Genomic DNA, 55,933 nt, shown 5'->3' with positions numbered 1-55,933 from the left:
ACGGCCTCAACTTCTGGGCGCCGCAATTGATCCGCAGTGCCGGTACCCAGAGCCCGGTGATGATCGGCCTGCTCACCGCCATTCCCTATGTGTGCGGGGCGATCAGCATGGTGGTGATCGGGCGACTGTCGGACGCCACCGGCGAGCGCCGCAAGTTTGTCTGCGGCCTGGTGGTGCTGGGCGCCATCGGCTTCTTCTGTGCCGGGATCTTTGCCGACCACACCACCTTCCTGATCATCGCCCTGGGCCTGCTGGGCGCGGGCATTATTGCTTCGATCCCGGCCTTCTGGACGCTGCCGCCCAAACTGTTGGCCGGCGCCGGTGCGGGGGCGGCCGGTGGCATTGCGGTGATCAACACCCTCGGGCAGTTCGGCGGTATCGTCAGCCCGGTGATGGTGGGGCGCATCAAGGACCTTACCGGCAGCACCACGCCGGCGCTGTATGTGATCGGCCTGTGTGCGCTGTTGGCGGCGGCGCTGCTGCTGTGGGGCTTGCCACAAAAACTGCGCACGCTCGACAAGGGCTGATCAGCCTGCCGTGGCCAGGGCGCGAGCCGGTGTGGCGCTGAACTGAATCAGTGCTACCCCGCCAATCAACAACAACGCCCCCAACACGCGGGGCGTTGTCAGTTGGCGCTCCACCAGGCCAAACAAGCCAAAGTGATCGAGCAGCAGCGAAGCGAGAATCTGCCCGGCCATGGCCAGCGCAATAAACCCCGACGCGCCGAGCTTGGGCAGCAACATCAACGCCAGCGAAATAAAGCACACCCCAAACGCGCCACCGGCCCACATCCACAGCGGCGCCTGGGTGATAAAGGCCAGGCTCGGCAAGGGCAGGCGCAGCGCGATGATGATCGGCAGCAACACAATAATGCTCACCAGCAGTGACGCCAGTGTGGCCCACAACGGGTGCCCCAGCCCGCGCCCGAGGCTGGCGTTGATCGCACTCTGAAACGGCACCACCGCACCGGCGATCACCGCCAGTGCCAACAAACCTGCCCAATGCAACGTCGTCATCTCAGTACTCCCAGAGGTTTTGCTGGACTCTAGGCTATTCGTCGCGCAAATTTAAATTCCAAGTTCTTATGCCGAGCATGCAGCTGATGAATGATCTGCGCCGCATCGACCTCAACCTGTTGGTGATCCTCGACGCCTTGCTCAGCGAGCAACACGTCACCCGCGCCGCCGAGCGTTTGCACCTGAGCCAGCCGGCGGTCAGCCATGCGCTGGCGCGTTTGCGTGATCTGCTCAGTGACCCATTGCTGGTGCGCCAGGGCGGCGCTTTGGTGCCCACCGCCCGCGCGCTGGAATTGGCTGCGCCGCTGGCTGAAGCCCTGGCCCAGGTGCAGGCGCTGCTGGCGCCCAACCGGTTTGAACCAGCATCGGCCAAACGCCGGTTTCGTGTGGCGATGTCGGATTACAGCGCGGCGATTTTCCTGCCGGGGCTGGTCCGCACCTTGCGCCGTGAAGCGCCCGGCATCGACTTGCAAATCGTCCAGGCCAGCCGCGAAGGCATGGTCGACGGCGTGCTCAATGGCGACCTCGACCTGGCTGCCGGGGTGTTCCCCGACATGCCCGCCGAACTGCGCACCACACCGTTATTCAACGAGCATTACACCTGCCTGATTGACCGCGACAGCCTTCCGCCAAACGGTGTGCTGGACCTGCCGACTTACCTGTCACGTGCGCATGTGTTGCTGGAAATGCGCGGCAGCGGCACCCCGGAGATCGAACGGGCGTTGACGGCGATTCGTGAGCGCCGGCATGTGGCGATCAGCCTGCCGCACTGGGGCGTGGCGCCGCAGTTGATCCAGGGCACAGACCTGATTTTGACGGTGTCATCCCGAGGCTTGCTCAGCATCGATCAGCAACACCTGCTGACTGTGCTGCCGCCGTTTCATATTCCTTCGTTTGCGTTTGAGCTGGCGTGGCATGCACGGCGGGGCGGGGATTCGGGGTTGCAGTGGTTGATTGGGCAGGTGCAGGGTGTATTGTCCGAAAGTCATTGATAACAGGAAATAATAAAAATGCTCTCAGGCCTTAACCACCTGACCCTTGCCGTCACCGACCTGAACCGCAGCATCAGCTTCTACCATCAATTGTTGCAACTTCGGCTCGACGCGAGCTGGTACGGCGGCGCCTATCTGTCGCTGCCCGGTTTATGGCTGTGCTTGTCCCTCGACCTATTGCGCTCGCCAGAACCTGCGGCTGAATACACGCATTACGCGTTTACCGCCGATACCGGTGGTTTCGCGGCGCTGGTGGCGCGCCTGCGTGCTGCGCAGGTGCAGGAATGGCGCGACAACCGCAGTGAAGGCGCGTCGTTCTACTTTCTCGACCCCGATGGCCACAAGCTCGAAGCCCACGTCGGCGATCTGGCCTCGCGTTTGCAGGCCTGTCGCGCCAAGCCTTATGCCGGAATGACGTTTTACCCGTAGCGGCGGAACGTGCAGAATCCATCCACTTCATCACCGTCTATCGAGTCGCGCCCATGACCCTATCCCTGCTGTTCGCCGTGCTTGCTTCGGGTTTTATCTACGGCATTACGCCAGGTCCAGGCGTGCTCGCCGTATTCGGTATCGGCGCTGCCCGTGGCCGTCGTGCCGGGGCAGGTTTTTTGTGCGGGCATTTGCTGGGTGACGTGGTGTGGTGCAGCACGGCGTTGATTGCCATCGTGGGCGCGCGGGAAGTGGGCAGCACAGCCTTTGATGCGCTGGGCGTGCTCAGCGGCTTGTACCTGTTCTGGCTCGGCTGGCGTGCGATCCGTACCCAGCGGCGTAGCGGCGATGCACCTCAGGGCGCGGCGCGGCATCCGTTCTGGCACGGTATTGTGTTCGGTCTCACCAACCCCAAGGCTTACCCGGTGGCCGTGGCGACCTTCACCGCGTTGTTGTCCAGCCGTGCCGAATTGCTGACATGGGCGATGCTGCCGTCGTTGATCTTCCTGAGCTTTATCGGTGGCCTGTTGGCCTATGCCATTCTGATCGGCGTGGTCGGCGCTCAACGTGTGCGTACGGTGTATCAGCGCCATGAAATCCTCATCACCAAACTCTGTGGCGTGATGTTTATCGGCTTCGCCATCAATGCCCTGGCGCACGCGTTGCCGGGCCTGTTTGGCAGCAAACCGGCCTGATACAGCGACGACCGTTCGTCGCACTGGCAAGTTTTTTCTAAACCTTTGCCGCCCTGAAAATTCGAATTCAGGGCGGGGCGTCTGTGCCCGCACCTATTTTTGACCTGGAGGAACCCATCATGAGCCGCATGGCTATCCGGTTACGCACCGCCAGTTTCGCGATGCTGCTGGGCCTCGGCGCCAGCAATGCTTTCGCCCAGTCGCCTGCTGAATTCATCGAGCAGGCTTCGGCCAAAGGGATGGCCGATATCGAAACCAGTCGCATGGCCCACGCCAGAACCTCGTCCCAGGAAATCAAGGACTACACCATCGAGGTGATCAACGAGCGCACCAAGGCCAACCAACACCTGGCGGCCATCGCCAAGAAGCTCGACTTGCCGGTAGCGCCGCGCGAAAAGATCGTTGATAAAGCCGAAACCCTGATGCCGGAACTCAAGGACGGCGACTCGTTTGACGCCGCTTACACCGCGCAACAGGTCAAGGAAAACGAAGACGCCATTGCCCTGTTCAAACAGGAAGGCGCGGCGTCGGACGTACCCGAAATCAAAGCGCTGGTGGATGAGACGCTGCCCAAGCTGGAGGAGCGCCTGCAAAAGGCCCGCGCCTTGGCGTCGACCTATGGCAAAGGTCATCAAGGCGACGGTTGAGTCCATCACTTGAGATAGAAAACGGCGGTTGGATTTTCTCCAACCGCCGTTTTTTATGCCTGGTTCAGATCGGTCTTGTTGGTCACCGCATCGTCAACCACTTCGCCGCAACTGCTGTTAAGGCTGACACTGCCTGCCGCGCCGATGCTGCGGTATTCCCGGCGCAGTTTTTCCAGCTCTTTACGGTCCAGACCATCAAGGCTGAGCACGGCGTTTTGCGCATCCTTGGAGACGCGCAGCAACTCGTCGATCTTGATATGCAGGATGTCGTTGTCGCGGTTTTGCGTGTTCTGGATCAGGAACACCATCAGGAACGTGATGATGGTGGTTGAGGTGTTGATGATCAGTTGCCAGGTGTCATTGTAGTGAAAATACGGCCCGCTGAGGCTCCACAGGCAGATCAGCGCGACAGCCGCGTAGAACGTGCGGGCACTGCCTGCCCAGCGGGACAGAGATTGGGAGACTGCAGAGAATTTCATGACCGTTGTTCCTTGACCGTTGGGTGATGAAACTATGGACTGCAAGCGTGCTTTGAAATTTCTTTTTACATTTGGGAATTGAACAAAGTTGTGCTCTTTCCTTCGGCTATTTTAGGAATAGGCCTACTCCGGCGTATGAATGGCGCGAGCAAGACTGGTTTTTTTATCCGGATGTTCTTCCATGCACGTTAACGCCGCCTGCGACTTGCCCACGCTCTACGCTAAAACCGAAGAGCATTTTTTTGCTGCTGTGTGCTCAACGCATCGCCGATACGGCGGCGGCATCAACGCTTATTTCACGGATGAGTATTTCAGCCCGTTCAATTTATTGTTTATCCGGGTCGGCAGCTCTTTGCCGGATAACGCTTTGGCCGCGCCGCTGGAGCTTGTCCGGCGTACCACGCAGGCAATACGCGTGGTGATCCATGAAAAAAAGGTCGAAGAGCTGGGTGAGGTGTTTTTGGCACACGGCTTTAAGCCGGTCGAAAAGACCACCGCGATGGTGGGTGACCTGGCGGGCCTGGCGCCATGGGTGGGCGATAGCGGTGTGCAGGTCCAACTGACGCGGAACATGAACGATTGGGCTGAGCCCTTTGGCAGTGCGTTCATGAGACTGCCCGAGGAGGTTGCGCGTTATCAGGCCCGCCATCAGCGGGCCCTGGACGCGGGTCAGGCGCTATACCACTTCACCTTGTCCGATGAGCGGCAGGTAAGGTCTTCGCTGGTGTTGTCACTGTGTGATGGCGAGGCCCGGCTCAGCGACATCGGCACAACCCTGGGGTTTCGTGGCAGGGGGTACGCCTCCCGATTGATCCACGCCGCTTTGCTTCACGCGTCGAGCCTCGGGGCCCTGCGATGTTTTCTAGAGGCCTCGCAGGGTGCCTTCGCGTTGTATCGGCAATTAGGTTTCGAGCCTTTGTACGAGTGCCGGGCCTTTACCCGTGACGCCATTGCAGACGCGTAATCAGAGGGCCAGCTTTGCCTGGCCGCGGTCTTCAAGCGCCAGTAAATACTGCTTGGCCTCAAGGCCTCCGGCAAACCCGGTCAGCCCGCCCGAGGCGCCTATTACCCTGTGGCAGGGCGCAATGATCGAGATGGGGTTGCGGCCATTGGCTGCGCCTACCGCGCGCACGGCCTTGGGGTTGCCGATCTGCTGGGCAATCTGGCTGTAGCTGCGGGTTTCGCCGAAGGGGATGGTCAGCAGGGCCTGCCAGACTTGTTTTTGGAAATCGGTGCCGTCGAAATCCAGCTCCAGATCGAACTGCTGGCGAGTGCCAGTGAAGTATTCCTCTAGCTGGCGCTCGGCTTCCAGTAACACCGGGCTGTCGTCGGTTTGCTGCAACTCGCCCAGGCGCACGCGATTGGCGCGTTCTGTTTCCCACAGGATGGCGTTGAGTTTGCCGTCGCGTGCCACCAGGGTGAGCTGGCCGACGGGGGAGGGCATGAGCTTGTAGTGGTAAGGCATGAGCGGATTCCTTGGAAATGTAGGGTGCCACTTTCCACCTTGTGGGCGGTTGGGAAACCCAGTTTCTTGCGGTCAAATCCTGCAGGGACTAAATGCTCCAGTGAATCCAGCTACCGGAACCATAGGCCCAAGCGACGAAAACGATGAACCAGATGATCGAGGGCGTCGACAGTGCCACCCATGAACCGAGGTTAAGTAGCGCAAGGGCGGTTGCGCACAGTGTGATGCCTCGACTGGCGTTCTGCCTTGAATACCATACGCCATAGATGGATCCCGCCAGAGCCGCTGTCGACGCCATGCGCCCGAGGCCGAAAGGGATTGGCGTCAGCGGTAACAGCAGTGGAATGATCAATACCAGCCCCACCACCTTTCTAACTACTTGGTTCTCAGTTTTTTGTACAGGCACGCGCATTGGCTCTGCTCATGGGTAAGACAGGTGCGCATTTTAACCAAGGTCGTCTTCGTCGCTTTAGGACTTTGCTTAAGTCAATGTTCCTGCTGCAGAACCTTTAGTGCTGCCGATGCCAGAAAGCCGGAACGGCTTTTTTCTTCAGGATGATGCAACACGTATTCATCAATTCGATTGAGCAGGTAACCCGGCAGGGTGATATTGAGCTTCTGCGCTTTGCCCAGGTATTTAGTGACATCAATATCAACCACGGCCCAAATGCAGCCGGCATATTCCGGGTTGGCCGCGTGCAGGGTGACTTTTTGTGCAGGGGGAATCGGCGCGCCATCCTCTGCAAGGATTTCGAAGTGCCCTTCGATCGCTTCGCGGGCCATGGCCATGGCGTCGTCCAGGTCGTCGCCGGCGGAGTAGCAGCCAGGAATATCCGGCACTTCCACGCCCCAGGCGTTTTCCTGGTCACCGGTTGAAATTGCGATGGGGTAAAGCATGTCTATTGCCCTCCAGGGACGCTCAGCTCAGCAGCGCCTGTTTCAAAATGCTCTTGGCGGTCTTGTCCAACAGGTCTTTCTTGGGATGAGGAATCGTCACCAACCCCGGTTTGGTCGGGTGTTTGAAGTGGTGGTGACTGCCTCGGGTACGCACCAGGTACCAGCCATCCGCAACAATGTGACCTATCAAATATCGGCTATCCACCGCACCTCCTTGTGGTGTGTTGGTGGCGACTATAACCACTGAAAATAAACTATCAACACTCTACCTACCGACGGCTGACGACCGGCGTTTCGGTAAGTGCTGAATGAAGTGTATGAGCCTTTGAAAACGGCGTCGTAGAGAGGTATTGCGGGGATTTTCGAGGTGTTACTCGGTGTGTAAAGCCTGGGCGAGCACCGCGAGAAATGCGTCAGCCAACAGGCTTTTGCCGGCTGCAGGTGTCAGCACTAACAGTTGCGCACAGGCATCCACCTCGACCATGGGTTTATAGGTGACGCCCTTGTTCATCAAGCTGCGGGTACATTCGGGCACCAACGCCACGCCCTGTCCGGCGGCCACCAACGCAATGATCGAGGTGATCTGCCGCCCGGTCGGCCCGGCACGCAGGGGCACGCCGTAGTGTCGGTACAACTGCTCGATCGACTGGTTCAACCCCGACCCGTAATCGGGCGGAAACAGAATCAGCGGGTAAGCACTGAGCTGCGCCAGGCTCACCTGCGTTTGGCGGGCTAACGGGCTATCACTGGAAACCGCCGCCCACAAACGCTCCTCACCCAGCGACAACGCTTGCACGGCCTGGCTTTGCGGCAACAGGCGGCTTAGCCCGACATCCAGGCGCCCATCCGCCACTTGCGCGCCCAAGCTGCCGGAAGCGCACTCCACCAAGGTCAGTTGCACATCGGGGAAACCCTGGGCGAAAGCCTGGATCGCCTGGCTGAACAGGTCCGACAGCGCGATCGAACTGACGTAACCCAAGGTCAGTTGCCCGGCGGTCCCGGCGGCCAATTTACCGGCGATGACCTGTGCCAGTTCCACCTGTTCCAACACGCCGCGCGCATAGGGCAGGAACGAACGGCCCTGGGCGGTGAGGGAAACCGTGCGGCTGGTGCGATCAAACAACTTGAAGCCCAACTCCGTTTCCAGCGCCGAGATCTGCCGGGTCAGCGGAGGCTGGGCCAGGTGCAGGCGAAGGGCTGCGCGGCCGAAGTGCAGTTCTTCGGCGACCGTCAGAAAGTAACGCAGCTTGCGTAGGTCGAGCATCCTGATCCTTGGGTATTGATCGGTTCGAATTCGGTATTGGTTTAAGACCCGCTGGCCATTCTATAAAGACCTCACAAAATAAAACGAGAGGTTTCATGAAACCGCGCCTGCATTGTGCCCGTCTTGCCCTGTTCCTGTGTGGCTGCGCGGCGTTTCTGAACCTGTATGCCACCCAGAGCATCCTGACCACCTTCGCCGCGCAGTTTCATATCAGCGCCAAGGCGGCGGGCTGGAGTATTACGGTCACCACCCTGGCAGTAGCGATTACCGCGCCGTTTGTCGGCCGGCTGACCGGGCGTTTCGAGCAGCGTACGGTCATCGCCGTGGCCGCGCTGTTACTGGCTGTGCCCGCGCTGATGACCGCCTACGCCGGCAGCTTTGCCGAAGTGCTGGTGTGGCGTTTTGCGCAAGGTATGTTGATCCCGGTGGTGTTTGCCACCAGCGTGGCTTACATCGGCGACCGCTGGCGCGGCGCCACGGTGACCGAAGTCACCAGCCTCTATGTGGCGGGCACCGTACTGGGCGGGTTCGCCGGGCGCTTCGTCATCGGCGTGATGACCGAATATGTCGGCTGGCGCGAGGCCTTCGAATTGTTGGCGGTATTGAGCGTGATGGTCGGTGGGTTCATTCAGTTTTTGCTGCCCGATAACCCGCCGCGAGTCGCACCGGTCAAGGCTGCTTCGTCAGGCGTTTTTCGCAAGCCGTTGGTGGCTGCCTACGCCGTCGGGTTTTGTGTGTTGTTCTCCCAGGTTGCGGCCTTTACCTACGCGGGCCTGTACCTTGGCCTACCGCCTTTTAACCTCGGGCCTGCGGCCCTGGGCACGCTGTACATGGTGTTTCTGCTGGCCTTGATCGTGATCCCGATCGCCGGCCGCCTCAGCCAAGCCCGGCCTCACGCCGAGCTGCTGGCCGTCGCTGGCGTGCTGGGCATCAGCGGCTCGGCACTGACCCTGGCGCCGTCGCTGTGGTGCATCGTGGCGGGGCTGGCGCTCAGTTCGACCGGGGTCTTTCTCGCCCAGGCCGCCGCCAACGCGTTCATCAGCGCCACTGCGCAGGGTAACAAGGCGAGTGCCGTGGGCGTTTACCTCACGTGTTATTACCTGGGTGGCAGTTGTGGTGCCATCGTCCCCGCCTTGATGTGGGAGCGCTGGGGCTGGGCGGGGTGTGTAGCGCTGATTATCGGTTTTCAACTGCTGACGTTGCTGATCGCCCTGACGGGCTGGAAGCCTCTTAAACCTGAGTTGATCCAAGCCTCATGAACGACGCTATCGCTGTGCCTGCCCGCGAAACCTCGACCCGCCGCCGCTCGCTGATCGCCGGCTGCGGCGCCCATGCCGTACACGATGGCCTTACGGATGTGATCTACGTGCTGCTGCCGATCTGGCAGGCGCAGTTCGCGCTCTCCTACGCCCAGATCGGATTATTGCGCGGTGCCTATTCCGGGATGATGGCCGTGTTCCAGCTGATGGCCAGCCGCGCGGCGCGGCGCTGGGGCCGTCTGCCGATGTTGGTAGGCGGCACTGCGCTGGCGGGCGTTGCGTACTTATTGGTGGGGCAAGCCACTGGGCTGAGCCTGTTGCTATTGGCGCTGCTGTTAGGCGGTTTGGGCGCCAGCACCCAACACCCATTAGCCTCTTCGATGATTACTGATGCTTACGAGAACGGCGGCGGGGTCAAGCAAGCGCTGTCCCACTACAATTTTTCCGGCGATATCGGCAAAACCCTGATCCCGGGGTTGGTCGGGCTGTTGCTCACCGTCATCAGTTGGCGCGCCAGTGCCACACTGTTGGGGTTGCTCGGCCTGGCTGCGGCGGGGTTGTTGTGGTGGCTGGTGCCTGCGCAAATAGCCGAATCCGTGTCTACAAAAACGGCCAAGCCGACTGGCGGAACGGGCTCTGTCACCGGCCTGCGCGCGTTGATTCTTACCGGTACCCTCGACAGCGCCGTGCGCATGGGCTTTCTCACTTTTCTGCCGTTTCTGCTGCAAGCCAAAGGCGCGGGAACTGCCGGCATCGGCCTGGCGTTGACGCTGCTGTTTATCGGTGGCGCGTTCGGCAAATTGCTCTGCGGCTACCTCGGTGCCCGCATCGGCATGATGAAAACCGTATGGCTGACGGAAACCAGCACGGCGCTGCTGATCATTGCTGCTGTATACCTGCCGCTAAGCGGGCTGATGGCGATGCTGCCGCTGCTGGGCCTGGTGCTCAATGGCACCTCTTCAGTGCTGTACGGCGCCGTGCCGGACCTGGCAACGGCGGGTAAACGCGAGCAAGCGTTTGCAGTGTTTTACACCGGCACAATCGGCGGCGGCGCGCTGGCACCCGTGGTATTTGGTGGGGTGGGCGACGCGCTGGGTGTACCGGAAGCGGTGATGGTACTGGCGGGCATGTTAATGGTGACGTTGCCGCTGGCGTGGTTGGTGCAGCGGGGTTGCGAGCCTCAAACAGTCGAATAATTGCTGGTATGCCCAGGCCGAGCCAACAGATCAATGCCCAGTGAGTGAAGCACCTTCAGAACCGTTTCAAAACGAGGTTTGGCGCCTGGGGCAAATGCCTTGTACAAACTCTCGCGTCCTACGCCCGCATCAGTGGCAATCTTTGTCATGCCACGGGCTTTGGCTACATAGCCTAATGCTCGAAGGAACTCCTCGTTGTCACCGTCTGCCAGCACCTGAGAAAGGTATTCGCTGATGGCCTCATCACTGTCGAGCAGCTCGGCCATATCAAATGTCGTCAGTGTTTGAGCCATGATCAAACCTCCTTTGCTAATTTTTTTGCTCGCCGTATATCGGCCTCTTGTGAAGACTTGTCGCCACCTGCCAGCAAGATGACGACCTCCCTGCCGCGCAGGGTGAAATAAACGCGATAACCCGCACCCACGTCTATCCGCATCTCTGAAACACCGCCGCCCAGCACCTTGAAATCACCCAGATTGCCCACACTGGCTCGCTCAATACGTCGAGCAATGGTGATTTTTGCGCGCAGATCGCGGATTGCCGAGCACCAGTGAGTGAAGGCTTGGGTTTGCTGGATCGAATAACGCACGGGGCCTCACAGAGTTTCACTGTATCTACTTGGATACGGGTTGGCAAGAGACACGTCTGTGTCGAAGGCTGGGGAGAGTGATGCGAGGGCGTGCCGGTTTCAAACGTTCTTCAGGGTTTTCCTATTGCCAGAATTTACGGTCTGAAGGAGAACGGTACGGCGGTCCTGAATGTTGTGTTATTGCCTACACAACACGCAGAATCGTCTGAGTTGTACGCCTTGGACGAGCGCTTTAAGGTTCGTTTGCCGCTGCCCATCAGCGGTCGGGTTTAGTAGCCCGATTTGATCAACGGCGTATGGCTGTCCTATCAGTCAGGCATCTCGATGTCTGTTCTCAATGGTGGCTGTACGCAGGGCACTTTCGGGTGCGCCGGTTTCGTTGATCCGCCGGTCTACTAACCTGCATACAGCCGCCACCCATTGTTTAGTAGCTCTGGAAGGTGGTCCTTACCGAGGATCAACAGATGTGTACTGACGCCTGTAACCCCACCGCGACCCTGTTCAGCGTCCGCCCCGAAGCCAACACCGAAGCCTTGCTCGCCAACGCTTACGAAACCATTGCCGGAGCGGGTGCCATGACCAACGAGTTCGCCGAAAGCCTGCCTTCTCAACATCGCTACCTGGCCTTGGCCATTCAGCAAATGATCGAACTGGGGCTGATGCTGGTAGAAGCGGCACAAGACCGCGTCGACCGCGCCGCGTAGGTTTTTCACGCCCTGCAACAGGCTTGCCTTCCCAGGCCGCACATACCAAGGGGAAGGGGAGCCAGATACCCTGCATCGGAACAGGTCGCTCACGCATGAAGCCAAATTTAGAACATAAAAAAACCAGCCACCAAGGGCCGGTTTTTTTGTGCATCTCCCACCAGAACCAATCTGACGCAAGACCAAAATCTGAGTGGAGCGGGTAGAGGGAATCGAAATTCCCAATAAATACTGGCTTATAATGCCTTATTTTCGCGTAGCCATACACACAGCCATACAAAGTCGAGTGGATTTTTCGGGAATCCTTAAACGACCGCACGATATGATGTAACAAAAAGTTTCTTGAATTCATTACCACCGTATTGAGATATGAGCAAATTCCGGCTAGCGGCCTTCTTTAAGCTGCCAACACCATGGCGGATTGCTATCCTGTGGAGTAGGATTTCGCTTATACAGATTCTCAAAACTAAGGGGCTAAAATGAGCTTTTCATTATTCGAAAAACCGGAGTTGGCAATTGGGTTGGCGCTTGGCTTTTTGTTTTTGGTTTTCATAACGTTTAAGTTTGTATGGAAGCGAAATGTAAATGTCAAAGCGAAAAAGGGTTCCGTAGCTATTAATGGTGAAAATAACGGCGATATAACAATAAAGAGCCGAAAAGGGAAGTAAATGCCAAGTATTTGGGATCTATTTAAACGGCGAAGTAAGACAGAATTGCCTTCTACTGTTAGCGCTGACAACTCAAGCGTCGCTATCGCCGGCGATAATAACGGAAGAGTTATATATAACGATATTGATGATATTGAAACTGCATTGACAAGGGCGCTCGTAAAGCAAGCTGCAATTATCAATAATAGCGATGTTGGAGAGTTAGAGACAGAAATAGATCGGCAAGTTAATTTGTATCGAGATAAAATGAATTCTGGCGCAGTAAATGATGCGCTGAATTTGTTCAATGAGCTGCTCCTGCACCAAGCCCAGAATTTAACGCCTTTACTTATTTTTAGGGTAAAAGCAAATATTGCCATCTGCCAACATCAACTTGGAAAGGTCGATGAGGCTGCACGGTTGCTACATGAAGCATGTACATATGCGCCTAAAGATAAAAGAGCTGTAGCATATAAGGTCCTTGCCTACATTCTTGATGAAAATGTGGATGAAGCACTCTCTTATGGGGCTGCCGAATTAGAACGGAATGATGATAATGAGCTTTTAGCTGGGTTTATACTCCAGGCTACACGTATTAAATACCAATATTCAGAGGAGTTTGTTGATCCCATACATGGCTTCTCTGAGATTGTGAAAAAAACAAAAAGTGTCAGGTTAGCTCATATTCACTTATTAGCTTCCCGCGAAATTCAAGGTTGGAGAGAACTGGCAAATTTGTTCCTCGAAGAAAATCCAACTGACTCTCAAGCAAAGAATTTAGTTGCTACAGGTATTTTGCATCATTATATTCAAGAAAGGCAAAGTCCAAACGGATTTTCATTTACCTCAAAAGACATCGAACAAATCAATCTGGCGGCTGAATATTTTAATGTTGAATGGGCCGCGTTTAAAGCGAGTGATCGAGTTGCTAACTCTGGTGACTTTCAGAACGTTCAAAACCTACTGATACTTTACAAACTGAGTCAGAATCGTGAAATGCTACGTACTGAATGCGAGTACGTACTTGAGAATATGGCAAATAATCAGGCAGTTATCGATACTGTTGTCAAATGTCTGTTAGATTTCGACGAGAACGAGTTATGCGACGAGGCACTTAAGAAAATTACTGACAGGGAAGAAGCTCGAAAGCTGAAATTCCTAAGTATGGTTGCTCGTAAGGACTGGGTTGGGCTTAATAAATTTCAAGATTATAGTTTTTCAAAGTTTGACGGCGCATTTTTGCAACATGCGAAGATAGTTGTGTATATCGCGAGGGCATTCAAAGGGCAAGCTAAAGGAAAAATGGACCTGGAGAATCTTCTTGGCAACGAAAAGTTAGATAGTCGCGCACGTCTATTGCTTTTTGAATTTGCTGCGGAAAGTCAGATTCAATCAATTGCTATTTTGGCGCATGACTATGGGCGCACGCGAATAAATAAAGATAGTGATGTTATCGAGTTTTATCACTATATGAAGTTGGTACGATTTCTCCAAGGTTGGAAAGAGATTGTTAGCCTACTTGGCTCTTACCCGAACATTCATGAAAATTATGACCTTGTACACATGCTTGCGCTTGGATATTTGAATGAGTATCCAATACGCACTGAAGCGGTTGCCTTCTACGAAAAGCTCAAAGAAAGATACAAAGGATTCGAAATTTTACTTGGTATCTTTCATTTCAAAAGAAAGGATTACGAAGCTGCGAAGGAATTTCTGCACCAGTATTTAATCGCTGGCGGGAAAGAGCTTTATGGACTTTTGGTCGTATGCGAAATTGCTAAGCTGGAACGTGATAAAGAAAGTTTGCTAAGAATTCTCACCGACAATGAATTAGAAGAGTTTATTGGCACTGCTGAGCAATTCATGCAGGCGGCTGATTATTTGGTGCAAGCTGGTATGTCAGCTAAAGGACTGACTTTGGCGTACGATACTTATGACGCTAACCAGAATAATCACAGAGTAGCTCTTGCTTATTTTCAAGTTTTTTTATTGGCTAATAAAGAAGTACTGCCAGATGAGTCGGCCACTGTAGGCCCCGGCAGCTATGTGAAACTCCTGTCCTCGGATGGTGTAGTCATAGAGAGAATGGTAGAGATTTCCGTGCACGATGATTTGGCACTAGACATTCAATCTGTAGATCCGTATGTAAGGAAGGTACTCGGTCGAAGTGTGGGATATGAGTACGAGCAATCTAAGCTGCAAGGCAAGATTATATGGAAAGTCGAGGAAGTTAAGCACCGATATCATCAAGCCTTTCATCAGGTTTGCAATACGTTTGAAAATAGGTTTCCTGAAGAAGGAGGTTTGTGGTCTATCAAGATGGAAGAGGGCAACATTCAGCCATTGCTCGACTTTGTTAAAGGTCAAGCAGAGCAGGACGAGAAATTTCTAGCTACTATAGTTGAGAGTAATATTCCGCTCGAAATCGCCGCAGGAATGTGGCGGAAAAATATTTTTCATGTGGTTGATTTAATGCGGTCTACTGTAGGCCATATCCAAACATGTTTAGGTACAGAGGAAGAGAGAATTATTGCAGCTGACTGCGTTCAGCGATTCAGAGGAAAGTCTGTAGTTTTAGACTGCTATACGGCATGGGTCGCCGTAGAACTTGGCCTTTTAGATGCGTTGAATCAGTATTTTGGCGAAGTAATTATTTCGCAAAGTACAATTCTTATTATGCAGCAGCTTATGGGGGAGTTTGATGGGCTCTCTAACTCCAGGATGAGTATTGGCTGGAGACACGGGGTCTTTACCCGGTCAGAATATAGTGAGTCAGACCTCCAGGCTCAGCGGGACCTTATTGCCCTTAGAATCAAGGATCTCCAGGATAAATGTGTAATAAAGCAGTATGCTTTCTCAAGTGATTTAGATGAATTGACGGAACAGTTGGTTAGTATAAAAGCGGAAGCGATAGAACCATATTTTTTGGCAGCTGAAACTGGAGCACTATTCGTATCGGAGGATGCTTATTCAAGAGGGTTTTCAGCGAATATTTATAAGCTCAAAGATAGTACTTGGTTACAGCCAATAATAAATATTCTTGTCCATGAGGGGGCTATATCTGGGGATCTGTATGCTCAAATGATTCTAAGTTTGTGCCATCGTCAACACAACTATGTATCGGTTAGCTCTTATGTTCTTGAAAATATCTTTAAAAAAGATGAAAGTTTAAACCTTCAAGATTTTTCAGCGCTGTGCGGTTATATAGGCGGAAAAAATGCTGAGGTTGAAAGCCATTATAATCTAATCTCCGGTTTTATCTTGCAACATTGGATTTTTGATTATAATCCGACATACAATAAGACACTAGAGCGGTTGTTGAAGAAGAGTCATGGTGACGCATTTCCGTCTGCAAAAACTATGAGGGCTACAGCTCTATTGTTTGATCGGCTGATTAAAATGCCGAGTGGAATATCTACGCTAAACAATTTGGTAGGTTTCCCAATCTTAAGGCTGAGAAAATTTGTAATAGGTTGGTGGAAAGGTCACTTCTACAAAAATGAGTAAATATTTAGAGAGAGGCATATTGACATCATTTTCGTCCTTGAGTATAAGTCTCATTCTTAAAATGGATTGAGGCTTTTATGGAAACGAGAGCGGGTATTTATAAGGTATTAGACAGTGATACCAGCAGTGCCGTATACGGTGAGATAGACCAGCATGGGGGGTACGTGAGTACATCCCACTCTACCGGTGCTTGGATTAAGGATGTCGGCACTGGCAAGGTTGAGCAATTAAATCTAATTAATACAAATATACCGCTTAAAACTGGAGCGACTATCGGCATTGGCTTTGGTGGAAATTACCCACTTGTATTTAAACGGTCACAAGAAGTCCCTTATGAGGAGACTTCTATAGTCAAGAATGTTAAAACGCCTGGTAAGTCTTTCAGGTTCGCTCTGATGATTGCATTCTTATCAGCTCTGCCGTTTATTGGATGCGCCGCAGGTGCCATTTTCGGGGTAATTCTGATACTAGTACCAGGCTGTGGGCAAAAAGGCTTCGGTGTTGCGGACGGAAACCGCTTAGTAGGCGTCTCGACTCTAGTTACCAACCTACTTATCGGGAAAGGCATGGTTGACGCGATTTATGCTTCTCGGTTTGTTGAAAGTTATGTGACATCAACGCTAGTTTTAGTAGTTGCCCAAGTTGTAATTAACTACATAATTCTGAAGAGGTCGTCCGAGAAGTCGATGAAGGTTGTAGCCGCAGCTAAAGAAAAATTAGAATCTGTGATGCAACAACAGGTCGTCTAGTGTGATTGTGGTTCACGGTTTGGTTTTTAATCTTTTAATTAATAACTGCAATTTGGTTGTTAATGTCCTCTGAGTGCGTCGCGATCAAATAATTCTGCTCTGGAGTGGGGTGGAGCGGAATTACCTAGCGTCCGAGATTCTGGGGTTTCACTTTTATTGCTCTCGATGGGGGCGGTTTCAGTTCCAGTGTCGATAGCGTAAGCGATTCAGTTTCACTGGCTTTATTCATGGCAAATACTGAAGCTAAGTGACTCTTAGCGCTTCGCAGGGCTGATTCCGCTATCATCAACTGCTTGAAACATTCTACTAGTAGTTTTTTCTCACTTCTGGTTATCACGACGGTTATCCTTAATTTGTATATAGTTAATTTTTTCTACGATAAGTTTTTTGCCTAGGTCTATAACTGCAATATTTATGCTAATGCTCAATATTGCGAGAAAGATAAAGGTAGAAATTTCTATTTTGGTTAGCGGTTCTGAATCATTAAATTCATTAGTGTCAATATTTGAATTTTTGGCTGTCATATGTATTTGTTCCTGATTTAGCGTTGTAGGTCAAAATTTTTTCTTGATTCAATTGCTTCTTTATTTGCCCTGGCAGCGTTTTTTTGATTGATCTCATTTCCTTCCATACGCTTGATCCGGAGCACCCTATCCGCTTCTGGATCCCCAGTGTCAATCGACTCCCCCCCGAACCCCAAGGCCTGTATTGGCGCTAAGGGAATCGATGCATATACAGCCGTGGAAACTATTTTACCAATGGCTGGATTTGACGATTTAAGATTTGAAGCTCCTTGCTGAATAAGCTGAGTTGAGTCTCGAAAGCATGAACTTGCTGTAGAAGTCCTATGTTCTGTGTCTTTAACTGTTCGCTCTGCTGTTGCAATAATTTTATCAATCTCTCTTCCAAAGGAGTCATTCAGCTCACCGTTTTTATTAAGATTACGATTTGGGCGATCAATACCATTGCTACTATAAGCCCTACTAGTTTGATTGATTTGAAGAACGTCGCCATGTTTTGCTCGATGGATATTTTGTAGGTCTTTATAGTTTTTGCTGTTTCTCGTGAGGCTGAGTGCTTTTCCGAAGCGCTTTTCGATAAAGCCTTGACGCTCATTGAGTGCTGCTTTATATCTTCGAGCAATTTCAGGTTTTGCGAGATAATTTTTTCGTTCTGCGCTTTTTGTTTTTGTGTCTGTAAGCTCAGATACGCCAGTGAATCGTTCATGATAAATTTCTCCTTTAAATCTTATTGCTTTCTCCGCTCCAGGGGCCTTTATAGACAAGTAGTCTTTGCCCGTACGGGTAATATCAAATCCTGCTGTTTTTACTAGTTTAATAAGCTCCTCGCGGTTGTTGATCTCGCCTTCGATAACCGCTTGTTTGAAAAAATCATTTAGTTTTTCGCGTGTCGCTTTATTGTCCGTCGGTTCCCATTCAATCTTTGTTGTGACTCGTGCACGTAGCGGATCACGTGGGTCGTCTAAGCCGTATTTCACATTAATTAAGTCAGTTAGCGCGTCCATTTGCCTGTATTTTCCGTCCCCAGGTGGCGCTGGATTCCATGCACGATCGACTTCATAATTGTGCCGGGGCAAAACATAGTGCAGTTCAAGCCGATCAAGGTGTGTATGAGCAACAATCAGAATGTGCTGATGCTCTTCGGCAATTCCAGCGAACAGCATCTCTTTCAAGCGGCTTGTAATATCGAGGATTGAAGAGTCCCAGCCAGCTGACTCAAGTTTTCTTGTATCCTCTTTGGTGAACGAAAGCACGCCGCTAGTATATTTGTGTTTATGATCAAGTGCATCGATCATCCGCTTCATAAGTTCCGGACTGCCGTCGATCACTTCTGGTAGAGGTCTCCTAAGAGCCCACACGCCTTCTTCCTTGTCATAGTACTTCTCATCGATCATGTAATTGACTGGTCCGCTCCCACCGCCCCCGCCGCTTCCTGAATGTCTGCTAAAACCGTGCATTGCCATCACAGATCTCCTAGCAATTCGTCTTTCAGCTGAGCAATTTCACGTTCGATGTCGATTAAACAGGACAGGATTTTCAGGGAGTTGCTACTTTCTTTGAACGTGTTGCAATGTTTGGCAATCATATTCAACTGACTACCGAATTTGTTGTACGCCGCCGTCATCACTAATAGCTCTTTCGTGTTCTTGGGAGCGGCTATACGCTTTATCGTGATAGTCGATGTACGGGCTGATTGCAAAAGAAGTTGTGATAATGAAATAAAGTTTTCAGCGGCCTTTTTTTTAAGCTCAGTTTTAAGTTCTTTTTTTAGTTTTACGTGAATGCGAGTTGTTTGCAGTTTTGGCTGTTTCTTAATAGGTAAGTTGTCTTGTTCGCTCATAAATCCACACTGATCTTTATTTTTATTATGGGGGGTGGGGGACCCCCACGTTTTTAGGGTTCAAGGGTAACCCTTGCAAGGATCAAGGAGGGCACGAAGTGCCCACCTTGAGTAGCCTTGTTCCTCTTAGTAATATAGTAGCACTCTTTTGATTTAAATTGTTTGGGTGGGGGTGTAAAGTTGACTTGTGTTGAGTGGATAAAAAGTTGTTCTTAATGGCTATGGAAGGGTTTTTTAAATTGTTAGTGCCTGTAATATGAATTTTTAGTCTAATAGCTACTTGTTGAGGTATTTAATTGTGGGATTGGAACTCCAGTAGTTAGTGACTTCTTAATCTGGAATTACCAAAAGCGTAGGCAATACGGCAGCGTACAAGAACAAAGATGAGGTATGCGATTGTCCTATTGTCAATGTGATTGACATAGAATTACGCTATTGATCAGGAGCCACTTATTTTATTTTTCGATATGCTAGATTTACAGGTTTAACCGTGTGATCTTCCTCGTCTGATTCGATGGAGCGAAATAAGAAATGCGTTGTGCGACTGACGATAATTTGATCATTAAAAACTTGAGTAAGACATACCATTCAGCGTCTAAAAGCGTATGTGCGTTCGATGTTGTTAACCGTCTTTACGAGCTAATTAGCCCGATTTATTGGTCCGGACTTAGTATTTTAAATTCCCTCGCTGAGGCTGGCGATCCAAGGTCTGTTGAACGGCTGAACCATGCCAAGGCACTAGAGTCTGGCTATCTACACAATGTACGTATGCACCGTGCACGCACAGGTGATTCGAACCTCAAAATTCGATTTCTTGAGACGTCGATGCACGAAAGCTTTTCGGAGGAAGCCGAGATCATTGAATTCTTGGAGGGTTTTGGTTTGGGTGTTTGCGAACTGCGCGTGAATCTTCGCGAAGTGCTTGTCCTGATCAGGAGAATATTGAGCATTTTGTTTTCCTTGGACCGGTATTTCAAGTGCATACCTCTTGAACTACATCACCTTCCTTGCTCGGCTAGTACGATCGGATCTCATGTGCGTGCGTACGCCATCGGCGTCAGACAACTTACGATGGAATTCAAGGGGCGCGAACGCCGAGTTATGGAAAAACCATCTGGTAAAGTCATTTCTCTCCAAGCTTGGAGAAGTGCGTCCTAGCGTTGATCACGTCGGCATCGCTCGCACAGCTTGAGGATCACTTGTTTAGTGAATGTCTCGGTTGCGGGTGACCGCCCGCAAGCCTGACAGGTGACTTCGCTTTCCAGCTCCAGGGTCTCTGCAAGCGCCGTGAGCGTCTTAGATGCATTACGGCCTAGCTGTATAGCCAGATATCCGTTTTTTGGCTTGGTGGACACAATCGTACCTTCCAATTTGGCGGCTTCAGAAATTTCAAGCTGAAATCTTTTCCAGCCCTCAGTGCTACTCATATCCACAACCTCCTTTCGGTCAAGGGTCCGTGGAATACCGTAGGCGGCCTTTAGGCCGTCAAGGATATGCCGCGAAAGCCCTTTACCGTACCACGCCCCTATCACCCTCTGAGAGGGGGCAGGGAGCTTTATCCCCTGCTCCCGAGTCCCGCGGAGGGCGGGAGGGGTGAGGGCAGAGCCCTCGCGGGTTTGCCGTTGCTTTACGATAATACTTACTCCTTAGATCTCGCATTTAGAATTATTACGCTTAGGTTTTTTCTTCTGTGTATTGAGGCATTGCTGTTTCTCTTCATCGGTAAATCCAAAAAGCTCGAAAGTGTCTTGATCTCTTGGGTCTTTCATATTTGTACCTTTCTCTGTTAGATATTTTTATTAGCCCAGCTGTACTCGCTTCGCTCGACCGCTGGTTACATTCGGACGCATAGCGTCCGGTGTCCCAATGTGCGGAACTTGGGGGGAGTGCAGAGGGGGGATGTAGGTCTTGTAGATATATATATAGGGAGAGTGTCCTATGTCATGTGTTCTGCGATTTTGTTATTTCATAATAAACACGCCTCCCTACTTTGCTTCCGGTTATCAATTTAAGTCTTCTTGCTTCTGCGATTATTCGTTTTGCTTGCCTATCTTCGCAACCGACCATATTTTGTATGCATACGCTTAGTTCTCCAGAACTCAATTTTTCGCCTTGGATTAAACATCTGTCCAGAATTGCTGTTAAGTCGTTTTCTGGTATCGCTTTCGGCAGTACGATATTTAATGATTCGTCCCATTCCAAAAGACGATCCTTTTGAGCGGGTATGGCCCTGGCACTTATGCTCATGTTGCAGGTGTCTGTTCCTTTTGGGGTTAAAGTGATCGCCCCATCGACCTCGCCATGTATAGAGCCCGCGCCACGCATACTCTGGGCGTCAGCATTTCCATAAACGTTATTTTTGCGACTATGATGAACAATAATATGTGCACTTTTTTCACTTAATTCTCTGATCCTTTGCAGTACCTTTTTCATTGCTCCATTATCGTTCTCTTCACATCTATGAAGGCGCGATAAAACGTCCCAAATGATTAGGTCAGGTTTCACCATATTCACGGCTGTATTGATTTTATCAACGTCATCGGCGTGAAAAATGTCCATCGCGCCAAGTCCGGTCGGTCTTACAAGATTTCTATCTTCGCAGAGATCTTTAAAGTCGTTATTTACCATCCTCAACGCTCTGCTCCAAAAAACTCGATCTTTCAATTCAAGGTCAAAATATAGTACCGTTTTGGGAGTAGGGCATTCGTAACCGATAAACCTTTCGCCTTTAGAGATCTTTAGTGCCATCGACAGGGCAAACATCGATTTACCTGATTTTGGCGGGCCTGAAACAATCCATTGATCACCTGCCTCAATAAGATCCACCAGCAGCCAATCGACCGATTTTTGGGCTTGGGCCAGGCCCGCAGCGGGCAGCCACGATTGTAAAAGTGTTTGTGTGTTCATTTCTGTTTCCATGTTTTTGTTATAGTGTTGTGAGGTAATTTTTTTGTAATGGTATTAACGGTTCATTGCTCTTAGGTTGATCCATTGATCTACCTCGTCTTCCAGCCAGCCGCTAGCTCTAGCCGATAGCTTGATCTGCGCGGGGAAATCATTTTCTTTAATTAGCGCATAGATAGCAGTGCGCCCAAGTCCTATCTTTTGTGATACTTCGGTGAGTCTGAGGATATTCATATTTTCTCCGTTTGTTGTTGTTCGAGAATATTCTAGGCAGTTCGAAAAAGTAGTTGCAACTAAAAGTTAGAAAAAAGAGCAAAAAAAAGCAGCCTTTGGCTGCTTTATTAGTGATTCTTAGCTTTTTTAATACGGTTATTAAAAATATATGGTTTTTTTAATAATGGTATTAAAAAATATTAGCGTTTTTTAATATTTCGCTTTGGCCTCTTGTACCCTACGTGCGAATGATTGTGCTTCTTCTGGACTGATCCCTTTTGCAAGGCATTCCGTGTATTCCACATACCATTCCATCATCAACGTTCGGGGTTTCAAATAAGCTGCTTTGTTGTAGACCCCTTGCAATCCCCGCTTTTTATGAGAAAGCTGCATGCTAATCCATTTGCTTTCCCATCCATGCTCCTCCAAAAGCGTAGTCGCGGTGTGACGGCTGCCGTGCCCCGTCATTAGGCGCTTATAGCCAACATTTGCGTAGCATTTATTGATCGTTCCATCGCTTATATAGCTGCCTTTAATTCCGCCCTGGATTGGAAATACAAATTTTTGTCTGCCTGTTATTTTTTTAAGATCTGTCAATAGATCAACAATTTTTGGCGATAGTGGAACGATGTGCTCTCTCTTCATTTTCATTTTTTCTTCTGGAACGTTCCAGGTGCCATTGTCTAGATCTAAATCACTCCATTCTAGGCTTCTGATCATGCCCGGACGGCTTGCCGTCCAGAAATTGAGCCAGGCGGCTGCGGTAGTTATCGGGCCGCTATTCGAAGTCCTGAGGGCCTTCACGAATCCGCCGATTCCTTGTTCTAGAAGATGAGGGTGCTGCTGTGCCTGCGGCTTGGAGGCGGCAAGTTGAAGCAAGTTGCTAGCAGGATTATTTTCGCAATAATCCTTCGCGATGGCATATCCAAAAATCATCCCAAGCCATGACCGCGCTTTTTTGGCGCTATCATGCGCTCCCCTCTTCTCGATAGCCTCCTGGATTGCGGCACAATGTGCACGGCTCACCTTTTGGATCGGAATAGCGCCGATTATCGGCAATATGTCATTATCGAGAGCAGCCCGGATTCCTTTCAGAGTAGAGACCGCACGCCCAGCATCGATCTTTTTCTGATACCACTCTTCCGCTACAACGGCGAACGTATTACCTACGGCAATACGACCTTGTGCCTTAGAGGCGAGAGGATCGATACCCTCACGTAGTGCTGCCAATATTTCGCTCACTCTCGCCCTGACGGCCTCAACACCCGTATTGGGATAGCCACCCAACCCCGTCCAAGCCCATTTACCGTTACCCTTCTTATAGCGCAGCTCCCAGCCTTTGGCGCCGCTAGCCTTCACGACGAAGTAGAGATTATCCACGCCGTATGGCTCGCGGTAGGTTTTCGCCTCTGCTTCAAGGGCGTCTAAGGCTCTCACGCTAAGCGGTCTTTTCTTGATTTCGGTGCGTTTCATAAAGGAATTTTGTATGGCTCAGTTCGAATTTCGAGCGACCATACATGCAGCCATACAAAAATGGCAAGGTAGTCTGGGAATGGTGGCGAACGCTAGCGAACCTTGAAGGGCTCAGGAGTAGGCGTTTCCGGGGAGGTAGAGTACGTCTTGGAACGCACTCGGATGTAAAGATGGAGCGGGTAGAGGGAATCGAACCCTCGTCGGAAGCTTGGGAAGCTACTGTTCTACCATTAAACTATACCCGCTCAGAGCGGCTGACTTTGTACCAGATGTTCGCCGGGATTTGAAGTTTTTCTTCGAAAAATGTGTGAGTTGGGTTCATCAAGCTTGTGTGGGAGCTGGCTTGCCTGCGATTGCATCACCTGAGTGTGACTGGCACACCGCGGCGCCTGCAGCGCGGGCAAGCCCGGCTCCCACATAAGCCGCCTTTCAGACAGCAAACGCATGCTGCGTCTGGCCCTGGTGATAACGCAACCGGCTCACCTGGCGTTCTGGTTTCAAAAAGCCCACCACCGCGTCCCGGCTGTCTCGGCAGGCCGCCTTGTGCTCCATGTCCAGAAAATGCCCGGTCGCCTGGATGGTGCTGAAGCTGCTGTTGGCCACGTGCTGGCCAAACAACTTGGCATCCTCGGCGCTGGTGTACTCATCCCATTCGCCATTCAAAAACAGCACCGGAATGTCGATCTGCCTGGCGGCTTTGAGGTAGCACAGCCGGTCGCTGTTGAGCACATGGCTGATGTGGAAGTGCATCTGCCCGTATTCATGCTCTGCCAGACCGCTCACATGCTTGTAGTTGAAGCGCTTGAACAGTGACGGCAGGTGTTTGCCGATGGTGCTGTTGACCAGGTGGCCCACGTTGTGGCGATCGAGGTTGCCGAGGTAGTCGACACCGCGTTCGAGGTAGTCGCGCATGGGCGTGTTGATCACCGGCGAGAACGAGCTGATCACGGCCTTTTCCACGCGGCGCGGCCGGTGGGCGAGGGCGACCAGGGCAGCGGCGCCACCCCAGGAGAACGACAGCACGTGTTCGGCGCTGAAGTGGTCGATGAGTTCCAGCAGGATCTGGCCTTCGACTTCCTTGGTCAGCATGTGCTCATGACGGTTATGGATTTTGGAGCGGCCAGCGTAGGGCTGGTCGTACAAAACTACATTGAATTGCGGGTACAGGCTTTTCACGGTTTGAGCGAAGGATGCCGTGGTGGCCATGGAGCCATTGACCAGGATGATGGTCTTTGCAGCAACGTCCGCGCGATAGAACTCCGTGTAAACCCGATACTGACCCTGTATATCCAACACAGCGATTTCTGGCCTCATGTCGTAAGACTCCTGGCAAGCGGGTAGGGCGCGCAGATCACTCTGCACGAGCTTTATGACAGGTAGGCATACGCCTGGAAGATGAGGCCCATGTCGGTCCGATAACGGCTGGCCGACGGGTGTTGTTATGGCGGGCTGTTTGCCTGTGAGGCCCGTCGATCAAGCGCGGGCGGGGCAAGGTGTTTCTTGGAGGTTATGGGGCGACTCGCCAGTCATGATTTGGCTGACGTTTTGATTCAAGCAGCACAGGCGCCAGCTCGCAAGGCGCCAAGCTGGTTTTTTGCCATCACCGGCCGAACGGTCGTCAGACCTGTCGGATTTCTTCGTCGGTCAGTTCCCGATATTCGCCCTGCGCAAGGGTGGCATCCAGCACCAAAGGCCCCATCCGCTCACGGTGCAGGCCGATTACCTTGTTATTAAAATGCCCGAACATGCGCTTCACCTGGTGGTAGCGGCCTTCGATGATGCTCAGGCGTGCGGTCCTTGGGCCGAGTAGCTCAAGGTCGGCGGGTTGGGTGGTGAGGTCTTCGAAGGCGAAATACAGGCCCGCAGCAAAGGTCACTGCATACTCAGGACCAATGTCCTGCTCGGTTTCAACGAGGTAAACCTTGGGCAGTTTGGTCTGGGGTTGGGTCAGGCGCCGCGACCACTGGCCGTCGTTGGTGATCAGCATCAGCCCGGTGGTGTTGAAATCCAGACGGCCGGCGATATGCAGCTCGCTCTTGTCCGGTTCATCCAGCAGATCAAGGACCGTGGGGTGCACCGGGTCGGCGGTAGCGCTCACACAGCCCTGGGGTTTGTGCAGCATGAAATAACGCGCCGGTTTGCCGGCTTGCAGTACCTCGTCATCGACACACACGCGGCTGAATGCTCGCACGTCATGGTGCGGTTCGCTGACGGCCACGCCATCGACCGTCACCCGTCGCTCAACCAGCAGCACACGCACTTGCTTACGATTGAAACGCGGCAGGTTGCTGAGGAAACGATCAACGCGCATTACGGCTGTTCAGCCCCACGCAATTGCGCATCTACCTGCGCACAGCGTGGGCACAGGCAGGCCTTATTGCGCAGTTCATCGGGCAGCGCTTCGAGCACCGCCGGATCGATGGTGACGCTGTAGCACCAACAGGCTTGGTCGGCGGTACGCGGGTCGGCCAGGGTGCAGTCGTTGCGGGCACCGCAGGCGGGGCAAAGGGTGGGTGTGGTCATGTCGGTTCGGGCTGTATCGCGCAATTCCCTGCACGATACAGCGCCGCCGTGCTATTGCAAGCTGCGCAAGTAACCGCGCCAGCCGCCGAAATGGCTGATGTCCACGGCGCCCGTCAAGCCGTAGGGCTCGCAGATGAAGCCGGTTTCCCAGCGTCCGTCGGCCAGTTGCACTTTGCCCAGGCCCAACGGCGCAGGGATACCGGTGAGAAAAGAGTCCAGCTCACGGCTCGGCACCTCCCACACTTCCACCTCAATGGCCACACCGCCTGTGCTCACCCGCAGCATGCCGGGGCGGTAAGGCGGGCCGCCTGCCAGCGCGAACAGTTGATAGTCGGCCGAGCTGTGGGTGCGCTCCAGCAGGCGCGCACCACGCCGCACTAATTGACCATTAAGTACCAACCCTTGCAGATGCGCGCCGCACACCACCAGCCGCGTGAGGTCATGGCTGGCGACACCCGCAGGTACAGATAAAGACGCATCCTGCTGACGCTGCAATGCATCCGCCACGCCCAGCAGGTATTGGTCGGTAAATGCCCGGCCGAACAGCGTCACACCCCAGGGCAAACCGTTGCGCATAAAGCCGCTGGGCACGGCGACGGCGGCGTAGTCCAGCAGGTTCATGAAGTTGGTGTAGTAGCCCAGTTCGGCATTGCGCAGCACCGGTTCGGCGCGCAGTTCTTCCAGCGTCACCGGGCGGCCGATGGTGGGCGTCAGTACGCAGTCGAGGCCTTCGAGCAAACCATCGCACTGGGCTTTCAAGGCTTGCAGGCGGTACTGGGCGCGAAAGGTCTCCACGCCGTTCACCGCAGGCGCCTTGGCCAGCACCGCACGAATCACCGGCAGCACGGCCTCGGGATTTTGCTCCATCAGTTCGCCGGCCACGCTGTAGCGTTCGGCCACCCACGGCCCTTCGTAGAGCAGGCGCGCGGCTTCAAGGAAGGGCGACAGGTCCAAAGTTACCGGCTCACCACCCAGCGCCGTCAAGCGGTCGATGGCCTGCGCAAACAGTTGTGGGCCTTGCTCGCAGCCGAAATACTCCAGGTCCTGCTCGCGCGGCACGCCAAAGCGAAATGCGCGGGGTGCGCCGAACGCCGACCCATCGTTCCACGCCGGGTTTGCTCGGCTGTACGCATCCAACGGATCGAGCCTGGCGGTCAGCGCCAGTAACTGGCTGGCCTCGCGCGCGGTGCGGGTAAAGGTGGTGACGCAATCCAGCGTGCGGCACGCCGGCACCACGCCAGCCGTGGAGATCAAGCCTTTGCTCGCCTTGAGCCCCACCAGGTTATTCAGCGCCGCCGGCACCCGTCCGGAACCTGCGGTGTCGGTGCCCAGGGCAAAACTTGCGACACCCAAAGCGACGGCCAGCGACGACCCGGCACTGGAGCCGCCCGACGGATACTCCGGCAACACGCTGTTGGGGCACGCGCCATACGGCGAGCGGCTGCCATTGAGGCCGGTGGCGAACTGGTCGAGGTTGGTCTTGCCCACTGGTACCGCGCCCAGGGCGATCAACTGCTCGACAATGCTCGCGCTGCGTTGCGGCACATAGGCGAACGCCGGGCACGCGGCGGTGGTGGGAATGCCGGCTAAATCTATGTTGTCCTTGATCGCAAACGGTACGCCGAACAACGGCAAGTCAGCCGGTTCGCGAGTGTCCAGTGCGGCCAGGTACGGCTCCAGTTCCGACTCGGTCAGCAGGTGAATAAACAGGTGATAGTCGGGGTTCAAATGCGCGGCTTTTTCGCGCAGGTGCCGCAGCACTTCACGGGGCGTGGTATCGCCGCTCAGGTAGGCATTGCGCAGGTTGTCCAGTTGCAGGTTCATGGCTTGTCCGCCTGTAGAAATAGAAGAGTCAGTCACGTTCGAGCACCACCACCCGTTGCCCGGCGCCAATGCCGCTGCCGGGTTGCACGGGGATCTCGCGCACAGTGCCGGCGAACGGCGCCACTACCGGGATTTCCATTTTCATCGACTCCAGAATCACCAGCACATCACCGGCCGACACCTGCTCACCCATCCCCACCTGGACTTGCCAGAGGTTACCCGCGATAGGGCTGTCGACACTGATTTGGTTGGCCTGCAACGGCGTGTCTGCACCTGGTGGTGCTGCGAGTTCTTCACTGTCGAAATGCGCCTGGCCACTGGCAATCCAGCGCTCACGCTCGGCATTGAAGGCGTGCTGCTGATGCTCACGAAACGCGCCAATGCTTGCGGCTTCGCGCGCGAGGAAATCCTGATACTCCGCGAGGTTCAACTGGCTGTGCTCGATGCTCAATTCAAAGCGCCCCAGCGGAAAATCGCGGCGGATCTGCACCAGCTCATCAGCCGTCACCGGGTAAAAACGGATCTGGTCAAAAAAGCGCAACAACCATGGCTTGCCATCAAACGCGGCGACTTCCCGGTAGCGGTTCCACATCTGCAAGGTGCGCCCCACAAACTGATAACCGCCTGGGCCCTCCATGCCGTACACGCACAGGTAGGCGCCGCCGATGCCCACCGAGTTTTCGGCAGTCCAGGTGCGGGCCGGATTGTATTTGGTGGTCACCAGGCGATGGCGCGGGTCCAGCGGTGTGGCCACCGGGGCACCGAGGTAGACGTCACCCAGGCCCATCACCAGGTAGCTGGCATCGAACACCGTGTGGCGCACTTCATCGAGGTTGGCCAGGTCGTTGATGCGACGGATGAACTCCAGGTTGCTCGGGCACCACGGCGCGTCCTTGCGCACGGTGGTCATGTATTTTTCGATTGCCAGCTGGCACGCCGGGTCGTCCCACGACAGTGGCAAGTGCACGATGCGCGAGGGCACTTGCAGGTTGGGGGTGGCGCACACGGCAGCCCATTGCGTGGTGATCAGCACCAGCAAATCGGCCAGCGGCAGTTGTTCCGGCTGGTAGTGGATTTGCAGGGAGCGGATGCCTGGGGTCAGGTCGATAACGCCCGGCAGGGCGAGAGTTTCCAGGGCTTGCATGAGCGCATGAGCGCGAAAGCGCAGCACCAGGTCCAGCTCGGGGGCGCCGATTTCCAGCAGCAGGTGGGTGTCGCCCGCGAGGCGGGCGATGAGGCGGGTGTCATCATGGCCTACATGCAATACCACAGGCGACTCGATCAAATGTGGGAGCGGGCTTGCTCGCGAATACGGTGTGTCATTCAACCCATCTGGCGACTGTTCCACCGCGTTCGCGAGCAAGCCCGGCTCCCACAGTTGATCCCATTTCAGGGCGAGGTCGCGGGCGGTTTTGAGGTTCACGGGTTCGAACCGCAGTTTGTCCCCGGCCTTGAGTTGCCCCAACTGCCAAAGGTCCGCCTCGATCACCGTCACCGGGCACACAAACCCGCCCAGGCTCGGCCCATCCGGCCCCAGGATCACCGGCATGTCGCCGGTAAAATCCACTGCGCCGATGGCATAGGGGTTGTCATGGATATTCGACGGATGCAGCCCCGCTTCGCCACCGTCTGTGCGCGCCCATAAAGGCTTGGGCCCGATCAACCGCACGCCGGTGCGGCTGGAGTTAAAGTGCACTTCCCATTGGGTGGCGAAGAAGGTGTCGATGTACTCAGGCTTGAAGTATTCCGGCGCGCCGTGCGGGCCATAAATCACCCGGAGCGTGCGCACCGCTGGCAAGGGTTCAGCGATCAATTGTTGCCCGGCCTCGGCATCTGTCAGTGGCAGCAAATGCAACACATCGCCCGTGCGTAACGCGCGCCCGGCGTGCCCGCCGAACTGGCCGAGGGTAAAGGTGCTTTTGCTGCCCAGGTAGTCCGGCACTTGCAGCCCGCCGCGCAGGCACAGATAGCTGCGCGCACCTGCTCCAGTAATAGTGCCAAGGCTCAACACCGAGCCTGCTTCAACCCGCAACGCGGTGTTCATCGGCACTGGCTGGTCATTCAGCAACAGCGCAATGTCTGCACCCGTGACAGCCACCACCGCCGCGCAATTGAAGCGCAACAGTGGGCCATTTATGGTGATTTCCAGCGCCGCCGCGCCGTCGTCATTGCCCAGCAGGCGATTGCCCAGGCGCAGTGCGCGGCTGTCCATCGGCCCGGAGGGCGGCACGCCGACGGCCCAGTAGCCGAGGCGGCCGGGGTAGTCCTGCACACTGGTTTGGGTGCCGGCGCTGAGCACTTCGAAAGTGCTGGCGCTGTAGACCAGCCCTTCCAGGCAACGCGTCCACGGGCGGCCGCCGGCAAACGGCGTGGCCAGCAGGATCTGGCGCAGGTAGTCGCGGTTGGTTTCCACGCCGTAGAGCTGGCTGTCGCTCAAGGCCTGATGCAGATCCAGACGCGCCTGTTCGCGCGTCGGCGCCCACGTGATGAGTTTGGCGATCATCGGGTCGAAGTACGGCGGGATCTCGCAACCGGCTTGCACCCAGGTGTCGATTCGCAAACCTTCAGCCGTCGGCAAGTCCACTCGGGTCAACAGGCCTGGGCTCGGCTGGAAGTCCTTGCCGGGGTCTTCCGCATACAGCCGCGCCTGAATCGCGTGGCCCTGAGGGCGCAACTTCAATTCGCTCAACGCGGGTAATTCACCCGCTGCCAATTGCACCATCCAGCGCACCAGGTCCACGCCCCAGACCTGTTCGGTGACGCCGTGTTCTACCTGCAGGCGCGTATTCACTTCGAGGAAGTAGAAGCGGCCATCAGCGCTGTCAAAGATGAATTCCACGGTGCCGGCGCTGCGGTAATTAACCGCTTTGGCCAGGGTGATGGCGGCCGTGCACAAGGCCTCGGCCATGCCGTCGGGCAGGTTCGGCGCGGGCGTTTCTTCGAGGACTTTCTGGTTGCGTCGTTGCACGGAACAATCGCGCACGCCAAGGGCGATGACTTCGCCCAAACCGTCGCCGAACACCTGCACTTCCAGGTGGCGGGCGTGCTCGATGTATTTTTCGATAAACACACCGGCGTCACTGAAGTTGTTTTGCCCCAGGCGTTTGACCGCCTCGAAAGACTCGCTCAACTCGGCCGCACTGCGGCACACACGCATGCCGATGCCACCGCCACCAGCGGTGCTTTTGAGCATCACCGGATAGCCCACGGTATGGGCTGCCAGCAACGCGGTATCGAGGCTGTCGAGCAGCTCGGTGCCTTCCAATAAGGGAATTTGATGCTGCTTGGCCAAGGCCCGCGCGGTGTGCTTGAGGCCGAATACGTGCAGCTGTTCCGGCGTGGGGCCGACGAAGGCAATGCCCGCATTTTCACAGGCCTGGGCAAAGGCGGCGTTTTCCGAGAGAAAGCCATAGCCAGGATGAATCGCCTTGGCGCCACAGGCCTTGGCGGTGGCGAGGATTTTTTCCACTGCCAGGTAGGTCGCCGCCGCCGCGCCTTCGCCGAGGCTGTAGGCTTCGTCGGCTTGCTGGATATGCAGGCTGGCTGCGTCGGCTTCTGCATACACGGCGATGCCTTTGACCTGCAGCTCGCGCAAGGTGCGCAGGATGCGGCAGGCGATGGCGCCACGGTTGGCGATCAAGAGTTTTTCGAACATGGCAAAACCCTGCGGGCCGTCCCGCAAAGTGAGGGAGCACTGCGGTCGTCCGCAGTCCTAATTCTGAAAGCAATGAAGATCCAAGTGTGGGAGCGGGCTTGCTCGAAGGCGTAGTGTCAGTTACAGATGCACTGGCTGACCCACCGCATTCGCGAGCAAGCCCGCTCCCACATTTAGACTTCAGGGTTTTCGGATGCATTGCCCGGCGCGGGCTTGGCACAAGGCGAAGAGCCAACGGCGCAGGTGTTTTATTTTCAGTTCCATACCCATAACTCCGCAGGGGTCGGGTTGTAGCCATTGCATGGGTTGTTCAGTTGCGGGCAGTTGGAGATGAGTACGATCACGTCCATCTCTGCGCGCAGGTCGACGTACTTGCCGGGCGCGGAAATGCCGTCTTCAAAGGTCAGCCCGCCGTCGGCGGTCACCGGCACGTTCATGAAGAAATTGATGTTCGGCCCGATGTCGCCCTTGCCCAGCCGACCGTCGTGGGCGCAGGCGCGCAGGTAGTTATCGCGGCAGCTGTGCATGTAGCGTTTTTCCAGGGCGTAGCGCACGGTGTTGCTCTCTTGGGCACAGGCGCCGCCGAGGGTGTCGTGGCGCCCGCAGGTGTCGTCGACGATGGTCAGCATCGGCTGGCCGAGGTTGGAATACAGCACGCTGCCGGTACTCAGGTACACGCGGTTTTGCCGCCGCAGGGTGCGCTGTACGTCGTAGCGTTCCCTGGGGTTTTTGCGGCTGTAGAACAGCGTGTCGACGGCCTGGTTGCCCTCCAGGTCGAGGATGCGCAGGGTCTGCCCGGCGCTGACTTCCATCAGCCATGGCTCGCCGGCGGGAATGGTGGCGCGGTACACGGCCGCCTCGGGTTGTTTCAGTGCAGTAGGCATGGCAGCTCCTCAGGCGAACAGGCGGTCGGTGTTGATAAAGCCGCGCTCGTTTTCCGGGCGCGACGTGCGGCAGTGTTCGGCGACGCTGGAATCGGCGTTCATCCAATTGAGTTTCAGCGGTTGCGGCGCGTAGTTCGGGTTGGGGTCCATCGGGTGTTGCAGTGCGGTCAGCACCACCAGCGTGTCCATCGGCGCGTAGAGTTCGATGTAGTCACCCGCCCTGGAATTGCCCGGCACAAAATACAGGCCGCCGCCTTCGTCAACGCTGACTCGGCTGAACAGGTTGAGGGTCATCAACAGGTCGGAAAGCCCCAACCCCCACTTGCCCAATTCCACCAGCAGGTTGTCGGTGCCGTTGCGCAAGAAGCCGTTGCGCAGCTCCTGATAGCGGCCCTGGCCGTACTTTTCAGCGACCTCGGCGGCGCACAGCACGCCGCCGATGCTGTCACTCCAGCCGCAGGTGTCGGCGGTGATCGCGGCCAGCACGCGGCCCATGTCCGAGTACAGGCAGTGGCCGCGGGTGAGTTTGGCGGTGTGTTGGCATTTGAGGCTGTCGGGCAGGTTCAGGCGCTCGGTTTTTTCGTTGGCATTGAGCAGGGTCAGGCTGACGTTGGCACCGCCGCGAATATCCGTGAGGCGCAGCAGTTGGCCGCGCTTGAGCACAAAGGAGCGGTGGCCGCCGCCGGGTAGCATTTCTTCGGCGAAGGGTGGGAACAGTTCAATGGAATCGGTCATTTGCAAGTCGCTCCAAGTTCGGCGGCCAGCGCTTTGCGGCGCTCGCTGTTCAAAGGGATGTCGTAGGTGATGCGCGCGCCATAGGCGCCGGGGGCCTGGGGGTCGACGCGGACTTTGTCGAACACCAGCAAGCGTGTGCCGAGGCTGAAGCCTTCGCTGAGGTCGTGGGTGACCATGAACACCGTCAGCCGGGTTTCGCGCCACAGCGCCAGCAACAGCTGATGCATGTCCTTGCGAATGCCCGGGTCGAGGGCGCCGAAGGGTTCGTCCAGCAGCAACACGCGGGGTTTCATGATCAGGGCCTGGGCGATGGCCAGGCGTTGCTGCATGCCGCCGGAGAGCTGCGCCGGGTATTTGTCCAGTGCGTGGCCGAGGCCGACTTTTTGCAGCAGGGCGGCGGCCTGTTCCCGTGCCTCTTGTTTGGCTTTGCCGAACAGCCGACCCAGCAGGCGTGAGCGCGGCAGTTCCAGGCCCAGGGCAACGTTGTCCAGCACCGTCAGATGCGGGAACACCGAATAACGCTGGAACACCACGCCACGGCTGGCATCCGGCTCGCCGGCAAGGGGGTGGCCGTCCAGCAGGATCTGGCCTTTGCTCGGGGTTTCCTGGCCCAGCAGCAGGCGCAGGAAGGTCGATTTGCCGCAACCGGAGGTGCCCACCAAGGTGCAAAATTCACCCTCATTGACGTGCAGGTTGAGCCCTTCGAGCACCACCTGGTCGCCATAGCGCTGCCACACATGGTTGACGCTGATAAAGCTCATGCGCGCGCTCCTTCGTACCAGGGGAAGGCACGCCGCGTGAGGGTTTTGAGGCCCCAGTCCATCAGCCAGGCGAGTAGGGTGATCCACACCACGTAGGGCAGGATCACGTCCATAGCCAGGTAGCGGCGCACCAGGAAGATCCGGTAGCCGAGGCCGTCGGTGGAGGCGATGGCTTCGGCGGCGATCAGGAATAACCACGCCGAGCCGAGCATCAGCCGCAGCGAGATCAGCAGGCGCGGCAGCAATTGCGGCAGCACCACGCGCAGCATCAACGTCCAGGTGGACGCGCCGAGGGTCTGTGCTTTCACCAGCAGCTCCACGGGGATTTCCCGCGCGCGTTGCTCCAGGTCACGGGCCAGCGCCGGGGTGATGCCGATGACGATCAGCATCACCTTGGACAATTCCCCCAGCCCGAACACGATGAACAGAATCGGCAATATCGCCAGCGGCGGCACCATCGACAGCACCGTCAGCAATGGCGATAACGGCGCGCCAAACAGCGGCAGCGTGCCGGCGGCAATCCCCAGGCACAGGCCGGCGAGGGCGCTGATGCCCAAGCCGATCGCCAGGCGGCGCAGGCTGGAGGCGCTGTCTTGCCACAGCACGTACTCACCGGTGCGCGTGTCGGCATTGAACGCCAAGCGTTTCACCGCGTCGCCCATTTGCGCGGCGCTGGGCAGCAATTTGTCGTTGGGGTTATCCGCCAGGCGCTCGGCCGAGCCTACAAAGTAGGCGAACAGCAGCAGGGCGAACGGCAGCAGCACCAACAGCAGGCGGCTGGAGCGTTCCGGGTGACGGTTGATCAGGCGCATGGCCGGGTCCTCTTACAGCGTGCCGTCGGCGGCCATCTGCACGTAGCTGGGGTCGAAATGCAGCTTGAGGTTGGCGGTGTCGCCGCTGGTCACGCCCTTGGCGAAGCTCATGCCCACGGCGCTGGCGTCCTTGGCGCCTTCGCCGAGCAGGCCGTGTTCAAACGAGAACTCGGCGACCTTGCGCAGGGTGGCGGGCAATTGCGCGCTGGTGGCGAACGCCAGGGCTTCCTTGGGCGTGGCGAACAGCTTGGTGGTGTCCAGTTGCGCCTGGAACCCCTTGAGGTCGGTGCCCGAGGCCTTGGCCATATGCTCAAGCGCAGCGGTGCTGGCCGCGTTTTTGGCGTTCATCAGCGCAACCACTTCAAACCACGCGCCGGTCAGCGCTTTGCCCAGGGCTGGGTTGTCTTTAAGGGTTTGGGTGTTGACCACCATCATGTCCATGATTTCGCCGGGCACTTTGCTGGAGTCGAACACTTGGGTGACGCCCGGTTTGGCCTTGATCTCAGAGAGCATCGGGTTCCAGGTGGTCACGGCTTGCACCTGGTCGGTGTTGAAGGCGGCGGCGATGTCGGCGTCGGAGGTGTTGACCACTTTGAGGTCTTTTTCGGTGAGGTCGGCCGACTCCAGGGCGCGGGCCAGCAGGTAGTGGGACACCGAGAGTTCCACCAGGTTGACGTTCATGCCCTTGAGGTCGGCCACGGTCTTGCCGGTGCCCTTGATCACTACGCCATCGTTGCCGTTGGAGAAGTCGCTGACCACCAGCGCGGTGCTGTCCACACCACCGGCGGCGGGAATGGTCAGGGCGTCCATGTTGGTCATGGTGCAGCCGTCGAACTGGCCGGCGGTGTATTGGTTGATGGATTCGACATAGTCATTGAGCTGCACCATGTCGATCTTGATGCCGTACTTGCTGGCCCACTTGTCGAGGATGCCTTGGCTGCCGGCGTATTCCCACGGCATCCAGCCGGCATAGATCGTCCAGCACACACTGAAGTGGTCTTTGGCAGCAGCTTGGGTTTGAAAGCTCAGCACGGCGGCAAGGGCGGCGGCGAGCAGGGCGGGTAAACGGATTGCGGGCATGGGGCTTCTCCAGTTGAACATGGGCGAGCAGGAGCAACGCGGCACCGCGAACGGTGGCTTGTCTCCCGGGCTTTTATCCCGCCGTGTAACCTCAACTGGAGGTCGCCAACTCTCGGACCAGCCACTCGCCTTTCAAGCGAGCCGGAACCCTAGTCGGCCATTGCAAATTGTGGTGCCGCGAACCTGTGATGAATCCTGCACGGGAGAGGCAAAGCGAGAGTCGTGCCAACTGGGCCAGAGGCCCGGTTTACGGCCGGGCGTGGCGGGGAAGAGGGGTGTGCGTGCGCCACTCGGGTGCGTTGGCGCACTGCAATGAGGCGGTTACAACTGGAACTTGCTGACCAGCACGTTGAATGAGGTGGCCAGGCGCGACAGGTCCTGGCTGGAGGCGTTGGTCTGGTTGGCACCGGCAGCGGTCTGGGTGGACAGGTCCTGAATGTTGAGCAGGTTGCGATCCACTTCTCGGGCCACTTGGGCCTGCTCCTCGGAAGCCGAGGCGATCACCAGGTTGCGTTCGTTGATCTTCGCCACGCTGGCGGTAATGCGTTCCAGGGCTTCGCCGGCGTTTTGCGCCAGGGTTTGGGTGTTGTTGGCCCAGGTCAGGCTTTTGTTCATGGCGGCCACGGCGTCATCGGCGCCGACCTGCACTTCGCCGATCATTTTTTCGATATCGACGGTTGAGGTCTGGGTGCGATGGGCCAGCGCGCGGACTTCATCGGCCACCACCGCAAAACCACGGCCTTGCTCACCCGCGCGTGCGGCTTCGATGGCGGCGTTAAGGGCCAGCAGGTTGGTCTGGTCGGCGATACCGCGGATCACGTCGATCACCTTGCCGATCTCGCGCACCTGGCCGGCCAGGTCGGCCACCGATTGTGTCGAATCGTTGATCTCGATCACCATCGAACTCATGCCGGACACGGCCTGCGCTACCTGCTCACGGCCTTCCTCCGCTTCGGTGGTGGCCTGGCGCGAGGCTTCGGAGGTCGACACCGCATTGCTGGCCACCTCATCCACCGCCGCCGTCATCTGGTTGACGGCAGTGGCGGCTTGCTGGATTTCGTCATTCTGGCGCGTGAGGCCACGGCTGCTTTCGTCGGTGACCGCACTGAGTTCTTCGGCGGCGGAGGCGAGCTGGTCGGCGGCGTTGGCGATTTCCACCAGCGTGCTTTTCAGCCCGCCCTGCATGTCGGCCAATGCCATCAACAATTTTCCGGCTTCGTCGGTACGGTCGGTGATGATGGCTTGGGTCAGGTCACCCTTGGCAATGCGTTGGGCGCTCTCGACGGCCTGGGCGATAGGGCGGGTGATCAGGCGGGTGATCAGCACGCCAATGATGAGGGCGATGATGAAGGCCAGCACGATGCCGCTTATCATCCAGGTCAAGGCGCTGCTGCGCAGGTCGGCGGCAGCGGCGGCGCCTTCCTGGATCTGGCGGTTGTTGGAATCGATAATCACACGGATCAGCTCGCGCGCCTGACGGAACAGCTCATTGTTGGTGCTGTTGAGCTGAGCGCGCGCCTGCTCGAGCTGGCCGCCGTTCATCATCGCGACGATGCGCTCGGAGTTGCTGATGTAGGTGGGCCAGATCTGGTCGAGCTTGTCACCGGCTGCCCGTTCGTCGTCTGCCAGCGGCGTGGCGCGATAGGTGGCGTAGGCGCTCTGGCTGCGTTTGAGTTCGTTGGCGATGTCCTGGTTCACGCGGTCGCGGTCCTGGGCGGAGACGTCGCCCTTGCTGGCGTCCAGCAAACGGTACAGACCACGGTTGTGGGCGACCAGACCATTGAGCGTACTTGCCGTGCTGCTGACGGAAACCAGGTTGTTGGAGAACGTGAGTTCCAATGCGCTGGAAAGGCGCACGACGCTTTTGATGCCCAGCAGGCCAACCCCGAGGGTGACCAGCGCGCACAGTAGGAATGAAAGCAGCAGCTTGGTTGAAATTTTCATGACTCTAATCCGGCGATATTGGCGAGGGGTGCACGATAGAGCCTCCCTGGCTATGTGCAATGTCATAGTGACATCATCGCAATCGACAAGGTTCCGGGCCAGCAAAATTTACTGAATCGATAAAGTAACTTGATAGTTACCGGGATGCGCAACGGATTGTATCGACTGCCTACGTTCATGTATCAAGTTATTACCAAAACGCACCAGATCTGGTTTTCGATGTCCGATACTGTGTCATTCGGCGAAAGTCGGGTGCCGCCCTCCCGCGTCGCTGGAGGTGCTCTTCCGCGGTCCAGGAGGCCGCCATGTATCGACGACTGCTGCTCAGCGCTTTACTCGGTCTTACCCTTTCTGCCTGTGTGCCCTACTACGATGGAGGCGGTAGCTACTATCGATCCGAGGTCTACACCGCGCCGGCGCCGGCGTATTACTACGGCGGTGGCACGTACTATTCGGCGCCACGTTATTACGCACCGGCTCCGCGCTATTACGCCCCCGCACCGCGTTACTACTCGGCGCCGCGTTATTACCAAGCGGCCCCGCGCTACTACCCCTCGGGCCCACGGGGCGGTTACCGGCCTTATCCGAACCAGGGTTGGGGCGATCACGGCGGCAGAGGCGGGCACGGTCGGGGTGGCGATCATGGAGGTGGCCGCGGCGGTCACCGCTGACAGGCCTTGAATGCAAACGGCGCAGGAAGCGCCGTTTTTTGTGGGCGACACTTTTCAGTAATCGGACAAATCCGCCAGCGGATGCCGGCCTTCCCACACCTTGTTGAAATGCGCCTGCACCACCGCCTCCGGGATCGTGTTGATATCCGGCCAATGCCAGTGGGGTGTCTGGTCTTTGTCGATCAACCGGGCGCGCACGCCTTCACTGAATTCCGGGTGGCGGCAGCAATTGAGGCTGAGGGTGTACTCCATCTGGAACACCTCGGCCAACGACAGGTGCCGCGCGCGCTGGATCTGCTCCCACACCAGGTGCGCGGTCAGCGGGCAGCCTTCGCTCAGGTTCTTGCCGGCGCGGCTGAACAGCGGGTCGGCGTGGTCGCGCAAGGGGCTCAAGGCACGCCAGGCACTGCGTGCATCAGCCACGTCCAGCCATTCGTCGATCTGCGCACGGTGCGCCAGCCATTGGGCGTCGGGTTGCTGGTCGACAGCTTCCTGGGCCAGCGCTTTGAGCAGGCTGTTGAGTTGCATCGGGGTCTGTTCCTGCCAGTTCAGTTGCAGCAGGCCATCAATGAGTTCGTCTTGTTGGTCGTCGCGCAAGAAACGATCGGCCAGGCCCAGGTCCAGAGCGTCACGCCCGTTGAGGTGGGCGCCGGTGAGGCCCAGGAACAGCCCGAGTTTGCCCGGCAGGCGCGACAGAAACCAACTGGCCCCCACATCCGGGTACAAGCCGATGCTGATCTCGGGCATGGCCAGGCGGCTGCTCGGTGTGACGATGCGCACCGAAGCGCTTTGCAGCAGGCCCATGCCACCGCCGAGCACATAGCCGTGCCCCCAGCAGATCAGCGGTTTGGGGTAGGTGTGCAGGCGGTAGTCAAGGCGGTACTCAGCGGCGAAGAACTGCGCGGCCAAGGCGGGCACGACGCCGGGCTGTTCACGGCAGGCCAGGGCGAGGCTGCGGACTTCGCCACCGGCGCAAAAGGCTTTGGGTCCATTGCCGCGCAGCAGCACACACACGATATTGGGGTCTTTGGCCCAGGCTTCCAGGCGTTCGCTCAGGGCCAGGATCATGGGCAGGGACAGCGCGTTGAGGGATTTTTCCGCGTCCAGGCTGGCGATGCCGAGGCGGGCACCGTCGCTGCCGGTCAGCTCTTCGAAGTGCAGGTTCATTGTGACCTCAATCGAGACAGTGAGCGATCAGTATGATCGCTCCGTGGGAAAGTGCCGATGATGTGTCAGATCAATTGACAAGCGGGGTCGGCTTTCCTAGGGTTCGCCCATTCTTTTTTTACACGATGAACAAACCATGACCGAAGGCGACCGTATCAAACTCGAACCCAGCTGGAAACACGCCCTGCGGGAAGAGTTCGACAAGCCCTACATGGCCGAACTGCGCGAGTTCCTGCGCCAGGAACATGCCGCCGGCAAAGAGATCTACCCGCCTGGCCCGCTGATCTTCAACGCGCTCAACTCCACGCCGTTGGACAAGGTCAAGGTGGTGATCCTCGGCCAGGACCCGTACCACGGCCCCGGCCAGGCCCATGGCCTGTGCTTCTCGGTACAACCGGGCGTGCCGACGCCGCCGTCGCTGGTCAACATCTATAAAGAGCTCAAGCGCGACCTGAACATCGACATTCCCAACCACGGCTGCCTGCAAAGCTGGGCCGACCAGGGCGTGCTGATGCTCAACACCACCATGACCGTGGAGCGCGCGAACGCCAATGCCCACGCGGGCAAGGGCTGGCAGTTCTTTACCGATCGTGTGATCGAGGTGGTCAGCGAGCACCAGCCGCACCTGGTGTTCCTGTTGTGGGGCGCCCATGCGCAAGGCAAGCAAAAGCTGGTGGATGCGACCAAGCACCTGGTGCTGACATCGGTGCACCCGTCGCCATTGTCGGCGTATCGCGGGTTCTTGGGGTGTGGGCACTTCAGCCGTAGCAACAAGTTTCTTGAGCAGAATGGCGAGACGCCGATTGAGTGGCGGTTGCCGCCACTCTAGAGGTTAACCGCAACCCAATGTGGGAGCTGGCTTGCCTGCGATGACGGTCTGTCAGCCGATACATTTATTGACTGAACCACCGCTATCGCAGGCAAGCCAGCTCCCACATTGGAATGTTGTGAAGGCTTAGATTTTTTCCGGCTGGCGGTTCCAGTGCCTGAACAACGGTTCCGCCAGAAACAGCACAAACAACAAACGCATCACCTGCATCGCCGTCACCAAAGGCACCGACAGCTGCAAGGTTTCTGCGGTGAGGCTCATTTCGGCAATGCCGCCTGGCATCATGCCCAGGGTGAGTGAACGCAAATCCAGCTGTGTCAGCGCGCTCAAGCCCACCGCTGCCAATGTCGCAAGTGCCATGGTCAAGGCGGTGCCGATCAAGGTACGGCTTATGAACGACGGCGCACGGCGGAAGAACTGACGGTTGAAGTGGCAGCCCAGGCCGCTGCCGATCAGCCATTGGCCGATCTGGCTGCCGCCGTCCGGCAGGCCGTAATGCAAGTCCCAGACAACACTGGCCGTCGCGCTGACCAACAGTGGCCCGAACAGCCACGGGTTGGGCTGACGCAAGCGCTGCCAGCCCCAAGCCACCAGCGCGCCGAGCGGGAACAGCAGCGCCAGCCAGCCCCAACTGACTGGGGCGGGGTGAAACTGCGGCGTGCCGCCTTCGAGCAAGTACTTGAAGATCGCCGGCACACACAGCACCACCACCAGCACGCGCAGACTCTGGCCCGCTGCGACACGGCTGAGCACTGCGCCATTGCGGGCGCCGAGGTTGACCATCTCACCGGAACCGCCCGGCATGCTGGAGAAGAACGCGGTGGCGCGGTCTTCACCGCTGCGGCGCATCAACCACACGCCGACCACGCTCGACAGGCTGGTGATCAACGCACCGAAAAAAATCAGGCCGAAGTGGCTCATCACCTGCTCGATCACCACCGGCGTGAAGTGCAGCCCGATGCCGATGCCCACCACCCATTGGCCGCATTTGCGCCCGCCGGGAATTTCCGCCAACTGCCACGGCGTGAGGCAGCGCACCAGGATAATCGCCAGCAACGAGCCGACCATGTACGGCAAAGGCCAGCCGATGAGGCTGGCCAGGTAACCGCCGGCCAGGCCGACCAGCGGTGTTGCCCACCATTGTTTAAAGGTGACCTCAGACATCGGCCAGGGCGCGACGCTGTTGGGCACGTTTACGCCAGATACGCAGCAGCGGCACGAACAACATGATTGCTGTCAGTACCCACACGCCAAAGGTGATCGGGCTGGACCAGAGGATCTCCAGCGCGCCGTTGGAGATCGACAGCGCGCGGCGCAGGTTCTGCTCCATCAGGCCACCGAGGATAAAGCCCAGCAGCACTGGCGACAGCGGGAAGTCGAGCTTGCGCAGGATGTAGCCGAAGATGCCGATGCCGACCATCAGGAACAGGTCGAAGGTGGTGGCGTGAACCGCGTACACACCGATGGCGGTGATGATGGCGATGACCGGCACCAGCGCCCAGTTCGGCACGGCGAGGATGCGCGTGAAGATGCGGATCATCGGGATGTTGAGGATCACCAGCATGATGTTGGCGACAAACAACGACGCGATCAGGCCCCAGACAATGTCCGGCTGTTGTTGGAACAGCAGCGGGCCAGGGGTGATGTTGTACAGCGACAGCGCGCCGATCATCACCGCCGTGGTGCCCGAACCTGGGACGCCGAGGGTCAGCATCGGCACCAGGGCGCCGCAGGCGGACGCACCGATGGCGGTTTCCGGCGCCGCAAGGCCGCGCATGTCGCCCTGGCCGAATTTGCCGCTGGCACCGGCCAGGCGTTTCTCGGTCATATAGGCAACGGCCGAAGCGAGGGTCGCACCGGCACCCGGCAGCACGCCCATGATGAAACCGAGCAAGCCGCAGCGGATGTTAACTACAAAAACCGCACCGGCTTCCTTCAGATTGAACATCATCCGCCCGGTGGCTTTTACCGCTTCCTGGCCACGGTGGGTTTTTTCCAGCAGCAGCAGGATTTCGCTGATGGAGAACAGGCCCAGTACCAACACCACAAACTGGATGCCGTCGGTGAGGTGAATGTTGTCGCCGGTAAAACGGTACACGCCGCTGTTGGCATCGATGCCGACGGCAGACAGGAAAAGACCGATCAGCGCCGCAACAAATGTCTTCAGCGGTTTGTCACCGGCCATGCCGCCCAGACAGACAATCGCGAACACCATCAGTACGAAATATTCCGCCGGGCCGAAGGCAATCGCCCATTTGGCCAGCAACGGTGCAAACAACACCATGCCGCAGGTGGCGATAAACGCGCCGATGAACGAACTCCAGGCCGACAGCGACAACGCCACACCGGCCAGGCCTTTACGGGCCATCGGGTAGCCGTCGAGGGTGGTCATTACGGTAGACGCTTCGCCCGGGATGTTGAGCAGGATCGAGCTGATACGGCCGCCGTATTCGCAGCCCAGGTACACGGCTGCAAGCAGGATCAGCGCCGATTCCGGCGGCAGGCCCAAGGCGAACGCGATGGGGATCAACAAGGCCACGCCGTTGATCGGGCCCAGGCCCGGCAACAGGCCGACCACGGTGCCGATCAAGGTGCCGCACAGCGCGGTCACCAGGTTGTAAGGGGTCAGTGCAACGCCGAAGCCCTGGCCCAAATAGCTGAACGTATCCATATCAGTTCTCCAGAACTTCAAGCAGGCCGAGGGGCAGCGGTACATCCATGGCCTTGTCGAACAGCAGGTACAGGCCGATAGCCATGAGGGTGACGATCACTGCGCTGGGCAACCAGCGGCCGCCATACAGGCGTGCCATCGGAATGCCGATCAGCATGCTGCTGAGGATGAAACCCAAGGGCTCGAAAGTGCCGGCGAACACGATCAACAGTGCGACGCAGATGCTGATCTTGATCAGGGTTTCGCGGTCCAGTGCCGGTTCTTCTTCGGTGTGCTTGGTCGGCTGCGGGCGAAAGATCATGTAGATCAGGCCCAGGCTCATCAGGCCGAGCATCAGCAGCGGGTAGGCGCGTGGGCCGACCGGCTCGTAGGAAAACGCCGCCTGATACGGCCAGGCCATCAGTGCCAGGCCGGCGCAGACCAGCAGCATCACCGAGGCGAAAATGCGTTGTAAGAGCATGTGGAACTCCTGGGCCGCGCCGCCCGTTGATGAGGGCGCGGCCGTGCAAAAGAGGGGCGATTACTGGATCAGGCCGAACTCTTTGGCCAGCACTTTGTAGTCAGCCACCTGTTTCTTCACGTAGGTGTCCAGCTCCGGGCCGGTCATGGCGAACGGGAACAGCTCGCGCTGGTCACGCAGCTTGGCGAACTCTTCGGAGGCCAGCAGTTTGTCGAATGCTTCTTTCCACCAGGCGTAGTCGGCATCGCTGACTTTTGGCCCGAGGTAGAAACCGCGGACCACTGGCCAGACGATGTCGTAGCCTTGCTCTTTGGCGGTCGGGATATTCTTCATTTCCGGCTCGTCCAGGCGCTCTTCAGCGAACACGGCGAGCAGGCGCATGTCACCGCTGAGGATGTGCGGCATGGAGTCGGAGATGTCGGTACTGCCCACCTGGATGTGGCCGCCGAGCAGGGCCGTGGCGATTTCACCGCCGCCTTCGAGGGCGACGTAACGCAGCTCGCGAGGGTTGATGCCGGCGGCCTTGGCAATCAGGGCGGTTTGCATCCAGTCCTGACTGCCAACCGTGCCGCCGGAACCGATTACCACGCTGCCCGGATCTTTCTTCAGGGCTTTGACGAGATCGTCGAGGGTCTTGTAGGGCGAATCGCTTTTCACCGCGATGGCACCGTAGCTGGTGCCGACCGCTGCCAACCAACGCACGGCGCTTTCATCAAAACGGCCGAACTTGCCCTGGGCCAGGTTCAACAGCGAACCGCTGGACCAGGCCACCAATGTGCCGCCGTCCGCTGGGCGCTGGGCGACCACCGCGTTATAGGCCACCGCGCCCACGCCGCCGGGCATGTAGGTGACGCGCATCGGTTTGCTCAGCAGCTTCTCGTTGACCAACGCGCTTTGCGCCAGTTTGCAGGTCAGGTCAAAACCGCCGCCGGGAGAGGCTGGGGCGATGCATTCCGGGCGCTTGGGTTCATCAGCGGCCAGCAGTTGGCCGGCGAACAGCATGCAGCCGGCGGCGAGGGCCAATTTACGCAGTGAATAGGTCATTTTTAACTCCGTCTTTGTTGTTATGGGGTACGACTACCAAAGAGCCAGGCTGTAACTCACCAGCACGCGCACTTCATCCGCATCACGGGCCGAGTAGTTGGAGCGGTACGTGGCGTTACGCAGGCGAAACGCGACATCCTTGAACGTGCCGCTTTGCACGATGTAGCGGATCTCGCTGTTGCGTTCCCACTCCTTGCCGGTCTCGCCGTTCTTGAGTTTGATGTTGTCACCTGACAGGTAACGGCTCATGAAGCTCAGGCCGGGAATACCCAGCTTGGCGAAATCGTAGTCGTAGCGCGCTTGCCAGGAGCGTTCTTCGGCGCCGGCAAAGTCGTTGATTTGTACGAAGTTGACCAGGTACGGGTCGGCGCCATCCACATAGGGAAAGGCGCTGTCGCCGGACATGTGCTGGTAACCGGCGCTGAGCTTATGGCCATTGAGGGCATAGCTGAACAGGCCGTTGAGGGATGTGTTGTCGATCTTGCCGCCATGGGCCGCGCCCGTGTCATCACTGATGGCCAGGCGCAAGTCGGTGCCGAAGGTGCCTGGGCCGAGTGGGCGCGAGGCAACCAGGCCGAGGAAGTGCTGGCGGTACACGTCATCGAGTTGGGCGAAGTGGTAGCTGCCGGTGATCTTGTCGGCAAACTTGTAATCCACGCCGCCGAAGTTGAAGTGCTTGCCGGTAGCGCCGCTGACGAAACGGCTGTTCTTGTTGTTGAGGGCGATTTCTTCGTAGTCGGTGGAATCGCGGTCTTTGGCTTTATCCAGGCGGCCGCCGGTAAACACCAGGTTTTTGAATTCTTTGGAGGTCAGCAAGCCACCGTTGAAGGTCTGCGGCAGGATGCGGCCGTCGTTGGGTTTGAGGATCGGCAGTTCGGGGATCAGCGCGCCGATCTTGAGTTCGGTGGCGGAGATCTTCACTTTGCCGGTCAGGCCGAGTTTGGAGTAGTCGTCGACAGCGCGGCCGTTATCGGTGGGCAGCAAGCCAGAACCTGTGCGGTCGGGGCTGGAGTCGAGCTTGACTCCAAGCATGCCCAGCGCGTCCACGCCAAAGCCGACGGTGCCGTCTGTGTAGCCCGACTGCAGATTGAGCATGAAGCCCTGGGCCCATTCATCGCGCTTGGATTGTTGTGCGCTGGTGCCGTCGCGAAAGTCGCGGTTGAAGTACATGTTGCGAGTTTCCAGCGTAGCGCTACTGTCTTCGAAGAAGGCAGCCTGGCTAAGCGGCGAAAAGCCGGCAAGGGCGGTGGCACTGGCAAGGGCGGTCTTGGCAAGACGGGAAAAACGCACAGGCGGGCAAGCCTGGGGCTGGGTCGACAGCATTGTGGTGTACTCCGTTATTGTTCTTATTTTGGCGAAAACGCTTCGAGGCGTTTTTCGGGCGCTACGGATCAGGTAGCTCAGCGGGCATTAGCCACCGTTGCTGGATGCTAAAGGGCGAAGCTTTCACTAACCTTTCAGTTGTCTTTCAATGTTTTCGGGCTTCACAGGGCAGGCGGCGCCTGTAAACTGCCCGCCAAAGCGTGGCGTCGACCATGCCAGAACGAGGTGAAAATCCATGCGCGTCCTCTTGGTTGAAGACCATCTGCAACTCGCCGAAAGTGTTGCCCAAGCGCTCAAGAGCACGGGTTTGACCGTCGACGTGTTGCACGACGGCGTGGCCGCGGACCTGGCCCTGAGCAGCGAGGAATACGCGGTGGTGATCCTCGATGTGGGGCTGCCGCGCATGGACGGTTTTGAGGTGCTGGCGCGACTGCGGGCGCGTGGAAAAAATCTGCCCGTGTTGATGTTGACGGCGCGCAGTGATGTAAAAGACCGTGTGCATGGCCTGAACCTGGGCGCTGATGACTACCTGGCCAAGCCCTTTGAGTTGACCGAGCTGGAAGCGCGGGTCAAGGCGTTGCTGCGCCGTAGTGTGCTGGGCGGCGAGCGTCAGCAGGCGTGCGGCGTGCTGGTCTACGACCTGGATACCCGGCGTTTCACCGTGGGCGGCGAGCTGATGACGCTGACCTCCCGCGAGCAGGCGGTGCTTGAGGCGCTGATCGCCCGGCCCGGCCGCGTGATGAGCAAGGAGCAATTGGCCTCGCAAGTGTTCGGCCTGGATGAGGAAGCCAGCCCCGACGCGATTGAAATCTACGTGCACCGCCTGCGCAAGAAGCTCGACGGCCAGCCCATCGCGATCGTGACCTTCCGTGGCCTTGGCTACCTGCTGGAAGCGCGCGATGCATAAGCCCAGCAGCCTGCGCTGGCGGCTATTGTGGAACCTGGCGCTGTTGCTGGTGGTGCTGATGCTCGCCAGCGGCATGAGTGCTTACTGGAATGGCCGCGAAGCCGCCGACACCGCCTATGACCGCACCTTGCTCGCCTCGGCGCGTACCATTGCTGCCGGGTTGACCCAGGTGGACGGCACCCTGAGCGCCAACGTGCCGTATGTGGCGCTGGACACGTTCGCCTACGACAGTGCGGGGCGGATCTATTATCAGGTCAATGACATCGACCGAAAATTGATCTCCGGCTACGAGAACCTCCCTGGCCCGCCGCCGGGCACGCCGCGCACCGATGATTACCCGGCGTTGGCGCGCTTCTACAACGCCATGTACCAGGGCCAGCATGTACGGGTGGTCAGCCTGCTCAAGGCGGTGTCGGAGCCGAACATGAACGGCATGGCGGAAATTCGCGTGGCCGAAACCGACGAAGCGCGCGAAAGCATGGCCCGCAGCCTGATGGCCGACACTTTGCTGCGCCTGGGTATGCTGGCGGTCGGTGCGTTATTGCTGGTGTGGTTTGCCGTGAGCGCGGCGCTGCGCCCGCTGGAGCGCCTGCGCACCGCCGTGGAAGAGCGCCAGCCCGATGATTTGCGCCCGCTGCCGCTGGTGGAGGTGCAACACGAGTTCGGCCCGTTGGTGCGCTCGCTCAATCACTTCACCGAGCGCCTGCGCGGCCAGTTCGAGCGCCAGGCGCAGTTTATTGCCGACGCCGCGCACGAACTGCGCACTCCGCTGGCGGCGCTCAAGGCCCGGCTTGAGCTGGGCCTGCGCAGCAGCGACCCGGCGACCTGGCGCAGCACCTTGGAAACCGCCGCTCAAGGTACTGACCGTCTGACCCATTTGGCCAACCAACTGTTATCCCTGGCACGCATCGAAAACGGCGCCCGGGCGATCGCCGAGGGCGGTGCGCAATTGCTTGACCTCAGCCAGCTGGCGCGGGAGCTGGGCATGGCCATGGCGCCACTGGCCCACGCACGAGGCGTTGCCCTGGCGTTGGAGGCGGATGAACCGGTGTGGCTGCGCGGTGAGCCGACCTTGTTGAATGAACTGCTGAGCAATCTGGTGGATAACGCCCTGGCCCACACTCCGCCGGGCGGCAATGTGATCCTGCGGGTGACCGCGCCAGCCATCCTTGAAGTTGAAGATGACGGCCCAGGCATCCCGCTGGATGAACGGGATCGGGTCTTCGAACGTTTCTACCGCCGCAGCCAGCAGGGCATGGGCTCAGGCTTGGGGCTGGCGATTGTCGGCGAGATCTGCCGGGCGCACTTGGCCCAGATCAGCCTGCACGATGGTGAGTTGGCGGGGTTGAAGGTGCGGGTGAGTTTTATCGCGGGGTAGTCAATAGAACATCGAGCGCGCTTCATCCAACTCCGCACGCAGCGTCTCGCTGTAGGGGTCGATGCGCAGTTTCTTGAGCGCCGGCAGGCTGGTCACGTCTACGTTGGCCAGTGGATGCGCGGTGCCCCGGTGGCAATACAGTGCGGCGATTTGCACCACGTCGATGTAGTCCAGAATCGGGGAGTCGCGCTCCAGGTTCAGGTACTGCCCCGGCAGCTTGGCCAGCATTTCCGGGAAATCCCACACACCCAGGAGTTTGTCGCCCAGCAACGGGTGGATGCTGTCGATCACATGGTTGAGGCTGACCGGGTCGGCCAGCAGTTCGTAATGGTCTTCGGCGTAGGTGAGGATCGGCAGCACGCCAATCTGATGCACCAGCCCGCCGAGGGCTGCCTGGTCCGGCTTGAGCTGGCTATGGTTACGGCACAAGGCGTAGCTCACACCCGCCACTTCCAGGCTGCGGCGCCACACTTCGCGCATTTTCAGTTCGACGACTTCGGAGCGGGCGTGGAAAATCTGTTCCATGACCAGGCCGATGGCCAGGTTGCTGCTGTAGTTGGTGCCCAGCCGCGTGATGGCGGTATGCAGGTCGGTGACTTCCTGGGTGGCACGCAGCAGCGGGCTGTTGACCACTTTGATCAGGCGCGCCGACAGGGCGGTATCGCGACTGATCACTTTGCTCAAGTGGCTGATGCTGATATCCGGGTCTTCGGCGGCCTGACGAATGTTCAAGGCCACTTCCGGTAATGTCGGCAGAACCAGGTCATCGTTGTCGATGGCCTTCACCAAAGCCTGTTGGACTTTTTCCGCCAGCTTGTTCATTCATGCTCTCTAGGGCGTTGCAAAAGGGTACGGCGATTAACGCTGGATCTCTTTATCGCGATCCAGTTGGTACGGCAAGTCGAGCAGGTTGAGGCCCGGGCCTTCCAGGCTGCCTACGTGCACATCGCCGTTGTCGGCAGCTTCGGCTTGCAGCACGGCCAGAAGTTCAATTGATTGGTCAGCTTTCGCCGCGATGACGACTTCGCCGATCGCACTGTTATGGTTGGGCGAAAACAGCGGGGTACCCGGCTCGGGCAATTGCTCGGCATTGAGGCTCAGGCGATACAGGCGCCGCTTGAGTTTGCCCAGGTACTGCATGCGTGCGACGATTTCCTGGCCGGTGTAGCAGCCCTTTTTGAAGCTCACGCCGCCAACGGCCTGCAGGTTTAGCATCTGCGGGATGAACAGTTCGCGCGTCTGCGGCATGACCTGGCCGATACCGGCGCGGATTTGGCCGAGCAGCCAGTCATTCAAGTCAACTTGTTGCAGGTGGTTGGCCAATTGCTGGCGTACTGCTTCGGCTTGCTCGGCAGGCACCCAGAGTTCGGCGCGGTCAGGGGAGACACGAATGGCAATCAATGTGTCGGTGCGCACCACGCTGTCGGTCTCGGCCGGCAGCTCAAGGCCGAGGGCCGCCAGGGTTGGCGCCGCATTCGACAGGCCAAAGCGTGCCCAGGCGGCGCTTTCGTCTGTGAGCTTGGACTTGGAGAACACCGCGTATTTCTTTAGGTCTGCCAATTGCGGTTCGAGCAGTTCGGTGGCCATGGCCAGCAACACGCCGTCGCCTTGCAGCAGGATGCGAAAACTCGACTGCATGCGGCCTTTTTGCGTGCAGCGCGCGCCAAGGCTGGCCTGGGTGTCGCTCAGGTAATTGAGGTTGCAGGTCAGTTGCCCTTGCAGAAACTTGGCAGCGTCGGAGCCGCGGACGGCAAGGACGCCTTCGTGTGTCAGGGGGCAGAAAAATGCAGAGTCGGCCATGGGTCTTCGCAGGTCAAAAAGTCATGGGTGCATCATAGAGGGGCGCCCGGCAAATGGATAGTTTCCATATGGGGCGACCAAAGCCGAGTGTCCCGCTGCCGTCGGCCCTGTATACTTGCGCGCTATTTGAGGAGCAGTCCATGGTAGAAGAAGTAGAAATCAACCGCCTCTACTGGCACAGCCGCCGTGGCATGCTGGAGCTGGATGTGTTGCTGGTGCCGTTCACTAAAGAAGTGTACGCGACGCTGGATAAGGTAGACCGCGATCTCTATGTGCGGCTGCTGGAGTGTGAAGACCAGGACATGTTTGGCTGGTTCATGGAGCGCGCCGAATCTGAAGACCCGGAGCTGCAGCGCATGGTTCGGATGATTCTGGATCGTGTCCAGCCCAAGTAATCGCTTCGAATGCCGCTGGCAGGCCTCACGGCTGTTGCTGGCGGCGTATCTGTTTGCCCAGCTGTTCGCGCTGGGTGCCTTGTTGATTATTGATTTGCCCTTCGCAAGCCTTGGCACTCTGTTATGCCTGGCGCATGCCGCCTGGGTGTTGCCGCGTCATATTCTGCTGACTCACCGTTCGTCGATTCGTGGCCTGCGCCGCGACGAAGATGGCTGGCAGTTGTTCACTGCCGAGCGCGGCTGGCACAGCGTGCAGTTGCGCCCGGACAGCCTGGCGCTGCCGCTGATCGTGGTGCTGCGCTACCGGGTGCCGGGCCAGTGGTGGGTGCGCTCGGTTTGCGTACCGATGGATTCGCAGGTCGCCGATGTGCACCGGCGCCTGCGGGTACGCCTGAAGTTCAGTCGCCGTAGGTGGCTGGCACCAGAATAGTGTCGCGGGCTTCGGGCAGCATTTGCGGGTAGTCGAGGGTGTAATGCAGGCCACGGCTTTCCTTGCGCTCCATGGCTGAGCGGATCATCAATTCGGCGACCTGGGCCAGGTTGCGCAACTCGATCAGGTCGCGGCTGACTTTATAGTTGCTGTAGAACTCGTCGATCTCGTCCAGCAGCAAGCGCACGCGATGTTGAGCCCGCGCCAGGCGCTTATTGGTGCGCACAATGCCTACGTAGTCCCACATGAAGCGCCGCAGCTCGTCCCAGTTGTGCGCGATGATCACGTCTTCGTCGGAATCGGTCACTTGGCTGGCGTCCCAGCGCGGCAGGGCGGCGGGCACCGGAATGCGGGGCAGTTGCTCAAGGATGTCGGCAGCCGCCGAGCGTGCATAAACGAAACATTCGAGCAACGAGTTGCTGGCCATGCGGTTGGCGCCATGCAGGCCGGTGAAGCTGGTTTCGCCGATCGCATACAGGCCAGGCACGTCAGTGCGACCGTTTTGGTCGACCATCACGCCGCCGCAGGTGTAGTGCGCAGCCGGCACCACCGGGATCGGGCCTTTGGTGATGTCGATGTTGAATGCCAGGCAACGTTCGTAGACGGTGGGGAAGTGGGTCTTGATGAAGGCTTCGGGTTTGTGGCTGATGTCGAGGTACACGCAGTCGATGCCCAGGCGCTTCATTTCATGGTCGATGGCGCGGGCGACGATATCCCGTGGTGCCAGTTCGGCGCGTGGGTCAAAGCGCTGCATGAAGCGCTCGCCGTTTGGCAGTTTCAAGTGTGCGCCTTCGCCGCGCAGGGCTTCGGTGATCAGGAAGCTCTTGGCTTGCGGGTGGTACAGGCAGGTGGGGTGGAACTGGTTGAACTCCAGGTTGGCCACCCGGCAGCCCGAACGCCAGGCCATGGCGATGCCGTCACCGCAGGCGCCGTCGGGGTTGCTGGTATAGAGGTAGACCTTGGCGGCGCCGCCCGAGGCCAGAATGGTGAAGCGTGCGCCGTAAGTATCGACTTCGCCACTGGCTCGGTTGAGCACGTAGGCGCCGAGGCAGCGTTCGCCGTCCAGGCCCAGGCGCTTTTCGGTGATCAGGTCGACGGCGACGCGTTGCTCCAGTAATTCGATGTTGGGACGTTGACGGGCCTGCTCGAGCAGCGTTTTGAAGATGGCGGCGCCGGTGGCGTCGGCGGCGTGGATGATGCGGCGATGGCTGTGGCCGCCCTCGCGGGTCAGGTGGAATTCGAATCCGCCGTCATCACTGCCGGCGTGTTCGTCGCGGGTGAACGGCACGCCCTGGTCGATCAGCCATTGGATGGCTTCACGGCTATGCTCGACGGTGAAGCGCACCGCCTCTTCGTTGCACAGGCCGCCGCCGGCGTTAAGGGTGTCTTCGACGTGGGATTGCACGGTGTCGGTGTCGTCCAGTACCGCCGCGACACCGCCCTGGGCCCAGAATGTCGAGCCATTGGCCAGGTCGCCCTTGCTCAGGACCGCAATGCGCAGGTGGCTGGGGAGGGTGAGTGCCAGGCTCAAGCCGGCCGCACCGCTACCAATCACCAGGACATCGTGTTGAAACTGTTGGCTCATTTGAAGGATTCCGCAAAAAGCGATCCAAAGGGCTGGCGCAAACAGGACGCCCGGATCGGCGAATCAAAGGGTCACACGGGCCACTAGTATATAGAGGGGGGGAGCGGCACAATAGCCGGGCATTCGTGGCAATGTGAAATTACGGTGCGCAGCTGAGGTCATATGGGCCGGCTATTGAGATGGGAACTTTTTGCATGAGCTCCCACTCAATAGCAGGTTGCCCGAAAGCTGGGAAAACGTTGAGTTTATTGGCCCGTCGGGAGCATTGGACGCGTCAGAAAACCGGCGACAAGATTATTCGCGCAGCCGGCCTAGCCCGCGCTGCGTTTTTCGTGTGTGCCAAATCAGTGCATGCCGGAAACTTGCTTGGAGGGGGAGAACTTTTGCGAGAAGTCCTAGTCTATGTTTGCAAGCCTGATCGTTTAGTTATGCAAGCCTCCTGCGAGTACAACGAGGAGTGTTCATGCTAACCCAGGAAGAGGATCAGCAGCTGGTCGAGCGCGTTCAGCGTGGCGACAAGCGAGCATTTGATCTGCTAGTGCTGAAATACCAGCACAAAATTCTCGGGTTGATCGTGCGGTTTGTGCACGACACCCATGAAGCGCAGGACGTTGCACAGGAAGCCTTTATCAAGGCGTACCGTGCACTTGGCAATTTTCGCGGTGATAGTGCGTTTTATACGTGGCTCTACCGCATCGCCATTAACACGGCGAAGAACTATCTGGTGTCTCGCGGCCGCCGCCCACCGGACAGTGATGTAAGTTCAGAGGATGCAGAATTTTACGATGGTGATCACGGCCTCAAAGATCTCGAGTCGCCGGAACGTGCTTTGCTGCGCGACGAGATCGAGGGCACCGTTCATCGCACTATTCAGCAACTGCCAGAAGATTTGCGTACGGCGTTAACTTTACGTGAATTCGATGGTCTCAGTTACGAAGACATTGCGAGCGTCATGCAATGTCCGGTGGGGACTGTAAGGTCACGGATTTTCCGGGCCCGGGAAGCCATCGACAAAGCCTTGCAACCGTTGTTGCAGGAAAACTAAAGACAGCGGCGACAGCCAAGAGAGGAACCGCCATGAGTCGTGATGCCCTGCAGGAATCGCTGTCCGCAGTGATGGATAACGAAGCGGATGAACTGGAACTTCGTCGAGTGCTCAATGCATTTGATGATGCCGAAACCCGTGATACCTGGTCTCGTTACCAAGTCGCTCGGGCGGTGATGCACAAGGATCTACTAATCCCTCGTCTGGATATTGCTGCGGCCGTTTCTGCCGCGTTGGCCGATGAAGCCGTTCCGGCGAAAGCTGCTCGTGGTCCATGGCGTAGCCTGGGTCGCTTGGCAGTAGCAGCCTCGGTGACTGTTGCCGTGTTGGCCGGTGTTCGCCTGTACAACCAGGACGAAATCGCCGGTGCCGAACTGGCCCAGCAGACTCAGCAACCGGTCATGGCCGGTCCGCAAGTCAAAGGCCCGGCAGTACTGGCCGGCTACAAGGAAAGCTCTGATGCCACTGGCCCTATGGCCAACGGCGTACTTCAAGGGCAATCCGGCTGGCAGGACCAGCGTCTTCCAGGCTACCTGCGTCAACATGCACAGGAATCTGCTTTGAAAGGCACTGAAAGCGCTCTGCCATACGCTCGTGCAGCCAGCCTGGAAAACCGCTAAACCGCTAAGGGGCCCTATGCGCGCCATACCGCTCCTTACGCTTTTGCTCAGTGGTTGTTTTGCACTATCCGCCCATGCCGACGAAGCCCAAGACTGGCTGACTCGACTTGGGCGTGCAGAGCAGCAGCAAAGCTTTGCAGGTACGTTCGTCTACGAGCGTAACGGCAACTTTTCTACCCATGACATCTGGCATCGCGTCCAGGACGGTCACGTCCGTGAGCGGCTGTTGCAGCTCGATGGCTCTGCCCAGGAACTGGTGCGGGTAGACGGTCGTACCCAATGTGTCAGTGGCACCTTGGTTGCCGGCCTTGGCAACTCGCCTGATGCGTCTTCGCGCGCCCTGGATCCGCAAAAACTAACTCAATTCTACGCACTGGCCGTCATTGGCAAATCTCGCGTGGCCGGTCGAAATGCGGTGATTGTGTCGATTACTCCCCGTGATCAATACCGATATGGCTTTGAGTTGCACCTGGATCGTGAAACCGCGCTGCCGCTGAAATCCCTGTTACTCAATGAGCAGGGCCAGTTGTTGGAGCGCTTCCAGTTCACTCGACTGAACACCTCGGCTGCGCCGTCAGATCGTGACTTACAGCCCAGCAGCGAATGCTCACCTGTGGCTGTTTCCAGCACCAAAGCACCCGAGGTACCTGCTACGCACGCTTGGCATCTGGACTGGTTGCCTCCCGGTTTTCAGCTCACCAGCAGCGTCTCGCGAAAAGATACTCAGACCCACGCTACGGTCGACAGTCTGATGTATGACGACGGACTTGCACGTTTCTCAGTATTTCTTGAGTCCACCGACGGTGCGAGTGTGAGCGAAACTCGTACGCAACTTGGCCCAACGGTCGCCGTGTCGCGTCGTCTGAACACGGTCGATGGCGAAGTCATGGTGACGGTTGTCGGCGAAATTCCCATCGGCACTGCCGAACGCATCGCGCTGTCGGTGCGCGGCGAAAAGACCGCCGCCAAGCCATGAGTCGTTAATCCTATGTTCATCCTGACCTTTCAATGTGAGCCTTTGCGTGGTTGGGGGCTGAGAGCATGAAATTTCTGGATCAGTATTTTCACTTGCAAAAAATCCCCATGTTTTTTATAGGTCAGAGCTTGTCGGCTCTGACCTTATTTTGTTCGCGGAACAAAAATGCCGGTCGAAGTTTTCGGCGTTTCTTGAACCCTGTCGCTCAACCCTGCTCGTCGTAATGGGAGCTGTATGTCGATACCACGTTTGAAGTCTTACCTAACCCTAGTCGCCACGGTATTGGTGCTGGGTCAGGCAGTGTCCGCGCAAGCGGTCGAGCTGCCTGACTTCACCCAACTGGTGGAGCAGGCCTCGCCTGCCGTGGTGAACATCAGTACCACGCAGAAGCTGCCGGATCGCAAAGTCTCGAACCAGCAGATGCCTGACCTGGAAGGCCTGCCGCCCATGCTGCGCGAGTTCTTCGAGCGCGGTATGCCGCAACAACGTTCCCCGCGTGGCGGCGGTGGCGGTCAGCGCGAGGCGCAGTCCCTGGGCTCGGGCTTCATCATTTCGCCTGACGGTTACATCCTCACTAACAATCATGTGATTGCCGACGCTGACGAAATTCTGGTGCGCCTGGCCGACCGCAGTGAGTTGAAAGCCAAGCTGGTGGGCACCGACCCACGCTCCGACGTGGCTTTGCTGAAAATCGAAGGCAAAGACCTGCCTGTGCTGAAGCTGGGTAAATCCCAGGACCTGAAAGCCGGGCAGTGGGTGGTTGCGATCGGTTCGCCGTTCGGCTTCGACCATACCGTGACCCAGGGCATCGTCAGCGCCATCGGCCGCAGCCTGCCAAACGAAAACTACGTGCCGTTCATCCAGACCGACGTGCCGATCAATCCGGGTAACTCCGGCGGTCCGCTGTTTAACCTGGCGGGCGAAGTGG

At 57.4% G+C, this 55,933-nt stretch carries 58 protein-coding genes, 1 tRNA gene and 1 riboswitch (2 of these 60 only partly in view); of the genes, 22 read left to right on the top strand and 37 right to left on the bottom strand.

The genetic code is table 11. The features are described from left to right. Positions 1-527, top strand: the end of a protein-coding gene (locus BLV67_RS09750) for an MFS transporter (RefSeq protein ID WP_069788515.1). Its footprint begins 805 nt before the window's first position; 527 of the gene's 1,332 nt are visible here — the last part of the coding sequence; its start codon lies beyond the left edge, outside the window; the stop codon is at positions 525-527. On the opposite strand, the gene BLV67_RS09745 is transcribed toward BLV67_RS09750, so the two are convergent. Next, complete coding sequence (locus tag BLV67_RS09745; protein ID WP_069788516.1) at positions 528-1,016, bottom strand: DMT family transporter; 489 nt, start codon at positions 1,014-1,016, stop codon at positions 528-530. A 77-nt stretch (positions 1,017-1,093) separates the two neighbouring features. Here BLV67_RS09745 and BLV67_RS09740 point away from each other — a divergent pair, with 77 nt between their 5' ends. The 4 genes from BLV67_RS09740 (at position 1,094) to BLV67_RS09725 (ending at position 3,779) form a co-directional block, all read left to right on the top strand. After that, a complete protein-coding gene (locus BLV67_RS09740; protein WP_425272299.1) occupies positions 1,094-2,008 on the top strand; it encodes a LysR family transcriptional regulator in 915 nt (304 codons plus the stop codon). A gap of 18 nt (positions 2,009-2,026) precedes the next feature. Next, a complete protein-coding gene (locus tag BLV67_RS09735) occupies positions 2,027-2,437 on the top strand; it encodes a VOC family protein (protein WP_069788518.1) in 411 nt (136 codons plus the stop codon). A 53-nt stretch (positions 2,438-2,490) separates the two neighbouring features. After that, positions 2,491-3,132: a LysE family translocator gene (locus BLV67_RS09730; protein ID WP_065929083.1), complete on the top strand. Its 642-nt coding sequence runs from the start codon at positions 2,491-2,493 to the stop codon at positions 3,130-3,132. Positions 3,133-3,251: 119 nt separating this feature from the next. Continuing rightward, on the top strand, positions 3,252-3,779 hold the full coding sequence (locus BLV67_RS09725; protein WP_069788519.1) for a DUF4142 domain-containing protein: 528 nt from the start codon (positions 3,252-3,254) through the stop codon (positions 3,777-3,779). 53 nt (positions 3,780-3,832) lie between these two features. Here the strand turns inward: BLV67_RS09725 and BLV67_RS09720 are convergent, their stop codons facing one another. Further along, entirely contained in the window at positions 3,833-4,258 is a 426-nt protein-coding gene (locus BLV67_RS09720; RefSeq protein WP_069788520.1) for a low affinity iron permease family protein, read from the bottom strand. Between the two features lie 181 nt (positions 4,259-4,439). Between BLV67_RS09720 and BLV67_RS09715 the strand changes: the two genes are divergently transcribed. Then, positions 4,440-5,222, top strand: coding sequence for a GNAT family N-acetyltransferase (locus tag BLV67_RS09715; RefSeq protein WP_069788521.1), 783 nt, complete (start codon positions 4,440-4,442; stop codon positions 5,220-5,222). Here the strand turns inward: BLV67_RS09715 and BLV67_RS09710 are convergent, their stop codons facing one another. The 5 genes from BLV67_RS09710 to BLV67_RS09690 all read right to left on the bottom strand — a co-directional run bounded on the left by BLV67_RS09710 (position 5,223) and on the right by BLV67_RS09690 (position 7,884). Continuing rightward, a complete protein-coding gene (locus BLV67_RS09710) occupies positions 5,223-5,723 on the bottom strand; it encodes a methylated-DNA--[protein]-cysteine S-methyltransferase (RefSeq protein ID WP_069788522.1) in 501 nt (166 codons plus the stop codon). 88 nt (positions 5,724-5,811) lie between these two features. After that, the gene (locus tag BLV67_RS09705) at positions 5,812-6,135 is read right to left on the bottom strand and encodes a hypothetical protein (protein WP_065929087.1); all 324 of its coding nucleotides are present in this window, start codon (positions 6,133-6,135) and stop codon (positions 5,812-5,814) included. Between the two features lie 74 nt (positions 6,136-6,209). Continuing rightward, positions 6,210-6,620: a type II toxin-antitoxin system HicB family antitoxin gene (locus BLV67_RS09700; RefSeq protein WP_065929088.1), complete on the bottom strand. Its 411-nt coding sequence runs from the start codon at positions 6,618-6,620 to the stop codon at positions 6,210-6,212. 22 nt (positions 6,621-6,642) lie between these two features. Further along, the gene (locus BLV67_RS09695; protein ID WP_017736377.1) at positions 6,643-6,825 is read right to left on the bottom strand and encodes a type II toxin-antitoxin system HicA family toxin; all 183 of its coding nucleotides are present in this window, start codon (positions 6,823-6,825) and stop codon (positions 6,643-6,645) included. 165 nt (positions 6,826-6,990) lie between these two features. Next, complete coding sequence (locus BLV67_RS09690) at positions 6,991-7,884, bottom strand: LysR family transcriptional regulator (protein WP_069788523.1); 894 nt, start codon at positions 7,882-7,884, stop codon at positions 6,991-6,993. Between the two features lie 95 nt (positions 7,885-7,979). On the opposite strand from BLV67_RS09690, the gene BLV67_RS09685 reads away from it, so the two are divergent. Further along, positions 7,980-9,143, top strand: coding sequence for an MFS transporter (locus BLV67_RS09685; RefSeq protein ID WP_069788524.1), 1,164 nt, complete (start codon positions 7,980-7,982; stop codon positions 9,141-9,143). After that, on the top strand, positions 9,140-10,339 hold the full coding sequence (locus BLV67_RS09680; protein WP_069788525.1) for an MFS transporter: 1,200 nt from the start codon (positions 9,140-9,142) through the stop codon (positions 10,337-10,339). The genes BLV67_RS09685 and BLV67_RS09680 overlap by 4 nt, the downstream gene beginning before the upstream one ends. Here BLV67_RS09680 and BLV67_RS09675 read toward each other — a convergent pair. Beyond that, a complete protein-coding gene (locus tag BLV67_RS09675; RefSeq protein WP_069788526.1) occupies positions 10,324-10,632 on the bottom strand; it encodes an addiction module antidote protein in 309 nt (102 codons plus the stop codon). The two genes, BLV67_RS09680 and BLV67_RS09675, sit on opposite strands and share 16 nt — an antisense overlap. Positions 10,633-10,634: 2 nt before the next feature. Next, positions 10,635-10,928 (bottom strand): type II toxin-antitoxin system RelE/ParE family toxin, encoded by a 294-nt coding sequence (locus BLV67_RS09670; RefSeq protein ID WP_065929094.1) that lies wholly within the window; start codon positions 10,926-10,928, stop codon positions 10,635-10,637. Positions 10,929-11,392: 464 nt separating this feature from the next. Here BLV67_RS09670 and BLV67_RS09665 point away from each other — a divergent pair, with 464 nt between their 5' ends. The 4 genes from BLV67_RS09665 to BLV67_RS09650 all read left to right on the top strand — a co-directional run bounded on the left by BLV67_RS09665 (position 11,393) and on the right by BLV67_RS09650 (position 16,535). Then, positions 11,393-11,632, top strand: a complete 240-nt coding sequence (locus BLV67_RS09665; RefSeq protein WP_056857397.1) for a DUF6124 family protein — start codon at positions 11,393-11,395, stop codon at positions 11,630-11,632. A gap of 479 nt (positions 11,633-12,111) precedes the next feature. After that, complete coding sequence (locus BLV67_RS09660) at positions 12,112-12,300, top strand: hypothetical protein (RefSeq protein WP_074854447.1); 189 nt, start codon at positions 12,112-12,114, stop codon at positions 12,298-12,300. Further along, entirely contained in the window at positions 12,301-15,786 is a 3,486-nt protein-coding gene (locus BLV67_RS09655) for a tetratricopeptide repeat protein (RefSeq protein ID WP_074854446.1), read from the top strand. A gap of 164 nt (positions 15,787-15,950) precedes the next feature. Next, complete coding sequence (locus BLV67_RS09650; protein ID WP_141722775.1) at positions 15,951-16,535, top strand: hypothetical protein; 585 nt, start codon at positions 15,951-15,953, stop codon at positions 16,533-16,535. A gap of 320 nt (positions 16,536-16,855) precedes the next feature. On the opposite strand, the gene BLV67_RS09645 is transcribed toward BLV67_RS09650, so the two are convergent. The 19 genes from BLV67_RS09645 to BLV67_RS09540 all read right to left on the bottom strand — a co-directional run bounded on the left by BLV67_RS09645 (position 16,856) and on the right by BLV67_RS09540 (position 37,704). After that, entirely contained in the window at positions 16,856-17,059 is a 204-nt protein-coding gene (locus tag BLV67_RS09645) for a hypothetical protein (protein ID WP_069788529.1), read from the bottom strand. A gap of 17 nt (positions 17,060-17,076) precedes the next feature. Continuing rightward, positions 17,077-18,519 (bottom strand): relaxase family protein, encoded by a 1,443-nt coding sequence (locus tag BLV67_RS32350; RefSeq protein ID WP_141722776.1) that lies wholly within the window; start codon positions 18,517-18,519, stop codon positions 17,077-17,079. Then, a complete protein-coding gene (locus BLV67_RS09635; RefSeq protein WP_069788531.1) occupies positions 18,519-18,896 on the bottom strand; it encodes a hypothetical protein in 378 nt (125 codons plus the stop codon). Before BLV67_RS09635 ends, BLV67_RS32350 begins: the two co-directional genes overlap by 1 nt. A gap of 1,154 nt (positions 18,897-20,050) precedes the next feature. Beyond that, entirely contained in the window at positions 20,051-20,323 is a 273-nt protein-coding gene (locus BLV67_RS09625; protein WP_069788533.1) for a hypothetical protein, read from the bottom strand. Between the two features lie 514 nt (positions 20,324-20,837). Further along, complete coding sequence (locus BLV67_RS09615; protein WP_069788535.1) at positions 20,838-21,803, bottom strand: AAA family ATPase; 966 nt, start codon at positions 21,801-21,803, stop codon at positions 20,838-20,840. A gap of 54 nt (positions 21,804-21,857) precedes the next feature. Then, positions 21,858-22,034 carry an AlpA family transcriptional regulator gene (locus BLV67_RS09610; protein WP_074854445.1) on the bottom strand — a complete coding sequence of 59 codons (177 nt, stop codon included), beginning with the start codon at positions 22,032-22,034 and terminating at the stop codon, positions 21,858-21,860. 189 nt (positions 22,035-22,223) lie between these two features. Then, a complete protein-coding gene (locus tag BLV67_RS09605) occupies positions 22,224-23,486 on the bottom strand; it encodes a tyrosine-type recombinase/integrase (RefSeq protein ID WP_069788536.1) in 1,263 nt (420 codons plus the stop codon). A 171-nt stretch (positions 23,487-23,657) separates the two neighbouring features. After that, positions 23,658-23,731 (bottom strand) — tRNA-Gly (locus BLV67_RS09600). 184 nt (positions 23,732-23,915) lie between these two features. Further along, a complete protein-coding gene (locus tag BLV67_RS09595) occupies positions 23,916-24,800 on the bottom strand; it encodes an alpha/beta fold hydrolase (RefSeq protein ID WP_065929095.1) in 885 nt (294 codons plus the stop codon). A 304-nt stretch (positions 24,801-25,104) separates the two neighbouring features. Beyond that, positions 25,105-25,797, bottom strand: coding sequence for a pseudouridine synthase (locus BLV67_RS09590; RefSeq protein WP_065929096.1), 693 nt, complete (start codon positions 25,795-25,797; stop codon positions 25,105-25,107). Next, positions 25,797-26,009, bottom strand: coding sequence for a cysteine-rich CWC family protein (locus tag BLV67_RS09585; protein ID WP_017137305.1), 213 nt, complete (start codon positions 26,007-26,009; stop codon positions 25,797-25,799). Before BLV67_RS09585 ends, BLV67_RS09590 begins: the two co-directional genes overlap by 1 nt. Before the next feature lie 51 nt (positions 26,010-26,060). After that, entirely contained in the window at positions 26,061-27,833 is a 1,773-nt protein-coding gene (atzF, locus tag BLV67_RS09580; protein ID WP_069788537.1) for an allophanate hydrolase, read from the bottom strand. Positions 27,834-27,861: 28 nt separating this feature from the next. Continuing rightward, positions 27,862-31,488: an urea carboxylase gene (gene uca, locus BLV67_RS09575; RefSeq protein ID WP_069788746.1), complete on the bottom strand. Its 3,627-nt coding sequence runs from the start codon at positions 31,486-31,488 to the stop codon at positions 27,862-27,864. A 254-nt stretch (positions 31,489-31,742) separates the two neighbouring features. Next, on the bottom strand, positions 31,743-32,372 hold the full coding sequence (locus BLV67_RS09570; RefSeq protein WP_069788538.1) for an urea amidolyase associated protein UAAP2: 630 nt from the start codon (positions 32,370-32,372) through the stop codon (positions 31,743-31,745). Positions 32,373-32,381: 9 nt separating this feature from the next. Continuing rightward, the gene (locus BLV67_RS09565; protein ID WP_069788539.1) at positions 32,382-33,107 is read right to left on the bottom strand and encodes an urea amidolyase associated protein UAAP1; all 726 of its coding nucleotides are present in this window, start codon (positions 33,105-33,107) and stop codon (positions 32,382-32,384) included. After that, positions 33,104-33,868: an ABC transporter ATP-binding protein gene (locus tag BLV67_RS09560; protein ID WP_069788540.1), complete on the bottom strand. Its 765-nt coding sequence runs from the start codon at positions 33,866-33,868 to the stop codon at positions 33,104-33,106. Before BLV67_RS09560 ends, BLV67_RS09565 begins: the two co-directional genes overlap by 4 nt. After that, positions 33,865-34,680: an ABC transporter permease gene (locus BLV67_RS09555; protein WP_065929100.1), complete on the bottom strand. Its 816-nt coding sequence runs from the start codon at positions 34,678-34,680 to the stop codon at positions 33,865-33,867. The genes BLV67_RS09560 and BLV67_RS09555 overlap by 4 nt, the downstream gene beginning before the upstream one ends. A 12-nt stretch (positions 34,681-34,692) precedes the next feature. Continuing rightward, positions 34,693-35,760, bottom strand: a complete 1,068-nt coding sequence (locus tag BLV67_RS09550) for a putative urea ABC transporter substrate-binding protein (RefSeq protein ID WP_065929101.1) — start codon at positions 35,758-35,760, stop codon at positions 34,693-34,695. A 60-nt stretch (positions 35,761-35,820) separates the two neighbouring features. Continuing rightward, a riboswitch (guanidine-I (ykkC/yxkD leader) is annotated at positions 35,821-35,924 on the bottom strand. A 157-nt stretch (positions 35,925-36,081) separates the two neighbouring features. Further along, a complete protein-coding gene (locus BLV67_RS09540; protein WP_065929102.1) occupies positions 36,082-37,704 on the bottom strand; it encodes a methyl-accepting chemotaxis protein in 1,623 nt (540 codons plus the stop codon). 305 nt (positions 37,705-38,009) lie between these two features. On the opposite strand from BLV67_RS09540, the gene BLV67_RS09535 reads away from it, so the two are divergent. Next, positions 38,010-38,375, top strand: a complete 366-nt coding sequence (locus tag BLV67_RS09535) for a hypothetical protein (protein WP_074854444.1) — start codon at positions 38,010-38,012, stop codon at positions 38,373-38,375. 54 nt (positions 38,376-38,429) lie between these two features. Here BLV67_RS09535 and BLV67_RS09530 read toward each other — a convergent pair whose 3' ends face one another. Beyond that, positions 38,430-39,542, bottom strand: coding sequence for an enoyl-CoA hydratase/isomerase family protein (locus BLV67_RS09530; RefSeq protein WP_065929103.1), 1,113 nt, complete (start codon positions 39,540-39,542; stop codon positions 38,430-38,432). 136 nt (positions 39,543-39,678) lie between these two features. On the opposite strand from BLV67_RS09530, the gene ung reads away from it, so the two are divergent. Next, complete coding sequence (gene ung, locus BLV67_RS09525) at positions 39,679-40,371, top strand: uracil-DNA glycosylase (protein ID WP_069788541.1); 693 nt, start codon at positions 39,679-39,681, stop codon at positions 40,369-40,371. A gap of 126 nt (positions 40,372-40,497) precedes the next feature. Here ung and BLV67_RS09520 read toward each other — a convergent pair whose 3' ends face one another. The 5 genes from BLV67_RS09520 to BLV67_RS09500 are packed head-to-tail and all read right to left on the bottom strand — an operon-like array spanning position 40,498 to position 45,869. Further along, a complete protein-coding gene (locus BLV67_RS09520; RefSeq protein WP_065929287.1) occupies positions 40,498-41,535 on the bottom strand; it encodes an AbrB family transcriptional regulator in 1,038 nt (345 codons plus the stop codon). Next, positions 41,528-43,042 carry a tripartite tricarboxylate transporter permease gene (locus BLV67_RS09515; RefSeq protein WP_065929105.1) on the bottom strand — a complete coding sequence of 505 codons (1,515 nt, stop codon included), beginning with the start codon at positions 43,040-43,042 and terminating at the stop codon, positions 41,528-41,530. The genes BLV67_RS09520 and BLV67_RS09515 overlap by 8 nt, the downstream gene beginning before the upstream one ends. 1 nt (position 43,043) lies before the next feature. Further along, on the bottom strand, positions 43,044-43,502 hold the full coding sequence (locus BLV67_RS09510) for a tripartite tricarboxylate transporter TctB family protein (RefSeq protein ID WP_065929106.1): 459 nt from the start codon (positions 43,500-43,502) through the stop codon (positions 43,044-43,046). A 60-nt stretch (positions 43,503-43,562) separates the two neighbouring features. Continuing rightward, positions 43,563-44,546 (bottom strand): Bug family tripartite tricarboxylate transporter substrate binding protein, encoded by a 984-nt coding sequence (locus BLV67_RS09505; protein ID WP_017137320.1) that lies wholly within the window; start codon positions 44,544-44,546, stop codon positions 43,563-43,565. Between the two features lie 33 nt (positions 44,547-44,579). Continuing rightward, a complete protein-coding gene (locus BLV67_RS09500) occupies positions 44,580-45,869 on the bottom strand; it encodes an OprD family porin (RefSeq protein ID WP_056857382.1) in 1,290 nt (429 codons plus the stop codon). A 235-nt stretch (positions 45,870-46,104) separates the two neighbouring features. Between BLV67_RS09500 and BLV67_RS09495 the strand changes: the two genes are divergently transcribed. Both BLV67_RS09495 and BLV67_RS09490 read left to right on the top strand, forming a co-directional pair. After that, positions 46,105-46,776, top strand: coding sequence for a response regulator (locus BLV67_RS09495; protein ID WP_017137322.1), 672 nt, complete (start codon positions 46,105-46,107; stop codon positions 46,774-46,776). Beyond that, positions 46,769-48,154, top strand: a complete 1,386-nt coding sequence (locus BLV67_RS09490) for a sensor histidine kinase (protein WP_065929108.1) — start codon at positions 46,769-46,771, stop codon at positions 48,152-48,154. The genes BLV67_RS09495 and BLV67_RS09490 overlap by 8 nt, the downstream gene beginning before the upstream one ends. On the opposite strand, the gene BLV67_RS09485 is transcribed toward BLV67_RS09490, so the two are convergent. Next, positions 48,155-48,976: an HDOD domain-containing protein gene (locus tag BLV67_RS09485; RefSeq protein WP_065929109.1), complete on the bottom strand. Its 822-nt coding sequence runs from the start codon at positions 48,974-48,976 to the stop codon at positions 48,155-48,157. It abuts the gene before it with no gap. A 36-nt stretch (positions 48,977-49,012) separates the two neighbouring features. Beyond that, the gene (ygfZ, locus tag BLV67_RS09480) at positions 49,013-49,954 is read right to left on the bottom strand and encodes a CAF17-like 4Fe-4S cluster assembly/insertion protein YgfZ (protein WP_069788542.1); all 942 of its coding nucleotides are present in this window, start codon (positions 49,952-49,954) and stop codon (positions 49,013-49,015) included. 140 nt (positions 49,955-50,094) lie between these two features. Here ygfZ and BLV67_RS09475 point away from each other — a divergent pair, with 140 nt between their 5' ends. After that, complete coding sequence (locus BLV67_RS09475) at positions 50,095-50,349, top strand: FAD assembly factor SdhE (RefSeq protein WP_065929111.1); 255 nt, start codon at positions 50,095-50,097, stop codon at positions 50,347-50,349. Continuing rightward, complete coding sequence (locus BLV67_RS09470; RefSeq protein WP_069788543.1) at positions 50,333-50,779, top strand: hypothetical protein; 447 nt, start codon at positions 50,333-50,335, stop codon at positions 50,777-50,779. Before BLV67_RS09475 ends, BLV67_RS09470 begins: the two co-directional genes overlap by 17 nt. Here BLV67_RS09470 and nadB read toward each other — a convergent pair. Further along, entirely contained in the window at positions 50,748-52,364 is a 1,617-nt protein-coding gene (gene nadB, locus BLV67_RS09465; protein WP_069788544.1) for an L-aspartate oxidase, read from the bottom strand. The two genes, BLV67_RS09470 and nadB, sit on opposite strands and share 32 nt — an antisense overlap. Before the next feature lie 463 nt (positions 52,365-52,827). On the opposite strand from nadB, the gene rpoE reads away from it, so the two are divergent. The 4 genes from rpoE to BLV67_RS09445 form a co-directional block, all read left to right on the top strand. Further along, the gene (gene rpoE, locus BLV67_RS09460; protein WP_003172477.1) at positions 52,828-53,409 is read left to right on the top strand and encodes an RNA polymerase sigma factor RpoE/AlgU; all 582 of its coding nucleotides are present in this window, start codon (positions 52,828-52,830) and stop codon (positions 53,407-53,409) included. Between the two features lie 32 nt (positions 53,410-53,441). Beyond that, a complete protein-coding gene (locus BLV67_RS09455; RefSeq protein ID WP_034096393.1) occupies positions 53,442-54,029 on the top strand; it encodes a sigma-E factor negative regulatory protein in 588 nt (195 codons plus the stop codon). A gap of 16 nt (positions 54,030-54,045) precedes the next feature. Further along, complete coding sequence (locus tag BLV67_RS09450; protein WP_069788545.1) at positions 54,046-55,005, top strand: MucB/RseB C-terminal domain-containing protein; 960 nt, start codon at positions 54,046-54,048, stop codon at positions 55,003-55,005. Between the two features lie 234 nt (positions 55,006-55,239). Next, a protein-coding gene (locus BLV67_RS09445) for a DegQ family serine endoprotease (protein ID WP_065929115.1) crosses the window boundary here: on the top strand, positions 55,240-55,933 show its 5' end (the start). 746 nt of this gene lie beyond the right edge of the window; only the first 694 of its 1,440 coding nucleotides appear in the window; it begins with the start codon at positions 55,240-55,242; the stop codon falls past the right edge of the window.

This window comes from Pseudomonas salomonii, from assembly GCF_900107155.1.
Taxonomy (GTDB): domain Bacteria; phylum Pseudomonadota; class Gammaproteobacteria; order Pseudomonadales; family Pseudomonadaceae; genus Aquipseudomonas; species Aquipseudomonas salomonii.
Note: the sequence above shows the minus strand (reverse complement) of the source record. Positions and strands in the feature narration are given on the sequence as shown.

Coding starts and splice junctions, on each gene's coding strand:
- ygfZ (WP_069788542.1), bottom strand. CDS start 49,954: ATGGCCGACTCTGCATTTTTCTGCCCCCTGACACACGAAGGCGTCCTT.
- BLV67_RS09485 (WP_065929109.1), bottom strand. CDS start 48,976: ATGAACAAGCTGGCGGAAAAAGTCCAACAGGCTTTGGTGAAGGCCATC.
- BLV67_RS09740 (WP_425272299.1), top strand. CDS start 1,094: ATGCAGCTGATGAATGATCTGCGCCGCATCGACCTCAACCTGTTGGTG.
- BLV67_RS09595 (WP_065929095.1), bottom strand. CDS start 24,800: ATGAGGCCAGAAATCGCTGTGTTGGATATACAGGGTCAGTATCGGGTT.
- BLV67_RS09450 (WP_069788545.1), top strand. CDS start 54,046: ATGCGCGCCATACCGCTCCTTACGCTTTTGCTCAGTGGTTGTTTTGCA.
- BLV67_RS09685 (WP_069788524.1), top strand. CDS start 7,980: ATGAAACCGCGCCTGCATTGTGCCCGTCTTGCCCTGTTCCTGTGTGGC.
- BLV67_RS09725 (WP_069788519.1), top strand. CDS start 3,252: ATGAGCCGCATGGCTATCCGGTTACGCACCGCCAGTTTCGCGATGCTG.
- BLV67_RS09615 (WP_069788535.1), bottom strand. CDS start 21,803: ATGAACACACAAACACTTTTACAATCGTGGCTGCCCGCTGCGGGCCTG.
- BLV67_RS09530 (WP_065929103.1), bottom strand. CDS start 39,542: ATGAACCTGCACTTCGAAGAGCTGACCGGCAGCGACGGTGCCCGCCTC.
- BLV67_RS09730 (WP_065929083.1), top strand. CDS start 2,491: ATGACCCTATCCCTGCTGTTCGCCGTGCTTGCTTCGGGTTTTATCTAC.
- ung (WP_069788541.1), top strand. CDS start 39,679: ATGACCGAAGGCGACCGTATCAAACTCGAACCCAGCTGGAAACACGCC.
- BLV67_RS09570 (WP_069788538.1), bottom strand. CDS start 32,372: ATGCCTACTGCACTGAAACAACCCGAGGCGGCCGTGTACCGCGCCACC.
- BLV67_RS09555 (WP_065929100.1), bottom strand. CDS start 34,680: ATGCGCCTGATCAACCGTCACCCGGAACGCTCCAGCCGCCTGCTGTTG.
- BLV67_RS09590 (WP_065929096.1), bottom strand. CDS start 25,797: ATGCGCGTTGATCGTTTCCTCAGCAACCTGCCGCGTTTCAATCGTAAG.
- BLV67_RS09700 (WP_065929088.1), bottom strand. CDS start 6,620: ATGCTTTACCCCATCGCAATTTCAACCGGTGACCAGGAAAACGCCTGG.
- BLV67_RS09605 (WP_069788536.1), bottom strand. CDS start 23,486: ATGAAACGCACCGAAATCAAGAAAAGACCGCTTAGCGTGAGAGCCTTA.
- BLV67_RS09680 (WP_069788525.1), top strand. CDS start 9,140: ATGAACGACGCTATCGCTGTGCCTGCCCGCGAAACCTCGACCCGCCGC.
- BLV67_RS09565 (WP_069788539.1), bottom strand. CDS start 33,107: ATGACCGATTCCATTGAACTGTTCCCACCCTTCGCCGAAGAAATGCTA.
- BLV67_RS09475 (WP_065929111.1), top strand. CDS start 50,095: ATGGTAGAAGAAGTAGAAATCAACCGCCTCTACTGGCACAGCCGCCGT.
- BLV67_RS09705 (WP_065929087.1), bottom strand. CDS start 6,135: ATGCGCGTGCCTGTACAAAAAACTGAGAACCAAGTAGTTAGAAAGGTG.
- BLV67_RS09510 (WP_065929106.1), bottom strand. CDS start 43,502: ATGCTCTTACAACGCATTTTCGCCTCGGTGATGCTGCTGGTCTGCGCC.
- BLV67_RS09520 (WP_065929287.1), bottom strand. CDS start 41,535: ATGTCTGAGGTCACCTTTAAACAATGGTGGGCAACACCGCTGGTCGGC.
- BLV67_RS09715 (WP_069788521.1), top strand. CDS start 4,440: ATGCACGTTAACGCCGCCTGCGACTTGCCCACGCTCTACGCTAAAACC.
- BLV67_RS09455 (WP_034096393.1), top strand. CDS start 53,442: ATGAGTCGTGATGCCCTGCAGGAATCGCTGTCCGCAGTGATGGATAAC.
- BLV67_RS09550 (WP_065929101.1), bottom strand. CDS start 35,760: ATGCCCGCAATCCGTTTACCCGCCCTGCTCGCCGCCGCCCTTGCCGCC.
- BLV67_RS09635 (WP_069788531.1), bottom strand. CDS start 18,896: ATGAGCGAACAAGACAACTTACCTATTAAGAAACAGCCAAAACTGCAA.
- BLV67_RS09610 (WP_074854445.1), bottom strand. CDS start 22,034: ATGAATATCCTCAGACTCACCGAAGTATCACAAAAGATAGGACTTGGG.
- BLV67_RS09660 (WP_074854447.1), top strand. CDS start 12,112: ATGAGCTTTTCATTATTCGAAAAACCGGAGTTGGCAATTGGGTTGGCG.
- BLV67_RS09690 (WP_069788523.1), bottom strand. CDS start 7,884: ATGCTCGACCTACGCAAGCTGCGTTACTTTCTGACGGTCGCCGAAGAA.
- BLV67_RS09505 (WP_017137320.1), bottom strand. CDS start 44,546: ATGACCTATTCACTGCGTAAATTGGCCCTCGCCGCCGGCTGCATGCTG.
- BLV67_RS09560 (WP_069788540.1), bottom strand. CDS start 33,868: ATGAGCTTTATCAGCGTCAACCATGTGTGGCAGCGCTATGGCGACCAG.
- rpoE (WP_003172477.1), top strand. CDS start 52,828: ATGCTAACCCAGGAAGAGGATCAGCAGCTGGTCGAGCGCGTTCAGCGT.
- BLV67_RS09645 (WP_069788529.1), bottom strand. CDS start 17,059: ATGACAGCCAAAAATTCAAATATTGACACTAATGAATTTAATGATTCA.
- BLV67_RS09720 (WP_069788520.1), bottom strand. CDS start 4,258: ATGAAATTCTCTGCAGTCTCCCAATCTCTGTCCCGCTGGGCAGGCAGT.
- BLV67_RS09495 (WP_017137322.1), top strand. CDS start 46,105: ATGCGCGTCCTCTTGGTTGAAGACCATCTGCAACTCGCCGAAAGTGTT.
- atzF (WP_069788537.1), bottom strand. CDS start 27,833: ATGAACCTGCAACTGGACAACCTGCGCAATGCCTACCTGAGCGGCGAT.
- BLV67_RS09500 (WP_056857382.1), bottom strand. CDS start 45,869: ATGCTGTCGACCCAGCCCCAGGCTTGCCCGCCTGTGCGTTTTTCCCGT.
- BLV67_RS09585 (WP_017137305.1), bottom strand. CDS start 26,009: ATGACCACACCCACCCTTTGCCCCGCCTGCGGTGCCCGCAACGACTGC.
- BLV67_RS32350 (WP_141722776.1), bottom strand. CDS start 18,519: ATGGCAATGCACGGTTTTAGCAGACATTCAGGAAGCGGCGGGGGCGGT.
- BLV67_RS09655 (WP_074854446.1), top strand. CDS start 12,301: ATGCCAAGTATTTGGGATCTATTTAAACGGCGAAGTAAGACAGAATTG.
- BLV67_RS09665 (WP_056857397.1), top strand. CDS start 11,393: ATGTGTACTGACGCCTGTAACCCCACCGCGACCCTGTTCAGCGTCCGC.
- BLV67_RS09710 (WP_069788522.1), bottom strand. CDS start 5,723: ATGCCTTACCACTACAAGCTCATGCCCTCCCCCGTCGGCCAGCTCACC.
- BLV67_RS09540 (WP_065929102.1), bottom strand. CDS start 37,704: ATGAAAATTTCAACCAAGCTGCTGCTTTCATTCCTACTGTGCGCGCTG.
- BLV67_RS09735 (WP_069788518.1), top strand. CDS start 2,027: ATGCTCTCAGGCCTTAACCACCTGACCCTTGCCGTCACCGACCTGAAC.
- BLV67_RS09535 (WP_074854444.1), top strand. CDS start 38,010: ATGTATCGACGACTGCTGCTCAGCGCTTTACTCGGTCTTACCCTTTCT.
- BLV67_RS09675 (WP_069788526.1), bottom strand. CDS start 10,632: ATGGCTCAAACACTGACGACATTTGATATGGCCGAGCTGCTCGACAGT.
- BLV67_RS09490 (WP_065929108.1), top strand. CDS start 46,769: ATGCATAAGCCCAGCAGCCTGCGCTGGCGGCTATTGTGGAACCTGGCG.
- uca (WP_069788746.1), bottom strand. CDS start 31,488: ATGTTCGAAAAACTCTTGATCGCCAACCGTGGCGCCATCGCCTGCCGC.
- BLV67_RS09515 (WP_065929105.1), bottom strand. CDS start 43,042: ATGGATACGTTCAGCTATTTGGGCCAGGGCTTCGGCGTTGCACTGACC.
- nadB (WP_069788544.1), bottom strand. CDS start 52,364: ATGAGCCAACAGTTTCAACACGATGTCCTGGTGATTGGTAGCGGTGCG.
- BLV67_RS09745 (WP_069788516.1), bottom strand. CDS start 1,016: ATGACGACGTTGCATTGGGCAGGTTTGTTGGCACTGGCGGTGATCGCC.
- BLV67_RS09625 (WP_069788533.1), bottom strand. CDS start 20,323: ATGAGTAGCACTGAGGGCTGGAAAAGATTTCAGCTTGAAATTTCTGAA.